Raw genomic sequence first — 56,674 nt, 5'->3', positions numbered from 1 at the left:
GCCTGACGGCCGACGACCTGACCATCATGGGCGTCAGCCCGCAAGTCGCCGTGCAGTCGCTGGTCGGCAAGCGCGTGGACGCCGCCTTCCTGTTCGAGCCCCAGGCCAGCATTGCCCAGCTCATCGCGCCGGTCAAGCAAATCTATGAAATCGGCGAAGTATGGCCCTTCCCCTGCATGGTGGTGATCACCTCGGGCAAGACCCTGCAAAACCGCAAGGACGATGTCTGGAAATCCCTGGACGCACAGCGCGAAGCCATCGATCTGCTGCAGAAAAAACCCGATGAAGCCGCCAAGCTGATCGCCCCGTACTTCATTGCCGAGCCCAAGCTCAAGACCCTCAAGCATGGCGAGATGCCCCGCGAGCAGGTCATCGCCGAAGCCATCAAGAGCCAGACATTCAATGCCGCCCTGACTTCCAAAGAAGTGGCCCGCATGCAGGAAATCGCCGACATCATGCAAGCCCAGGGTTCGCTCAAGACCCGCGACGGCAAGCCCTTCGATGTAAAGAAGATCATCGACCTCGATTGGCAAAAGGCGCGCAAGCTATAAAATCCAACCTTGGCTGGCCATGAGGGCCGGCGCGAGGGGCCGTGCAAAGCGCGGCGCCACAACGTCATCAACCCCCAGGATGGTCGGCCATGCCGGCCATCCTGCATTTTGAACGCTTACATGAGTACACAAACCCGACTTACCGGCTACCGAAAAAAACTCGCCATGATCGTGGCGGTTCTTTTCATCTTGCTGCTATGGCAGGCAGCGGCCTGGTCCCTGCCCGATTTTCTGATGCCGGACGTTCCCACGGTCATTGTGCGCCTGTGGGCCGACATACAGTCGGCGCCGTTTCGCGAAGCCCTGTCGGGCAGCTTGACGCGCCTGGGCACCGGCTATGTCGCCGCCCTGCTGTTCGGCGTGGGCTTTGGCCTGGCCGGCGGCATTCTGTTCTTCTTCCGCGAAGTGCTCAAGTCGGCCATCATCATCCTGCAGTCCATTCCGTCCATCGCGTGGGTGCCGCTGTTCCTGATCGTCATGGGCTTCGGCAACCTGCCCATCATCGTCGTCATCGCCCTGTCGGCGTTCTTTCCCGCGGCGCTGTCCGTCATGAACGCCACGGAAAGCGTGTTGAACGTGCACGTGGCCGCCGCCAAGGTCATGGGCGCCAGCCGCTGGGCCATGCTCAAGCGGGTGTACCTGCCGGCCGTCATGCCCGAGCTCATCACGGGCGCCCAGCTTGCCTTCGGCAATGCCTGGCGCGCCCTGATCTCCGCCGAAATGCTGATCGGCTTCGGCCAGGGCCTGGGCCGCACCCTGGCCTACGCGGGCGAGACCGCCGACATGGTGGGCGTCATGTCGAACATACTCACCATTGCAATCCTGGCCACCCTTATCGACCAGGCCATCCTGGAGAACCTGAAACGCCGTCTTCTGCGCTATCAGTACGTGTAATCATGAAAACGTCTTTTTCGCATGGGCGCCGGCTTCCGGCGCACTTGGCAGCGGCCCTGGCGACAGCGGCTTGCGGTCTGGCCATGGACGGCTCGGCCGCACATGCCGCACCAAAGGCCGGCGCCGGCCCGCAAACGCTGACAGTCGCCATGCACTACGTGGTGCCGCCGTTCGTGCCCGGCTCCAAGGTTCGCACGGCCGAGGCGCCGGACACCGACCTGGCCGAAGCGCTTGCAGGCAAGGTGCACACAAGCCTGCACTCGCTTCCCGACAATACGGAAATCAGCATCTTCGGGGCTGCCGCGGCCGGCCCGGCCAATGGCGCGAGCGGTCCATCAAGCGCATCCGCGCCGCAGGCCGACGCCATGCTGCGCAGCCTGGCCCCCGGCGCCGCCGTCCCGGCGTCGATGCAGGCCGTCCCCACCGGCTATGCCTCGCAGCCCATGGCCATCATGCGCAGCGACACCGACATCAAGTCATGGGATCAACTCAAGGGACGCACCGTGTGCCTCTCCGAGGGCGGTCTGTACACAGGCCTCATCGCCGCCCGCTACGGGGCCATAGAGAAAGTATTCAGGGCGCCGGCGGACTCCCTGCTGGCGCTGCGCACCGGCGGCTGCGACGCCGCAGTGCACGACAAGTTCATGCTCGACGAACTGCTCAAGCTGCCCGAGTGGAAGAAGTTCTCGGCCAAACTCCCGCCTCCGCCGCAATCCGGTGCGGCGCTGAACTTCCTCGTGCCCGAGGGCAATCCCGAATTATTGGCCGCCGTCCAAAAACTGGCCGGAGAATGGCGATCCAGCCATTACTTGGCCACCCTGAATAAAAAGCGGGTGCGCGACATAGCCTTCGAGGTCTACCTGGACCAGACGGTTCCCGACTGTCACTAAGCGATGCGGCCATAGCCGGGGATGGATTCCGTAAAGCCGTGCAACGTTTGTATCCACCTTTGGCCGGCGCCAGGGAGTACCATACGAAGACCCTCTCCCATCGGTTCACGCACAAGGAGCTTGACATGAGGAATCTCGTAACGCGCGGCGGCTTGGCGGCCATCGCTTCGGCGGCATGGCTGGGCCTGGCTTCGGCGGCCATGGCCGCCCCGGTATCATTCAGCGTCCCTCTCACCGGCGCTCAGCAGGTACCGCCGGTGCAAACGGCGGGCAGCGGCAAGGCCGACATTACCTACGATCCGGCCACCAAAGACGTAACCTGGTCGATTTCGTTCGACGGTCTTTCGAGCCCGGCCACCATGGCCCACTTTCACGGGCCGGCCGCGGCGGGGGCCAATGCAGGCGTCCAGGTCTGGCTGAGCAAGCGCGGCGATGCCGTATCCAGCCCCATTACCGGGCACGCCACCCTGACCGCAGAACAGGACAAGCAATTCGAAGCTGGCCAATGGTATGTGAACATCCATACCAAAAGCCATCCGAGCGGCGAAATCCGGGGCCAGGTCGTCCCGCCGAAACACTAATTCGGCTCAGGCAAGGCCGGCAATCAGCGCGGCAGCCCCGACACTCAGGCAAAACACCAGAAACGCAGCCGCAATCCCGGCAATACGGGGTTGCGGTTGACTCGCGGGCAATGATTTCACGCCTGTAACCATGGGCAGCACAAGGTTCTGCCCCTTCAAAGCCGCATACAGGCCAATGGCCAGCAAGTGCAGCACAATGGCGGCCAGCAGCGCATCCCATAAATACCCATGCATATCGGTAAGCAGATTGGCCACCCAGGCGGGCATCCATGCAGTGAGCGGACCGTCGTTGGCGACATCGTTATTGACGATGACCCCGCTAAGCGACTGCCCCAGCAAAAGCAGCAGCAACAGCAGCACCATCCAGCCCCCGGCGGGGTTGTGGCCGCACTGCGTATCGGGTTCGCGGCGAAACACGCGCGCCAAATGGCGAATCGCCGCGCTGGGCGCCGCCAGGAAGCGGCTGAACCGGGCGGTATCGCTGCCCACCACTCCCCACACCAGGCGAAACAGCACCAGCGCGAGCACCGCCTGGCCGCACCAGGCATGCCATGCCATCCAGTTGAACCGCCAGGTGAAATACGCGGCGGCGACCAGAACGGCCAGCAGCCAATGAAAGACCCGCAACGGCAGATCCCAGACCAGCACCGCGTGCCGGCCTTCGCCGGAGCCCACGCGGCCTGCCCGGGGATCCCGGCCGGCCGAATCGCTATGCGGAATGTTCGACGGCATACGAAGCGCTTCCGTTCGTGTCTGGCGTCTCCGACAGGAATCGAACCTGTAATCTTCCCTTAGGAGGGGAAAGTTATATCCATTTAACTACGGAGACGTAAGCCGGGTATTTTATCAGGACTTGCGGGCATACCCGATGCCGTCCCCAAACCCCACGCCCCGGCCGCCGCCAAACCGGCCGATACGCACCCGCCGCGCCCGCGCAGGCATTCGCCTGCGACCTCATATAATCTCGAACTGGCCCATCGAACCGGCCGCGGGCTCCCGCCATTGCGCCCTTGCCCGCCGCGGCGTTCGCCGTACCCGCCGCGCGGAACCCGCCAATACCCGTCTCTTCGAGGTTACAAAAATAGAGGTTACAAAAATACTGTTGTTATTTAGCGCCGTCCCCATCCCTCTTCTCAATCGCCTTTTCCACCTTGGCGGAAAAAAGCGAGCGGAGGATGGACAGGGCAACCGGCATGGCGCCGGCCGCGAAGGCCTGCCGCCTTTCGCCCAATTGGCCACACACCTCAGAAACCAGTCAAAATCATGCCCGATAAAAACATCTTAAAAGAAATTGACCTATATTTGGCCGATGAAGAACAAACCGCCGCGCTGGCCAGGCAGCTTGCCCCCATGCTTTGCGGCGTGCATCCCGCCTTCCAGGGACGATCGCCAGGAGGCCGTATCCACCTGAAAGGCGAGCTTGGCGCGGGCAAAACCAGCCTCGTTCGCGCGCTGCTGCGGGCCTGCGGAATCACCGGAAAAATCAAAAGTCCGAGCTACGCCCTACTTGAAACCTATAAACTTTCTAACTTATACTTCTATCATCTTGATTTTTATAGGCTTAGCGACCCCAAAGAATGGCTGGACGCCGGGTTTAGAGATATCTTGCAAAAAGAGGCCGTCATTCTCATCGAATGGCCTGAACAGGCGGGGAACACATTGCCCATTCCCGATCTGGAAATACGCCTTGACTACGCCGGCAACGGACGACAAGCGCACTTAACCGCCTATAGCGACAAAGGAACATCATGGCTGACATCACTCGAGCTTCCCCCACAGGAATCTCCCCGAAGGGGGTCTCCCGACGACGCCTGATCGCCAGCGCCACCACCCTGTTCATCCTGCCGGTCATTCCCAGCCTTGCCCACGCCGGCACGATACTGGCCGTGCGCACCTGGCCGGCCGACGAATACACGCGGGTCACCCTGGAGCTGGACAGCGAGCTGAAAACCGAACACTTCACGCTCGAAAACCCCAATCGCCTGGTTCTGGACATCAACGGCCTGACCATGAACCAGACCATCAACGACCTGATATCCAAGGTCAAGCCCAACGATCCGTACATCGCCTCGGTGCGCGTGGCGCAGAACCGCCCCGACGTCATCCGCCTGGTGTTCGACCTGAAACAGGCTGTGGCCCCCCAGGTCTTCACCCTGAAGCCCATTGGCAACTATAAATACCGCCTGGTCCTGGACCTGTACCCCAAGGTCGCCCAGGATCCCCTGCTTGCCATCATGAACGGCAACGCCGACAACGACCCGCTGGCCGACGTGCTTGAAAAACTGGCGCAGAACTCACCCGACCAGGCGCCGATTCCTTCCGTGCAGGGGCAGAAGCTTCCACCCATCGCCGCCAAGAAACCGGACGAGCCCGACGCGCTTCCGCCCATTGCCTCGACTCCCGGGGTCGACCGCCCCATCCTCATCGCCCTGGATCCCGGCCATGGCGGCGAGGATCCCGGCGCCACCGGCCGCGGCGGCACGCACGAGAAAGACATCGTGCTGAGCATCGGACGGCGGCTGAAGAAGCTGATCGACGCCCAGCCCAATATGCGCGCCTACCTGACCCGCGACAACGATTACTTCGTGCCGCTGCACGTTCGGGTGCAGAAGGCGCGCCGCGTCAAGGCCGACCTGTTCGTGTCGATACACGCCGACGCCTGGATCAAGCCCAGCGCGCGCGGATCGTCCGTATTCGCGCTGTCGCAGCATGGCGCCACCAGCGCCGCCGCGCGCTGGATGGCCAAGCGCGAGAACGACGCCGACCTGATCGGCGGCGTCAACCTGGGATCGCATAACAAGCAGGTGGCGCAGGTTCTGCTGGATCTTTCCACCGCCGCGCAAATCAACGACTCCATGCGGGTGGGGAATCGCGTTCTGACTGAAATCGGCAAGATCAACCGGCTGCACAAGAATAGCGTGGAGCGCGCCGGGTTCGCCGTTCTCAAGGCTCCGGACATCCCTTCCATACTGGTGGAAACGGCATTCATCAGCAATCCGGAAGAAGAACGCCTGCTACGCAGCCCCGCGCATCAGGATCGCATCGCCAAGGCCATGCTAAGCGGCATCAACGATTATTTTGCCGCCGGCCCGGCCCTGGCGCGCAAGGCCTGAGCCATCTCGCGGCGCCGGCGCAACGGCCTCAAGGCCCCAGAGCCGGCGAACGCCAAACCGGCGGCCGATCAGGCCTGCCGGGCTTTTCGGAACAGCTTCCACAAGCCGCCCAGCGCCACGGGCACGATGGCGGCGCTAACGCCCAATAAAGCAATGGTGCTCAGGTGTTCCTTGATGATGGGGACATTGCCGAAGAAATAGCCCAGCGTAACCAGGCCGCCCACCCACAGCACGGCCCCGGTGATATTGAACAACTGGAACCGCAGTATGTTCATGCTGCCCACGCCCGCCACGAAGGGCGCGAACGTGCGGAAGATCGGCACGAAGCGCGACAGGACGATGGTCTTGCCGCCATGTTTTTCATAGAACGCATGCGTTTTCATCAGGGCGGCCTGGTCCAGAAACCTGAAATGGCTGGTAAACACGCGTGGGCCCAGATAGCACCCGATTGAATAATTGACCGTGTTGCCCAGAGCCGCCGCCACGATAAGCAGAAAAGCCAGCAGCACAGGATCGAGCGCGCCATTGGCGCCCACCGCGCCCGCGATGAACAACAGCGAATCGCCAGGCAGAAACGGCAGCACCACCAGCCCGGTTTCCCCGAACACGATCAAAAACAGCACCAGATAGATCCATTCGCCGTACTGGGCGATCCAGGCGCCCATAAACTGGTCGATATGGAGAATCATGTTCATAAATTCGGGCATGGCCATCACTTGCAAAAAAAGATACCGCAATATAGCCCAGCCTGGCCCCGTAAAGGCGAACCGAACTTAATCCGCAGCTAAAATGATACGTTTATATTAACGCCGCGCACGCCCGCCCGGCCGAATGGATGCCTTTCATGCCAGAACGTCGAACCATCGCAACGCTGCCTGACCTGCTGATCAGCCAGATAGCGGCCGGCGAAGTCATCGAGCGGCCCGCTTCGGTATTGAAGGAAATACTGGAAAACGCCATCGATGCGGGAGCCCGCGCCATCGAAGTGCGCCTGGACGGCGGCGGCATCCGCCGCATTGCCGTCACCGACGACGGGTCGGGCATCCCCCGCGAAGAACTGCACCTGGCCATCACACGCCACGCCACCAGCAAAATCCATACGCTGGACGATCTGGAGTCCGTCGCGTCCATGGGGTTTCGCGGCGAAGCCCTGGCATCCATTGCATCGGTCGCGCAATTGAGCATCGTCTCGCGCACCGACGACGCGCCGCACGCCTGGCAACTGCGGGCGGAAAACGGCGCGCAGCCCGTGGCGGCCTCGGGCCCCATAGGCACGACCGTCGAGGTGCGGCAGTTGTTCGACGACGTGCCGGCACGCCGCAAGTTCCTGCGCACCGAAGCCACCGAGTACGGCCATTGCGCCGATGCGCTGGAACGCATCGCGCTTGCCCACCCAGGCGTCGGCTTCCGCCTGTTCCATAACGACAAGCCGCAGCGCCACTGGCGCGCCAGCGATGTTTTCCAGCGCATCCTCGACGTGCTGGGCGCCGAGTTCGTCGGCCAGGCCATCCGCGTGCAGAGGGAGCACGGCCTCATCGCCCTGCAGGGCATGATCACCCGCCCCACCTACGCGCGGGCGCGCGCCGACCAGCAATACCTTTACGTCAATGGCCGCTACGTCAAGGACAGAACCGTGGCCCATGCCATCCGCCAGGCCTATGCCGACGTGCTGCACGGCGACAGGCAGCCCGCCTACGTCCTGTTCCTGTCCATCGACCCGGCCATGGTCGACGTCAACGTGCACCCGGCCAAGCACGAAGTGCGCTTTCGCGATAGCGGGGCCATACACCGCTTCGTCGGCCAGACGCTTGGAGAGGCGCTGGCCCTGGCCGGAGGGCAGGCCATGGCAGGCGGCGCGGCACCTGAACAGCCCGGCGACACAAGTCCCGAAACGCCCGGCGCCGCGGCGCCGTCCACAGCTCCAGGCGCATTGCCCGCCGCCTACCCGACGCCTTCGCAACCCTATAGGCCAGCCACCGCATGGCAGCCGAACCAAAACCAGCAGGCGTTCAATCTGCGCGAAACCATGCCGGGCGAACCTCAAAACTGGCAGACCCTGTACAGACCGCTGGAAAACGCCGTTACAGGCGCGCCTCCCGCCCCTTCCGCAACAGCCGCGCAAGCTGGCGAGTTCCCGCTGGGCATGGCGCTGGGCCAGTTGCACGGCATCTACATCCTGGCCCAGAACCAGGCCGGCCTGGTTCTGGTCGACATGCATGCCGCCCACGAGCGGGTCGTCTACGAACAACTGAAGCTCGCCATGGACGCCCGCGAACTGCCACGCCAGGAACTGCTGGTGCCGGTCGTGTTCAGCACCAGCGAAAAAGAAATCGCGCTGGTCGAAGAATACGAGGACGTCCTGGCCGAACTAGGCCTGGCCCTGAAACCCGCCGGCCCCGCATCCCTGATGGTGCGGGCGGTGCCCGCGCTGCTGGCCGGCGGCGACATCGAGTCGCTGGCGCGCGGCGTGCTGCGCGACCTGGCCAGCGTGGGCACCTCGCCCCGGCTTACCGAGCAACGCAACGAACTTCTGTCCACCATGGCCTGCCATGGCTCGGTGCGGGCCAACCGCCGCCTGACCCTGGACGAAATGAACGCGCTGCTGCGCAAGATGGAGCGCACCGAACGCGCCGATCAATGCAATCACGGACGGCCGACCTGGGTTCAATGGAAGCTGGGCGATCTGGACAAGCTGTTCCTGCGCGGCCAATGAGCATTCCCGTCATCTGCCTGGCCGGCCCCACCGCCGCCGGCAAAAGCGCAGCCACGCTGGCGCTGGCCGCGCGCTGGCCAATAGAAGTCATCAACGTCGACTCGGCCACCATCTACCGCGGCATGGACATCGGCACGGCCAAACCCTCGGCGCAGGAACGGCGGCAAGTGCCGCAGCATCTGCTGGACATCCGCGATCCGGCCGAAAGCTATTCGGCCGCCGAGTTCCGCCAGGACGCCATGCAGCTTATAGGGCAAATCATCCAGCGCGGCCGCCTGCCCCTGCTATGCGGCGGCACCATGCTGTATTACAAGGCGCTTCGGGAAGGGCTGAACGACCTGCCCCAGGCCGACGCCGCCATCCGCGCCCAGATCGAACTTGAAGCGGCTCAATCAGGCTGGCCCGAAATGCACCGGCAACTGGCCGCATTCGACCCCGCCACCGCCGCCCGGCTCTCGCCCAATGACAGCCAGCGCATCCAGCGCGCCATCGAAATCCACCGCGCGACGGGGCAAACCATGTCACAGTTGCTGGCCGCCGAACGCCCCACCGACGACTCGCCTTACGAATACAAGACCATCAGCCTGGAACCGTCCGATCGCGCTGTCCTGCATGCGCGCATCGCGCAGCGCTACCGGCAGATGCTGGGCATGGGCCTGGTCGACGAGGTGCGTGCGCTGCATGCGCGGCCCGACCTGCACGCCGGCCTGCCTTCGGTGCGGTGCGTGGGCTACCGGCAGATATGGTCTTACCTGAGCGGGGAATGCAGCCTGGAACAAGCTGTGGAACAAGCCATCGCCGCGACCCGCCAACTGGCCAAACGCCAGTTGACCTGGCTGCGCGCGCAGCCCGACCGCACGATCGTCGACTGCCTTGCCCCCGACGCCGCCGGCCAGGTGGCCGAGCACGCCGCACGTATCTGGGCGCGCTGACGCACGCCGCCGGAAACCGCTTAAACCACCACGGTCTGGGCCATGCCGGCCTCTTGCGGGACAATGGCGCCCAGGTTGTAAACCTGCTCGCCGCAAGCGGCCAGTGTGGCGGAAACCGCCTGAGCCTTGCCGGCCGGAACCACGATGACCATGCCGATGCCGCAGTTGAACACACGATGCATTTCCGAATCAGCCACGCCGCCGTTTTCTTGCAGCCACTGGAACAGCTTGGGCATGGCCCAGGCATCGCGCTGCAGGCGGGCGGCAAGCCCGGGCTGCAAGATGCGCGGAACATTGTCGAGCAGGCCGCCGCCGGTTATGTGCGCCAGGCCTTTGAGGGCCGGGCCGTGCTCGGCCAGGGCGGCCAGCACGGATTTCACATAAATGCGGGTAGGCTCCATGACCACGTCGGCCAAGGGCCGGCCATCGAAGTCTTGGTCAGGCCTGGCGCCGGCCTGCTCCAGGATTTTGCGCAACAACGAAAAGCCGTTGGAATGCGCACCGCTGGAAGCCAGGCCCAGGACCACGTCGCCGGCCTCGATGGATTTGCCGTCGATGATCTGCGATTTTTCGACCGCACCCACGGCAAAGCCGGCCAGATCGTATTCACCATCGGGATACATGCCGGGCATTTCGGCGGTCTCGCCGCCGATGAGCGCGCAATTGGACAGCTCGCAGCCCTTGGCGATGCCGCCCACCACACTGGCCGCCGTATCGACGGACAGCTTGCCGCAGGCGAAATAATCGAGGAAGAACAAGGGCTCGGCGCCCTGCACCAGGATATCGTTGACGCTCATGGCCACCAGATCGATGCCGACGGTGTCGTGGCGCTGCCATTCGAACGCCAGGCGCAGCTTGGTGCCCACGCCGTCGGTGCCCGACACCAGAACCGGCTCGCTGAAGCGCTTGGGCACCTCGAACAGCGCGCCGAACCCGCCGATGCCGGCCATGACCCCCGCGCGCATGGTTTTTGCGGCCAAGGGCTTGATGCGGTCGACCAGCGCTTCGCCGGCATCGATATCGACTCCCGCATCGCGATAGGTCAGGGGGGCGGATTGTTTGATTGTCATGAGAAAAGCCGTGGGATATGTAAGAATTGCAGGTTGAATAGAATACGGGTGTGGCGTTTGGCCAGGCCGGGAGCGGCAACGGGCTCTTCGGCACGACACGGCGCCGCTTGGCAAGCAACGCACCCGGCGCATTTTACGCATTTTACCGCCTTCAATGACCCAGCAACTAATCCTCGACCTTCTTCCTGCGCCTGCGCCGACACTGGACAATTTCGTCGTGGGCGAAAACGGCGTGGCCATCGATGCGCTGCGCCAGTTGCGGCCGGGGCGGGCCATCTACCTCTGGGGCGCTTCCGGAGCCGGGCGCTCGCACCTGCTGCGGGCGCTGGCGTCGGCCCCCTTGGCCCGGTATTTCGATGCGCAAAGCAGCGCCGCCGACATCCGCGGCATGGCCAGCGCCGAAACCATGCCATGCCGGCTGATCGCGGTAGACGACATCCATCGGCTGGACGAGGAAGCGCAGGCCGCGCTGTTTGCCCTGTACAATCGTTGGCGGGAAACTTCCGCCGGCGAACAGGCGTTTGCCTTGCTTGGCTCCGGTGACCGCTCGCCGCGGGCCATGCCCCTGCGCGAGGACCTGCGCACCCGCCTGGGCTGGGATCTGGTTTTCGGGCTCGAGCAACTGTCCGACGACGACCGCGCCCAGGCCCTGCGCACCCAGGCCGCCGAGCGCGGGCTGCAATTCTCGCCCGAAGTCATCGGCTGGATTCTTACCCACTATGCGCGCGACATGGGCCGGCTTAGCGCCCTGGTCGACGCGCTGGACCGCTATTCGCTTGAAAAACACAGGGCCATCACCCTGCCCCTTTTAAAAGACCTGCTGGCCTCGAGCCGGCCTCCGAAAGAAAGCTAACACCCTATGACCGCCGCAACACGCCTGGCCTTGTTCGACCTGGATCACACCCTGCTGCCGATGGACAGCGATTACCAATGGGCCGACTGGCTGGCGCGCACCGGCCGCGCCGGCGACCCCCAGGAGGCCCAGCGCCGCAACAACGAGCTCATGGAGCGCTACAACGCCGGCAACCTTACCGCCGAACAGGCCGCCGAATTCATGCTCGGCCTGCTTGCCCGCGCCGACAGCGCCACCTTGGCCGAATGGCACGAACAGTTCATGCATGAAGTCGTCCGCCCCAATATTCTTCCCGTAGCGCAGGAACTGGTGCAACGGCATCTGGAACAAGGCGACCTGTGCGCCGTCGTCACGGCCACCAACGAATTCGTCACCGCGCCCATCGCCCGCGCCTTCGGCATACCGCACCTTATCGCCACCGTGCCCGAGTACCGCAACGGCCGCTATACTGGCGCCATCCAGGGCATTCCCAGCTTCAAGGAAGGCAAGGTCGTACGCGTGCAGAACTGGCTGTCCAGCCTGAACCTGGCCCTGGACGATTTCGAGCAGTCCCGCTTCTACAGCGATTCGCCCAACGACATCCCCCTCATGGAAGCCGTAACCCATCCGGTCGCCACCAACCCCAGCCCGTCCCTGCGCCGGTTCGCCCAGGAAAAGGGCTGGCCCATCCTTGAGATTTTCAAGGACATGCAAGATGCAAAGTCTTAAAATACCCTCATGCTAACGTCAACAATAAAAAAATTCGTCAATCGGCTTTTCACCCCGCCCGCGGGCGGGCCCGAACGTTTCTCGCGGGAACAGCACGGCATCGATCGCCGCAACGTTTCGCGGCACGCCATCAAGGTGTGCGAAGTCCTTCACCAGCACGGCTTCGACGCCTACATCGTCGGCGGGGCGGTGCGCGACCTCATCGTGGGCCTGGAGCCCAAGGATTTCGACGTCGCCACCAACGCCACGCCCAACCAGATCCGCCCGCTGTTCCGCCGCGCGCGCATCATCGGCCGGCGCTTCCAGCTGGTACACGTGGTGTTCGGCCAGGAAATCATCGAGACCTCCACCTTCCGCGCACCGGCCTCCGACGACCAGGAAACCGACGAGCACGGGCGCATATTGCGCGACAACCTCTTCGGCACCCACGAACAGGACGCGGCGCGGCGCGACTTCACGCTGAACGCACTGTACTACGACCCGATCAAGGAGGAAGTCCTCGACTTCCACAAAGGGGTGGCCGACCTCAAGAAGCGCGTGGTCCGCATGATCGGCGACCCCGCCACCCGATATCGCGAAGATCCCGTGCGCATGCTGCGCGCCGTGCGGTTCGCCGCCAAGCTCAACGCCACCATCGACCCGGCCACCCGCCAACCCATACAAAGCCTGGCCGAACTCATCAAGAACGTGCCCTCGTCGCGCCTGTTCGACGAAATGCTCAAGCTGCTTACCTGCGGCCACGCCATGGACTGCCTGCAGCGGCTGCGCTCGGTGGGCCTGCACAAGGGCCTGTTGCCCCTCATCGACATCATCTTCGAGGAAAACGGCGGCCGGCAATTCGTGGAACTGGCGCTGGAACGCACCGACGCCCGCGTGCGCTCGGGCAAGACCGTCAGCCCCAGCTTCCTGTTCGCGGCCCTGCTCTGGAAGCTGGTCGACAAACGCCAGCAGGCTCTCGCGGCAAAAGGCGAGCCGCCGATGCAGGCGCTCATGCAGGCCGCCGACGACATCATCGAGGGGCAGACCAAAACACTGGCCATACAGCGGCGCTACCAGGCCGACATGCGCGAAATCTGGTTCATGCAGCCGCGCTTCGAACGCGCCACGCCCAAGGGCATGTGGCGCATGCTCGACCACCCCCGTTTCCGCGCCGCGGTGGACTTCCTGCAGTTGCGCGCCGAAGCCCGCGAAGTCGACAGCGTGCAGGCGCAGTGGTGGATGGACCTGGCCAATGCCGACAATGCCGATCGCACCGAAATGATCGATGCCTGGCAGCGCGACAACAAAGGCGGGGCGGCATCGAACAAGCCGCGCAGGCGCCGCCGTCCGCGCCGCAATCCGGCCAGCCGGGCGCCCGCGCCCCCCGCCGAATAAACCTTCCATGGCGCTTGCCTACATCGGCCTGGGCGCGAACCTGGGCGAAGCGCAAGCCACGTTGCGGCAGGCCGCGCGCGAGCTGGCCGGCACGCCCGGCATCGACGGCTTGCGGCTTTCGCCGTTCTACCGGACGGCGCCCATCGACTCCAGCGGCCCCGACTACGTCAATGCCGTAGCCAGCGTGCAAACCGGGCTGGCGCCCCTGGCGCTGCTCGACGTGCTGCAGCAAATCGAGCAGGCGCACGGCCGCATGCGCCCCTACCGCAACGCGCCACGCACCCTGGATCTGGATTTGCTGCTGTACGGCGACCTGGCCATCGACACGCCAAGACTGGTCGTGCCGCATCCTCGCATGCACGAGCGTGCATTTGTTCTGCAACCACTTGGAGATCTTGCGCCCGGCCTGCGGCTGGCGCAGGGCTCCGTGGACGACTTGCTGGCGCAATGCGCCGGCCAGGGCCTGCAGCGCCTGCCCTGACCTTGCTTTACATGGAAACGGCTAAACCGGCATGATCGCGATCTCGGCGATACGGGCCTTCCACTCGCGCGGACCGGTGTCGTGCACCGAGGTTCCGGTGGAATCCACCGCCACGGTAACCGGCATGTCCTTGACGTCGAACTCGTAGATGGCTTCCATGCCCAGGTCCTCGAAGCCCACGACCTTGGCGCCGCGTATGGCCTTGGAAACCAGGTAGGCCGAACCGCCCACGGCCATGAGATAGGCCGAACCGTGCTTGCGGATGGACTCGATGGCGACGGGGCCGCGCTCGGCCTTGCCGATCATGGAGATCAGGCCGGTCTTTTCCAGCATCATGTCGGTGAACTTGTCCATGCGCGTCGCCGTGGTGGGGCCTGCCGGGCCCACCACTTCGTCGCGGACGGGATCCACCGGGCCGACGTAATAAATGACACGGTTGCGGAAGTCGACCGGCAGCGGCTCGCCGCGCTCGAGCATTTCCTGGATGCGCTTGTGCGCCGCGTCGCGGCCGGTAAGCATCTTGCCCGACAGCAGCAAGGTCTGGCCCGGCTTCCAGCTGGCCACCTGCTCTTTGGTCAGCGTGTTCAGGTCGACCTGCAGCGACTTGTTGTAATCGGGCGCCCAATTTACATCGGGCCAGTCCGACAAGGAAGGCGGCGTCAGCACCGCCGGGCCCGAGCCGTCGAGCACGAAATGCACATGGCGCGTCGCGGCACAATTGGGGATCATGGCCACCGGCTTGGAGGCCGCGTGCGTCGGGAAGGTCTTGATCTTGACATCCAGCACGGTGGTAAGGCCGCCCAGACCCTGCGCGCCGATGCCCAGCGCGTTGACCTTTTCGTAGAGCTCGATGCGCAGCTCTTCCAACTTGTTCTGCGGACCTCGCTGCAGCAGCTCGTACATGTCGATGTCGTCCATCAGCGACTGCTTGGCCATCAGCATGGCTTTTTCAGCCGTGCCGCCCACGCCGATGCCCAACATGCCCGGCGGACACCAGCCGGCGCCCATGACGGGCACCGTCTTGAGCACCCAGTCGACCAGCGAATCGCTGGGATTGAGCATGGCGAACTTGGACTTGTTTTCGGAGCCGCCGCCCTTGGCCGCAACCTGCACGTCGACCGAGCTGCCTTCCACCAGTTCGACGTTCACGATACAGGGGGTGTTGTCGCGCGTGTTCTTGCGCGTGAACAGCGGGTCGTTCAGCACCGAGGCGCGCAGCGGATTGTCGGGGTTGGTATAGCCCTGGCGCACGCCTTCGTCACAGAGCTCCTGCAGGCTGCGCTGGGTGTCCAGGCGCACGTTCATGCCGATCTTCAGGAAGACGTTGACGATGCCGGTGTCCTGGCAAATGGGCCGATGGCCTTCGGCGCACATGCGCGAATTGGTGAGGATCTGGGCAATGGCGTCCTTGGCCGCCGGACTTTGCTCGCGCTGGTAGGCGCGGGCCAGATGCTGGATGTAGTCGGCGGGATGATAGAAGCTGATGAATTGCACCGCGTCCGCAATGGACTGGATCAAATCGTTTTCTTTGATGATCGTTGTCATGACACTTTGATTGAAAAATAAAAAAATTTGTCCGGCGGCAGCGCTTGCCTTGCCGGACCATGACTTGCTGCGCCCGGTTTCGCTCCGGGGGAAATCTACTTGCCCTGCCAGACCGGCTTGCGTTTTTCGGCGAACGCCGTGGCGCCCTCTTTGGCGTCGGCCGAAGCGAAGATGTGCGCCACGCGCGGACGCTGCAGGTCGAACATGTCGGCCTGGCGCCAGTCTTTGGCTTCGTTGACGATTTTCTTGGCGGTCTGCACCGCCAGCGGGCCGTTGGCCGCAATGATGCGACCCAGGGCCAAAGCACCTTCCAGGGCCTGCCCCGGCTCGGTCAGGCGATTGACCAGGCCATGGTCGTAGGCTCGCTGGGCGGGCAGCATTTCGCCGGTCAGTATGGCCTCCATGGCAATATGGTAGGGAATGCGCTGGGGCAGGCGCAGCATGCCGCCCGAGCTGGCGACCAGGCCGCGCTTGGTTTCGGGCAGGCCGAAATTGGCGTTGTTGGCCGCGACGATCAGGTCGCAGGCCAGGGCCAGTTCACAGCCCCCCGCCAGGGCGTAACCTTCGACGGCGGCGATGAGCGGCTTTTTGGGCGCCTGTTCGCACAGGCCGCCAAAACCGCGCCCCGCCACCAGCGGCCGCTGGCCGGTCGCCGCGAACGCTTTCAGGTCCATGCCCGACGAAAACGTGCCGCCCGCCCCCATCAGGATGCCCAGCGCCACATCGTCGCGGGCGTCCAGATCCTCGAACGCCCGCGCCATTTCGTGCGCCGTTTCGTAATTGATGGCATTGCGTGCCTCAGGACGATTGATCGTGATGACCATCACACGATCGACGACATCCACCTTTACCAGATCTGACATGAATCCATCCCCTCGAATCGAAGCGCCACGCGCTGTACCATGAAAAAAATTGAACCTTAAACCTATTATGATACGACCAATCCGCCCCCTCCTGAAAATCGCGCGAACTGCCCGCGGCCATCGCTTGCGCCGAAGCACGGTAAAATCCTAGTCTTTGCGGTCACTCGCTTCACTGGCTTTCGCTCATGCTTACTTTTCAGCAAATTATTCTGACGCTCCAGCAATACTGGGACAAACAGGGTTGCGCCCTTCTTCAGCCCTACGACATGGAAGTGGGCGCCGGAACCTCGCACACCGCCACGTTCCTGCGTGCCATCGGCCCCGAGCCCTGGCGCGCCGCCTACGTCCAGCCCTCGCGCCGCCCCAAGGACGGCCGCTACGGCGAAAACCCCAACCGGCTGCAGCACTACTACCAATTCCAGGTCGTGCTCAAGCCCGCCCCCCCCGAAATCCTCGATCTCTACATCGATTCATTGAAAGCGCTGGGCATCGACCCGCAACAGCACGATATCCGCTTCGTCGAAGACGACTGGGAAAACCCCACCCTGGGCGCCTGGGGCCTGGGCTGGGAGGTCTGGCTCAACGGCATGGAGGTCACGCAGTTCACCTACTTCCAGCAGGTTGGCGGCCTGGACTGCACCCCCGCCACCGGCGAAATCACCTATGGCCTGGAACGCCTGGCCATGTACCTGCAGGGCGTGGAAAGCGTCTACGACCTGGTCTGGACCGAAGGCGCCAACGGGCAGCGCGTGCTGTACCGCGACGTCTTCCACCAGAACGAAGTGGAGCAATCCACCTACAACTTCGAATACGCATCCACGGCGATGCTGGTGTCCCATTTCAACGACTACGAGGCTGAAGCGTCGCGCCTCATCGAGGTTCCTTTGGCGCTGCCCGCCTACGAGGCAACGCTCAAGGCGGCCCACACCTTCAACCTGCTGGATGCACGCGGCGCCATCAGCGTCACCGAACGCGCCGCCTACATCGGCCGCATACGCAACCTGTCGCGCTCCGTCGCCCAGGCCTACTTTGACTCACGAGAAAAACTGGGCTTTCCCATGCTTGGCAATCGCCTCACCACGGAGGCCGCATAATGACCGCGGCGTCTTCCTCCCTTGAAACCCGCTCGCTGCTGGTCGAGCTGCTTACCGAAGAGCTCCCCCCCAAAGCGCTGAACAAGCTGGGCCAGGCTTTCGCCGAAGGCATACGCTTGGTGCTGGCCAAAAAGAATCTTCTGGGCGAAGGCAGCGTCGCTGCCGATTACGCCACGCCGCGACGCCTGGCCGTACATATCAGCCAGGTTCTGGGCCGGGCGCCCGAACAAAGCTACACCGAAAAACTCATGCCGGCATCGGTCGGCCTGACCGCCGACGGCCAGGCCACGCCCGCCCTGGCCAAGAAGCTCGCCGGCAAAGGCCTGGGACACCTGGGCGTGGACCAGCTCGTCCACGAATCCGACGGCAAGCAGGACTACCTGTACGCCAAAGGCACGGCCGCCGGCAGCACCCTGGCCGACGGGCTGCAAGAGGCGCTGGATCATGCCATTGCCTCCCTTCCCATTCCCAAGGTCATGCGCTACCAGCTGGCCGACGGCGTCACCAGCGTCAAGTTCGTGCGTCCCGCGCACCGGCTGGTTGCACTGTGGGGGAACGACGTCGTCGCCGTGCATACACTGGGCCTGGATGCGGACCGGCTCACGCAGGGCCACCGCTTCATGGCGCCCGCGCCCTTTGCCATCGAGCAAGCCGACGCCTACGCGCAGCAACTGCTGTCCACCGGCAAGGTCGTGGCCTCGTTCAACCAGCGCCGCCAGGCCATCGACGAGCAATTGCAGGCTCGCGCCCGGGAACTCGGCGCCACGCTGGGCAACGACCCGGCCGTCGAAGCCCTGCTCGATGAAGTCACCGCCCTGGTCGAGCACCCCACGGTATACGTCGGCCAATTCGACGAGCAGTTCCTGAGCGTGCCGCCGGAATGCCTGATCCTGACCATGCGGCTGAATCAAAAGTACTTCCCGCTGTTCGAGCCCGGCACCGACCGGCTCACGCACCGCTTCCTCATCGTCAGCAATATGCAGGTCGGCGATCCGTCCAACATCATCCACGGCAACGAGCGCGTGGTCCGGCCGCGCCTGGCCGATGCCCAGTTCTTTTTCGAGCAGGACCGCAAAACGCCCCTGGCCGCGCGCGTCGAGACCCTGGCCAACAGTGTCTACCACAACAAGCTGGGCTCGCAACTTGAGCGTGTGGCCCGCGTGCGGGAAATCGCCGGCTACCTGGCCGGCAAGCTCGACGCCGACGGTTCGCCGGCGGATCGCGCCGCCCTGCTGGCCAAGGCCGACCTGAACTCCAATATGGTCGCCGAGTTTCCCGAGCTGCAGGGCATCATGGGCGCCTACTATGCCCAGGCCGACGGCGAGGCCGACGAAGTCGTGCGCGCCCTGCGCGACCAATACCGCATCCGCATCGACGAGCCGGCCACGCAGGAAACCATCACGTCCATCATTCTGTTCATCGCGGAGCGCGTCGAAACCCTGGTCGGCATCTGGGGCATAGGCCTGGTTCCCACCGGCGAACGCGACCCCTTCGGCCTGCGCCGCGCCGCACTGGGCATCATCAGCGCCTTCGAGCAGCTTGGCGCAGGCGGCTACCTGGCCATACCGGACGCCGCGGGGCTGCACATACGCCCGCTCCTGGAGCAGGCGGCAGGCACGTTCGGCGCCCATCGCCTGGACTCCGAGACCGCGCCCGAAGTCCTGCACTTCATCTACGAACGCTACCGCAACCTGCTGGGCAACGACTACGACCGCAACGTCATCGACGCCGTGCTCGCCCTGCAGCCCCCGCTGCACGAAGTCCTGCCGCGCATACAGGCTTGCGCAAGCTTCGCCGTACGCCCCGAAGCGGCCAGCCTGGCCGCCGCCAACAAGCGCATCGCCAACCTGCTTAAAAAGGCCGACAGCGCCGTGGGCAAGGTCGACGCCGCCCGGCTCAGCGAGCCGGCCGAACAGGCGCTGGCGCAAACCATCGACAAGCTCAAGCCCCAGGCCGAGGTTCAATTCGCGCAAGGCAACTTCACCGACAGCCTGGCCACCTTGGCGCAAGCCCGTAGCGCCGTCGACGCATTCTTCGCCGACATCATGGTCATGGCCGAAGATCCGGCGGTGCGCGCCAACCGTCTGGCCCTGCTCAACGACCTGCACGGCGTCATGAACCGGATCGCGGACATTTCGAGGCTGGCCCAGTGAAACTCGTCATATTGGATCGCGACGGCGTCATCAATCACGACAGCAGCGCCTTCGTCAAAAGCCCCGACGAATGGGTCGCCCTGCCGGGCAGCCTGGAGGCCATCGCCCGCCTGTCCCAGGCGGGCTGGCGGGTCGTCGTCGCCAGCAACCAGTCGGGGTTGGCGCGAGGCCTGTTCAGCACCGAAACGCTCAACGCCATCCATGCCAAGATGCGCAGCGAACTGGCGCAGCTGGGCGGGCACATCGACTCCATCTTCCTGTGCCCGCACGGGCCGGACGACGGCTGCGCATGCCGCAAGCCCAAGCCCGGCATGTTCCTCGACATCGCGCACCGCTACGACATCGACCTGCAGAACGTGCCGGCCGTGGGAGACTCCCTGCGCGACCTGCAGGCGTCCGCCGAGGCGGGCTGCACCCCCTGGCTGGTCCTGACCGGCAATGGGCAGAAAACCTGGGATACCGGCGACCTTCCGGCCGGCACACAGGTCGGCGACAACCTGGCGGCCATCGTCGACCTATGGCTGGAAGCCTGAACCGTGGCCGCCATTCGATCTTTTTTCCTCACCCTGTTCCTGACCGTCACGGTCATTCCCTACGCCCTGGCCTGCGTGCTTTGGGCTCCCCTGCCGCTGCGCATCCGCTATCCCCTGACCACGGGCTGGGCCGCGCTGGCCATCTGGGCGGCCCGGGTCATCACCGGCATACGCTGGCAGGTCAAGGGCGCAGAGAACCTGCCCGACGGCCCCGCCATCGTGCTTGCCAAGCATCAATCGGCCTGGGAAACGCTGTTCCTTCCCATCTTCCTGCCCCGCGAAGCCTGTTTCATCTACAAACGCGAGCTGCATCGCATCCCTTTCTTCGGCTGGGGCCTGGCGCTGCTGCGCATGATTCCCATCGACCGCGCCAAAGGGCGCGATGCCTTCGAACAGGTCGTGCGCGTCGGCCAGCAGCGGCTGGACGAAGGCCGCTGGCCCGTGATTTTCCCCGAAGGCACCCGCATGCCCCCCGGCAAGACCGGGCGCTATAAAATGGGGGGCGCCCTGCTTGCCACCCGCACCGGCGCGGTGGTCATTCCCATCGCCCACAACGCGGGCGAATGCTGGCCACGCAACGCCTTCATCAAAAAGCCCGGCCTCGTCACCGTGTCCATCGGCCCGCCCATCGACAGCGCGGGTCTCAGCGCCGAAGCGCTGAACCGCAAAGTCCAGCAATGGATCGAAGACGAAATGCGCCGGCTGAACCCCGAACGCTATGAGTCCGGTTCAACAACTTGACCTTTTCGGCCCCGACGACGCCAGCCCGGGCCCGGCTGTTCCGCCGGCGCCGCCTGAGCGGCGCCCCGAAGCCATGGCGCCCATCGTCACAACCTGCCCGCCCGACCTGCCCGCCGGCGCCCGCTGGCGCGAGGTGCGCACCCCGGACCAGGTAATCGGCTTCGTGCTGCGGCGTTCGCGACGCAAAAGCATAGGACTGGTCGTCAATGACGACGGCCTGCAAATCACGGCGCCCGGCTGGGTAACCCTGTCGCAAATCGATGCCACCGTCGTGGAAAAATCGCGCTGGATACTCAAGAAGCTGCAGGTCCGGCAAGCGCGCCAGGAGCAGCTGGCCATGGCCGACACCCATTGGCAGGACGGAGGCACCATCCCCTACCTGGGCAAGAACATTGTCCTGCGCCTGGGCGAGGCTCCGCATGGACATCGCTTCGAAGGCCGGGCCTTCGCGCCCGAACAGGGCGACGCCCTGCTCCTGCCCCTGCCGCGCCAGGCCGACCACCACCGGGTGCGCGACAGCGCTCATGCCTGGCTGCAACTGCAGGCCAAGGACTGGTTTGGCCAGCGCCTGGAGCATTTCCAGCAAACCAGCCAGTTGCGGGCCAGGCGCTGGCGCCTGTCGTCGGCGGCCACGCGCTGGGGCTCGTGCAGCAGCGACGGCAACATCATGCTGAACTGGCGCCTGATTCATTTCGACCACGCCATCATCGACTACGTCATTGTGCACGAGATCGCCCACCTGAAAGAGCTGAACCACAGCAAGGACTTCTGGCGCGAAGTCGAGCGGATCCTGCCAGGCTTCGAGCAGGCCCGCAATGCCCTGCGCCAGCACGACCCGGCCACCCTGCCCCTCATCTAGCAGCACAAGCAACACAATCCCGCCCGCCGGCACATGGCGTATCATGGGGCCGTCCACGCCATGCGGCCAATCTTGCCGTAGGCATTACCAAGGAGGATTCAATGCGGCTTTTACACACCATGCTGCGCGTCGGCGACCTGGACCGCTCGCTCGCTTTCTACACCGATGTCCTGGGCATGCGGCAATTGCGCCGCAAGGATTTTCCCGAAGGCAGGTTTACGCTGGCCTTCGTCGGCTACCAGGAAGAAAGCGAAGGCGCCGTGCTCGAGCTGACCCACAATTGGGACACCTCGGAATACACGCTGGGCAATGCCTACGGCCATATCGCCCTGGAGGTCGATGACGCCTACGCCGCCTGTGAAAAGATCAAGCAAAAAGGCGGCAAGGTAACCCGCGAGGCGGGCCCCATGAAGCACGGCACCACCGTCATCGCCTTTGTGGCCGATCCCGACGGCTACCAGATCGAGCTGATACAGCGCGGCTCGCGCGCCGACTAGTACAAGCACAGCGCCGGCCGCCGCGGTTCAGGCCGCGATGGCTGCACTCAGTGCTATTGCAGCGGCGCCTCGGGTTTTTGCCTGGGCTGCCGCGCAAAGGCATCCGGCGCGAAGTCGTCGACATTGATGACGGCGCGCACGGCGGTTTCGGCCTGCTCCAGCAATTGCGCCTGGTCGTCGGTAAGAACGCCCTTGGCGTGCGCCACCCGCCAATCCTTGACACCTCCGTGCCTGAGCCTGTCCTGCAATGGCTGCGCCTGCACGACCAGGTCGAAAGCCTGCTCAAGCTGGGCCACCGCCGCATGATTGCAACTGCTCCAGACCGAACCCACCAGACGGTCACGCGAATCGGAGGGCTCCAGCAGGATGTCGGCGCATAGCGCGGTGAGCTTGTCGGACGGCGGCTTGGCCTTCATGCCGGGGGGCTTCAGCAAGAACCGCAGCGCCACGGCCAGCCCGCGCGCGGGAAAATTGAACAGCACGTCGTCGATGCGCTTTTCGATGGTGAAGAACGACTGTTCGGCGCACCACCTCAGCAAAGGCAGGTCGGATTCGTGCCGCCCCTCGTCGTGCCAGCGCTTGAGCACCGCCGAAAGCAGGAAGAGCTCGGCGAGAATGTCGCCCAGCCTGGCCGACAGCATTTCCTTGCGCTTTAGCGAACCACCCAAGGTAAGCAGGGTAAGTTCCGAGATCAGCGAAAACGCCGCGGCATACCGGCCCAGCCGCCGGTAGTAAGGCGCCGCGAGCCCCGCCTCGGCGGGCGCGGCCGCGAACCTGGCGCCCGTCCAGGCCTGGCCCACGGCGCGCAAGGCGTTTTTTGCGCTATGCCCCAGATGCTTCCAGATGACGGCGTCGAAGGCGTCCTCGCCCGCCTGCTGGTCGCTGTCGCCCAGCGCCGTGACCTCTTGCATGAGGTAGGGGTGGGCGCGTATGGCGCCCTGTCCGAACACGATGAGATTGCGGGTGAGGATATTGGCGCCTTCCACGGTAATACCCACCGGCAGCGCGCGATACAAGCCGCCCAGGTAATTGCTGGGGCCGTCGATGACGGCCTTGCCCGCATGCACGTCCATGGCGTCGTTGATGGACTGGCGCATGCGCTCGGTGGCATGCAGCTTCATGATGGCCGATACCACCGAGGGCTTGTGGCCTTGATCCAGGCCGGCGCAGGTAAAGCGCCGGGCGGCTTCTACCAGGTAGGCGTTGGCGGCCATGCGTCCCAATTTTTCCTGGATGCCTTCGAACTTGCCGATGGGAATGCCGAACTGGGTGCGGACGCGCGCATAGGCGCCTGCCGTATGCGCGGCGAAAATGCAGGCCGCGGCGGAAAGGGATGGCAGGGAAATGCCCCGTCCCGCAGCCAGCGCGCTCATGAGCATGGGCCAGCCCTGGCCGGCTTTTTCCATGCCCCCGATCAGGGCGTCGAGCGGCACGAAGACATTCTCGCCCTGATTGGGCCCGTTCTGGAATGCCTGCATCGACGGCAGATGCCGACGCCCGATGGTAATGCCCGGCAGATTGGTGGGCACCAGCGCCACCGAAATGCCCAGCTCGTCGGTATCGCCGATGAGATGGTCGGGGTCGGACAACTTGAAAGCCAGACCCAGCACCGTGGCCACAGGACTCAGGGTGATGTAGCGCTTGTGCCAGTTGAGCCGGATGCCCAACTGTTCGACGCCGTCGACCATTTGCCTGCACACGACGCCGGTATCGGTCATGGAGGCGGCGTCGGAGCCCGCCTCGGGGCTGGTCAGGCCGAAGCTAGGAATCTCCTGGCCGCGGGCCAGGCGCGGCAGCCAATAGTCGCGCTGCGCCTGGGTGCCGAACTGCAGCAGCAACTCGCCGGGCCCCAGCGAATTGGGCACCATGACGGTTACCGCCGCGGTAACCGAGCGCACCGAAATACGGCTTACCACCTCGGAATGCGCATAGGCGGAAAAGCCCAGCCCGCCGTATTCGGGCGGGATGATCATGCCGAAAAAACCGTTGTCTTTCAGGAAGGCCCAGACTTCGGGAGGAAGATCGAAGCGGTTCCAGGAAATATCCCAGTCGTCGAGCATGGCGCACAATCGCGCAACCGGACCTTCGATAAAAGCCTGTTCCGTCTCCGACAGCCGCGCCGGCCGTATCTGCGCAAAAGCCTGCCAATCGGGCTGCCCCGAGAACAGCTGGGCATCCCACCAGACGTCGCCCGCATCGATGGCTTCTTTTTCCGTGGAGGACAAACGAGGCATGGCGACACGAGCCTTGCGGTACAAGGGTTCGGTCAGCCAGCTACGGCGCCAGGATCTCCAGTTCATGACTTTCCTTTCTGATACACGCGGCGATGCACGCTGCGTTTTCCCACAATGCCTTCCTGCAAAGCTTACCTCATTATCCGCCAGTTGACGGGCGCTTGAACAGCCTGGATGACGGCCCCGCCCGCGGCGACGCCACATTTAATGCGTGCCAGCGGCGGCAGACTCTGCGACAATTCCACAGCGTTCTCAATCACGGCATCCCAAGCCCAACCTTTCTTCATGCTCAATACGCTCTGGCTGGCTTTCTTTATTATCGCGGCGCTGTGCGGCCTGCACCAATGGCTGTTCCTGCACGATGCCGAGGTCTTCGCCCGCATCGTGCACAGCCTGTTCGACATGGCCGAGCTCTCGGTCAAGCTCATGGTGCTGCTCTTCGGCCTGCTGACGCTGTGGCTGGGTTTCCTGCGCATCGCCGAAGCGGCTGGCCTGATCAACGTTCTTGCCAGGCTGCTGAGTCCCGTGTTCCGCCGCCTCATGCCCGAAGTCCCAGCAGGCCATCCGGCGCTCGGGCTCATCACCCTGAACTTCGCCGCCAATGCGCTGGGCCTGGACAATGCGGCGACCCCCATCGGCCTGCGCGCCATGCATGCGCTGCAAAGCCTGAATCCCGACCCCAAGACAGCCACCAACGCGCAAATCCTTTTCCTGGTGCTGAACTCGTCGTCGCTGACTCTGCTGCCCGTCACCATCTTCATGTATCGGGCCCAGCAAGGCGCGGCGGATCCGGCCATGGTCTTCCTGCCAATTCTGCTGGCCACCACGGCGTCCTCGCTGGTCGGCCTGCTGGCCGTGGCTTTCGCCCAGCGCCTGAAGCTGCACGACCCGGTCGTGCTCGCGTGGGTGGGCGGCCTCATCCTCGCCATGGGCGCATTCATGGCGTTTCTCGCCACACTGACATCCAGCGCGATCAGCTCGCTGTCCTCGCTGTTGGGCAACCTTACCTTGTTCGGCATCATCATCGCCTTTCTCGCCGTCGGCGCCTGGAAGAAAATCCCGGTCTACGACTCCTTCATCGAAGGCGCCAAGGAAGGCTTCGACATCGCCAAGAACCTGTTGCCATACCTCGTGGCCATGCTGTGCGCCATCGGCGCCCTGCGCGCCTCGGGCGCCCTGGACCTTCTGCTGGACGCCATCCGCTGGGTCGTGCAGCTGGCGCATCTGGACACCCGCTTCATCGACGCCCTGCCCACTGCCCTGGTCAAGCCGTTCTCGGGCAGCGCCGCGCGCGCCCTCATGATAGAAACCATGCAGCATTATGGTGTGGACAGCTTTCCCGCCCTGCTCGCGGCTACCGTGCAAGGCAGCACGGAAACCACATTCTATGTCCTGGCGGTGTATTTCGGCGCGGTGGGGATACAGCGCACCCGCCACGCGGTAAGCTGCGCCCTGACCGCCGACATTGCCGGCGTGCTGGCCTCGATTGCCGTGTGCTACTGGTTCTTCGGCTAGGACCCGTTCAGCCTTTGACGACGCCTGCGGCGTACAGGCTGTCGGCCAGGTTCATGAATTGCGCCACCGACAGCTCTTCCGCGCGCGCTGTTTCCGGAATGCCCAGGCCCGCCCAATCGATGGCGCCGGCCCAGTCGGCCAACCCGCGGCGCAGCATCTTGCGACGCTGGGCGAACGATTTCGCCACCACCTGCTCGAATGCCGGGAAGCTGGCGGGCTTTTGCCGGTCTTCGGGCAAGGGCGTCATGCGCACCACTGCCGACACAACGCGCGGCGGCGGATCGAAGGCCTCGGGCGGCACATCGAACAGCTTGACCATGCGATAGCGGGATTGAAGCATGACGGACAGGCGGCTGTAGTCGGAGGACGAGGGCTTGGCCACCATGCGGTCGATCACTTCACGCTGCAGCATGAAGTGCTGGTCGATCACCCGGTCGGCGAACTGCACCAGATGGAACAGCAAGGGGCTGGAGATGTTGTAGGGCAGATTGCCGACCACGCGCAGCCCTTCGCCCAGTTTGGAAAAATCCACTTTCAGGACGTCGCCCTCCACGACGGCCAGGCGCTCGGGCGGATACTGGCGCCGCAGCCGTTCGGCCAGGTCCCGGTCGATTTCAATGACGGTAAGACGGTCCAGCGCCTGCAGCAGGGGCTGCGTAAGCGCCGACAGCCCCGGGCCGATCTCGACCATGTTCTGCGAAGCCGCCGGATTGATGGCCCGCACGATCGATTCCACCACACCTTCATCGACCAGGAAGTTCTGGCCGAAGCGCTTGCGGGCCTGATGCTGCGCCATGATGGCTTAACGCGGCTTGCGGTTGGCTTGCGGGTCGAGCCTGTTGTCGATGTAGGCCTGGCCGCGCAACTGGCTGATCCAATCCTCGAACGCCGGCTCCGCGCGGCGCTGGAACAGTATCTGGCGCGCCTGCATGCGCTTGTACTCGTCGGCCATGTCCTTGGTGCGGCGGTCTTCGACCTGTATCAAATGCCAGCCGTACTGGGTCTTTACCGGCTCGCTGATCTGGCCAGGCTGCAGCGCGTTCATGGCCTGCTCGAACGGCGGGACGGTCTGGCCCGGGTTCACCCAGCCCAGGTCGCCGCCCTGGGGCGCCGAGGCGTCCTCGGAATAGCGCTTGGCCAGGTCCTCGAATTTTTCGCCCATTTCCAGGCGCTGGCGCAGCCTTTCGAGTATGGCTTTCGCCTTGTCGTCGGACATGGCCTTGTTGACCTTGATCAGGATGTGGCGCACGTGCGTCTGCGTGACCATCATGGGGCCCTGGGTTTGCTGAGCGCCCTGCGGCTGCTGGGCGACCGGAGCGGCCTCGCCCTGTTCGGGGCCGCGCGCCAGCACCTTGAGGATGTGGAAACCGTTGCCGCTTTGAATGATGCCGCTGAGCTCCCCAACCTGAAGATTTTGCGTGGCCTGGATGAACAGATCGGGCCAGCCCTGCAACGGCCGCACGCCCAGGTCGCCGCCCTTCAGGGCCTGCGGGCCATCGGAGGACGCGGCCGCCGTGCTGGCGAAATCAGCGCCATGGCGCAGCTTGGCGAGAATCGCCTCGGCCTTTTGCCGTAGCTCTTGCACCTTGGCCGCGGATGCGCCCTCGGGCACGGCCACCAGAATCTGCCCCAGGCCCAGCGTCTGGCTTGCCACCTGCTGCGCCTGAAGGCCCGGCTGAGGCTGGCCACCTTGATGCTCCTCGTTCTTCAGGAACGCATCGACGTCGCTGTCCGAAATCGTGATGGTGTTGTCGACGGCTTTCTGTCGCAATTGATCGACCATCACTTCGTGGTGCAGGTTCTTGAGGTAGTCGTTCCAGGTGGCGCCCGATTTTTCGATTTCCTGGCGCAGGCGTTCGACCGAAATCTTGTTGCGCTGGGCGATGCTTTCGGCCGCGCGCTGAACCTGGGCCGCATCGACCTTGATGCCGCGCCGCTCCGCCTCCTGGCGCAGGAGCTCGTCGGTGATCATGCGCTGCAAGACCTGCTTGCGCAGCGTCTCGGGGTCGGGAGGCTCGATTTTCTGCAGCCGCAGCTGCGACTGCACGATGCCCACCTCGGCCTGCAACTGCCCCAATGTAATCACGTGCTTGTTGACGATTGCCGCAATCCCGTCGACGAACTGCTCCTTGGCCGGGGCCGTTTGCTGCTGCGCCGGCTGCGGCGCCTTCTTGGCCGCCCAGGCCGGCATCACCGCGCCCAAAGCCGGAACCATGGCCAATGCAAGCCATCGTTTCATATGCAGACTGCGCATTATTCATACCTCTCGAAGGTGGTTTTATTGGGTATTGGCGACGTAACGTTTTGATAGCCGGTAATCGACCGGCTCAGCAGGCCAAGCGGATCCGTGCCCAGCGACCCCAGACCGCCCAGTTGAAGCTGAAAGAATACCGCGGTATTGGTGTCCTGGAGCGAAACGGCATAGCGCTGGTACACGACCCGCGCCGTCCAGCAGCAATCGCCCCTGTACTCGAAGCCCAGGATCGATTGCGTCGAGCGCCTTTCCTGCAAAGAGTAATCGTAGCGTCCCAGGGCGAAAAGCTTGCGGGTCAGCGGCCATTGCGCGGTCAAGGAAACCTGTTCCGTGCTGTTGTCCACGTAATTCGCGTTGTTGACGATGGACGGATCGGTGATTTGGGCCGGGTCACGCTCGTAGCGGTACGTGGCCGCCAGGGTTGCCAGGCGCTTGGGCTGCCAGCGCAGCCCCGCCGTCATGCGGTTGCGGTTGTTGTTGTCGGGGTTGAACTGCGCATCGAACCGGGTGGTCAGCGTATCGGTCAGGGCGGCATTGACCCCTACGAGGTAATCCGATTTTTTATCCAGCCGCGGCGTCCCGTAGGGCAAGGTGACGTATTGATTCGCGAAATAGATGCGTTGGGCGGCCGAAAGCGAAAGCCGCTCGAAGCCGGTCGCCTCGTCCAGCCAGCGCGTGGTCAGGCCCAGCGTAACCTGATTGGCGTCGGCAATGCGGTCCCAGCCTCCGCTGAACAGGTTTTCGTCGAAAGCCTGCGAAAAATTGAAGGTGGAGACGGCCGTATCGTAGACGGGGATCTGCGACTGATCGCGATAGGGCACCCTCAGGTAATACACCCTGGGCTCCAGTGTCTGGATGGCGTCTTTGCCGAAGAACGACGTCTTGCGCTCGAACGTCATGCCCGAATCGACCGACATGATGGGTACGACGCGCGACTCCGACGTGCCGGGCTGGACGCCGGAGGGAAGCCCCAGCACGCTCTGGCCCCGGCCGAACCAGTCGGTGTTGTATTGGCTAAGATGAAGGCCCACCTTGGGGGTGAGATACCAGCCGGCCCGCACGATGGGATAGGAAATGGTGTTGTAGGAACTGAACCGCTCGCCGTTGGGCAGAATATGCACGCCGTTGTAGGCCTGGAACTGGCTTAAATTGCCGGTATACACGGGCGAAACGAAATGGGTGGCGTAATTGGTGGACGCCACGTCGAATCCGCCCCAGTCGTAGCGCGCGCCGCGCACGTACAGCTCGGGCAGCTTGTCGTAGGGAGGCGCCAGGTAGGCCGCGCCGCTGCTGGTGTCCTGCAAGGTCTGGTAGGTATAGGCCTGCACCGAAGCGTTCCAGTACTGTGAGCCGTTCCAGCCCAGGGTGGCCACGCGCGGCAGGTAATTGGTGGTGGCCTGGTTAAGCCCTATGACCGAGAAATCCCGGAAGTAGTCATCGTCCGAAACGGCGCTGACATCCACGTTGGCGTAAAAGCCGTTGCCGAAGGTTTGCTGGTGCTGCCACCAGTACATCCAGCGCTTTTCGTTGCTGAGCTTGTCGTTGTCGAGATAGGTGCCCGAAACCTGCCCGTTGTAGGTGCGGCCCAGATAACGGAATTCGGCGCCCAGTTGCGTGCCGCGCTTGGACATGTAGCGGGGCGTCAGCGTCAGGTCGTAGTTGGGCGCCAGGTTGAAGTAATACGGCAGGCTGACTTCGTAGCCGGCGTTGCTCGACCCGCCGTAGGTCGGCAGCAGAAAGCCCGACTTGCGTTCCTGGCGCAGCGGAAACGACAAATAAGGAGACGCCAGCAGCGGCACATGCTTGAAGTACAGCACCCCGTTGTGCGCCACGCCTTCGTTTTCGTCGATATGGAAGTCTACCCGTGGCGCCTTGATATACCAGGCTGGTTCCGGGCATGGGCAGCCCGAATACGTGACGTCGTTCAGCCGCATCTCGCTGCGGCTGAATATTTCGCCCTCGGAGGCCTTGCCCGTGCCGCCGCTGCCGCCCAGCCAGAAATCGGGGAACTTGACCGTGCCGGTTTCATGATCGATGTTGTAATCCATGGACGGCCCGCGCACGATGCTGCCCTCGCGCATGATCAGGCCGTTGCCGCGCACGCGCACCTGGCCGGTATCGCGCTGGTAGTCGATGTAGTCGCCCTTGACCACCGAATCGATGCGCCGGACCTGGGCCGAGCCCTTCAGCACGACCAGGCCGTCTTTTTCGGTTTCTATTTTCTCGGCCGACAGAAACGACGCGATATCGTTGTCGTCGATTCTGGAATGCAGGGTAAGGCTGGGCGAGGATTGCAATTGCGCAACCAAGGGGCTGGCGTCGGACGAGCCGGCGGCGGGCTCCTGGGCCCAGGCCGTCGCCATACCGCTTACCGCTAATAAAGTTGCCAGCCAGACCAGACGCACGAGTATTTTGTCCCCCAAAAACAGCCTATATTTTGGCACAGTTGCCGCAACAGACTTCATGGCAACCCGGTATTATAGAGAAGCTGGGCATTCTGCGGTTAACATTGCAATCTTTGCCACGACCTTCCTTCAACCCGCACGCATTTTCCAGCCACCATGGAATCCACCTCAAACCCTGGCGCCGATCCTCGGCTGACAACGCTGACACACTGGCTGACCGGCCTGGCCTCAAGGCACGGCCTGGATCTCGGCACGCTGCAGCCCGCTTCCAGCGACGCGAGCTTTCGCCGCTACTTCCGCCTGCAAGGCGCCCGCGGCACGGTCATCGTCATGGATGCCCCCCCCGAGCACGAAGATTGCCGGCCCTTTCTGCACGTTACCGGCCTGTTGAAGGACGTCGGCCTCAACGTGCCCGGCATACTGGAACAAGACGTCGAGCAAGGGCTGCTGCTGCTTACCGACCTGGGGCCGTCCACCTATTACCAAGCCATTCAAAAGGGGTTGGACGACACGGCGCTGCAAACGCTTTATCGCGACGCCATCCGCGCCCTGGTCGCCATGCAGCAGGCTCCGGCCGCGACACTGCCCGCCTACGATGCGAAGCGGCTCAAGCAGGAGCTGTCCTTGTTCCCCGAGTGGTACGCGCTGCGCCACTGCCAGGCGCAGCTCGACGGCCGCGAAACCGCCATGCTGGAAAAAACGTTCGAGACCCTGGTGCAGGACAACGCCAGGCAGCCCGTCGTGCTGGTGCACCGGGACTTCCACTCGCCCAACCTCATGGTGTGCGATCGCCCCGAATACGGCCCCAACCCCGGCGTCATCGACTACCAGGACGCCCTGGCCGGGCCGCTGACCTACGACATCGCCTCGCTGGTCATGGACGCCCGCACAACCTGGGAAGAGCCCCAGCAGCTGGATTGGGCCATTCGCTACTGGGAGGCGGCGCGCAGCGCCGGCCTGCCCATCGCGCCCGACTTTGCCGACTTCCATCGGGCTTACGAATGGATGAGCCTGCAGCGCAATCTGCGCATACTGGGCGTATTCGCCCGCCTGTCGCACCGCGATCACAAGCACCATTACCTGGATCACATGCCGCGCGTCAACGCCTACGTGCGCCAGGTCGCCTCCCGCTACGGCGTATTCACGCCCCTGCTGCGCCTGCTGGACAAGCTCGACAACCGCCAGGTGTCGGTGGGGTACACGTTCTGATGAAGGCCATGATACTGGCGGCGGGACGCGGCGAACGCATGCGCCCGCTTACCGACACAACGCCCAAACCCCTGTTGCAGGTTGGCGGCAAGCCCCTGATCGTCTGGCACATCGAACGCCTGGTCGCGGCGGGCATTACCGACATCGTCATCAACCATGCGTGGCTGGGGCAGCAAATCGAGCAGCGCCTGCAGGACGGCGCCCGCTTCGGAGCCCGCCTGGCCTATTCCCCCGAGACCCAGGCCCTGGAAACAGCCGGCGGCATCGCCCATGCCCTGCCGCTGCTCGGAGGCTCCCCCTTCCTGGTCATCAACGGCGACACCTGGTGCGACTGGAATCCCGCCAACGCCCGAGCCGCCGCCCGGCAATTGGCCGAACAAGGCAGGTCCGCCTGGCTGCTGCTGGCCGATAATCCGCCGCATAACCCAGCTGGCGACTTCCTTCTGCGCGATGCCACCGTCGCCGACGGCGCGGGCGCGCCGCCGCAGGAAACCCTTACCTTCACCGGCACGGCAGTTTATTCACCGCGGCTATTCCAGGGCGTGGATCCCGGCCGTCCCGCCCCGCTCGCGCCGCTGCTGCGCCAGGCCATGGCCGAACGCCAGGTCGTCGGCCAGCATTACAATGGCTGCTGGATCGACGTCGGCACGCCTCAGCGGCTGGCCGAACTGGACAAGCGCCTGCTAGAAAGCTGAACACCGGCAGGCGCCGCCGGCTCGGGAGCGCCAACCCTTTTCCGCGCCGCGCCGCTGCCGGCCCTCGGCGGGAAATGTATCAAAACCCGCCAGTCCGCAACGAAAGCCGTCCCCGGACGCCACGAACGCCGATTCCACGTTATGCTTTATAGTTTTTCGGATGCCGGCGGGTGTCAGAGGGCAGCGCAGCGTGGGGGCTTTTTCCCGGCCGGCACAGTGTCCGCACTACAGGATTTGCACAATGGCTTTATTCGGATCGTCCAAACACAATGTCTTCCAACCCACGCCGTATGGGTCGTCGCGCCGTCGCGGGCGCGTCCCGCGCTGGCTGGTTCTGATACTCACCGGCATCGTGCTGGGGGCCGGCGGCCTGCTGTTTCTGCAAAAAAGCTATGGGCCCGTGCGGCTGACGGCGGAACAATCCCTGCAACTGCAAAACGACCTGAACAGCGCAAACCTGGACAAGCAGCGGTTGCAGGCGCAGGTCGATTCGCAATCCGGCGCGATTACCGAAGGCAAGAGCACGCGCGACAGCCTGGCCGAACAGCTGAAACAGGCTCAGGAACAGATCGCCAAGCTCAAGAACAACATCGAGCCGCTGGTACAGGCCATCCCGCCGGATCCGCGCGGCACCAACCCCGGCATTCGCGCCGCGGACTTCATCAATAGCGACGGCCAGTTGAACTACAAGATCCTGGTCATGCAGGACAAGGAAGGCAATCCGCCCTTCCAGGGCAGCATGGAACTACGCATCGCCGGGTACTACCCCAACGGCAATGGCGCCACCATCAACACCGATCCCGTCAATGTTTCGGTGGACTATTACAGCCAGCTCACTGGCAGCGCCCCGCTGCCCAAGGCGTTTACGCCTCGGCAAGCCACCATCATCATCACTCAAGGCGACTCCAAGAAACCGGTGGCCACGCGCACCATACGGGTTCCGCGCTAGGCAAGCGCGCCGGGCGGGACACGCAGCGCGGCTCGTCTCCGGAACACGCCGCAAAACGCAATGTGAATCAGGTGCTGCGCGCGGGCGGGGCCATCAACCCCGCCGTGACGAAAGCGGTGATTTGTTCGAAGACTTCTTCCGCATTGTTGGGGTCGCACACATCGGGCGCCAGTTGCTCGAGGCGATGCGTATCCGAGAACGCATACATATAGGCGCCCACCATCAAGGCCACGCGCCAGTTCACGTCCTTGGCGGGCAATTGCGGACAGATCTCCTTCAGATATTCCACGTACTCCCGCGTGGAGGCGTCGTAGGCTTCGTTTCGCAGCTTATACGAAATCTCTGCGGGCTCGGTATGCAACCGGGCCTGCAATCTCAGGAACACCCTGCCCCCCGGGGTTTCTCGCAAGGCAATGGTGGGCGCCAGGAAGGCCCGCACGACCTCGTCCACGGTCGCCGTCGATCCGCGCTGCCTGAGCTCGTCGAGACGCTTCATGCGGTCGTCGGAAATAGACCGGCCGCGCCGGATGAACACCGCTTCGTACAGGCCGTACTTGGAACCGAAGTAATAATTGATCAAGGCCTGGGTGACCGCCGCCTTGTGGGCGACTACCCGCAATGACGCGCCCGCGTAGCCCGTCTCGGAAAACACGGACTCCGCCGCATCGAGTATGCGCTCGGAGGTGTTGTCGCCCACGCCTTCCGGCCGCCCCGGACGATCGCGCTTGACCCATGCCTTGCGGGCGGGAGAGGTTTGCGTGCTGCCCATAAAAATCTCGATCCAATATTAAGAGCCGCAAGGAAGCGACTTCCTTGCGATCCAACTGCCGACCGCCCAAATAGTAACAAATCCTTCGGACCAGCTATTGATCGAGATGAAGGCTTAAACCGCCGCGCTGAAGTCAGTGGCGTTGTACGCATAGACCCAGTTAGCCTTGATGCCGCCGGCATGAGGATCTTTTTTTTGCTGCTCTCGGTATTCGGCGTCGCGCCTGGCCTGTTCCTCCTTCGAGGACAAATGGTAGGTCTTGCCCCGCTCACGCGCTTCAAGCTGGACGCGGCTGGTGCGCGGCAGCCGTTCCGCTTCATACCTGGCCAACGCCTCGTCCAGACGCCCCGGCAATGCCTCCAGGGCCTGGGCCAGCACATAGCCGTCCTCAATGGCCATGGCCGCGCCTTGCGACAAGAAAGGCAGCATGGGATGGGCCGCGTCGCCCAGCAGCGTCACGCGTCCCTTGGACCACTTGGTCATGGGATCGCGGTCGAACAGGCCCCAGCGGTATACCTCGGTCACGCGCTCGAACAGCTTCGCGATGTTCGGGTGCCAGCCCTCGAAGTCCGCCAGAAGCTCTTCGCGTGTGCTGCGCGCATTCCACGACTCCTCCACCCAATTGGCCGTTTCGCTCACGGCGACGATATTCACGCCCTTGCCGCCGTTGACGTAGTACGTCACCACATGACTCTTGGGGCCCAGCCAGAAAGAGGCTTCCGGCGCCACGAAATCCGGCATTTCATCGAACGGAACCACGGCGCGGTAACACATGTTCCCGGTGAAATGCGGCTCTTCCTCCCCGAACAAGGCACGGCGAACTTCGGAGCGCACACCATCCGCGCCCACGATCAGGTCCGCCTCGAACGTCGAACCGTCGGCAAAATGCGCCACCGCCTTTCCCTCGTCCTGCGCCACGCCCGTGCACTGGGCCGAGAAAGTCACATTCGCGTCGGTGATCAGCTCCGTCAGCAAATGATGCAAATCCGCGCGATGCACATGATAGAATTCGGCCCCGTACAAGCGGGGGCAATCCTGCTTCAGAGGAATGCGGAACGTCTCTTCGCCGCTATCCCAGTTCCTCCCCACCAGTGCTTCGGGCAAGAAACCCACCTTGGCCAGGGCGTCGCCCGCCCCCAGGGCCTTGATGACCTTGACGGCATTGGGCGTCATCTGGATGCCCGCGCCCACCTCGCCGAACTGCGCGGCCCGCTCGAACAAATGCGTCTGGATGCCCCGCTGCGACAATGCCGCCGCCAACGTGACGCCGCCGATTCCACCGCCGATAATGCCTACCTTCATCTTCGTGCTCATGCTCGTTCCCTTTCTTTTCCAACTTGAACACTCCGGCCGCTACTTTCACGTCCAGAGAATAAATATTAATTAAATAAACAAATAATAAATTTCAAAAATCAAATGCCTGACTGTGCCAGAAGCTGGGCGCGCAAGCCGGGATAAGGAACGACCTCGCCGTATTTTTGCTGGATGTCGAACAAGTTCGCCCTATGCGGCTCCAGCGCCCTGTCCCCCACGCAATCCTCCAGGACAAAGGGGCGAAACCCATGCGACATGGCATCGACCACGCTGGCCCGCACGCACCCGCTGGTGGTCGCGCCGGCGATCAAGAGCGTCCGCACGGCGCGCTGCGTCAGCCATGCCGCAAGATTGGTGCCGAAGAACGCGGAAGGCTCCGTCTTGCAGACCACCAGTTCCCCTTTTGCCGGCGCCAGTTCATCGACAATGGCGCTGGCCGGGTCGTCCCGCCGAAGATTCGCCAGGGGAGGAACCTTGAGGCCGAATATGTTCAGATCCGCCTTGTCGTCGGCAAACACGATCCGGCTGTGGGCGACAGGCCATCCCCGTTGCCGAGCATCCTCCAGCACCGGCCTTGTATTGGCGATCGCGTCGGCGACATTCCCGCCGCCGAACGCCTGCGGGTCGGCAAAGCCGTTGACGAAATCGACGATCAGCAGGCCAATATTGCCGGCCACATCAAGGCGGTTCCCGAAGCCCTGGCGCGCATAGACATCCTGGCCGGCCATCATGCTTCGTCCTGGCAAACCACGCCCTTGCGAACAACCACTTTGTCGTCCACCGATACCGTGCACTGCCTCAATGGAATGTCGATATGGCATGGCGTGGCGCGGCTGCCGCCCACCTCATTGTTGGGCCCCATGGAAAACAGGAAGTTGCCCTCGTAGGCGCGGGCATCCATGCCCAGAGTCTGCTCTTTGTCGTACAGCCCCAGGGTCGACCAATAGGCGCGGGGCTGCAAGCCCCAGCCCACGTGCGACATGGCATAGGCGTCGGGATCGTCGAACGACTCCATGTATTCGTTCAGCAAGTCGGCATCCAGTCCGCCTTCGATCTTGGTGACGAAACCGTTCTGCACCGTCATTTCGACCGGCTGCGCCACATACGACTTCATGGGCAAAAGGATGTCGCCCCGATCGAGCACGATCTTTCCATGCGCTCCGCCTTCGTTGGGCCAGGTAAGGATGAAGCCGCTGGGCCAGTGGTCCCATCGGCCCGGCTCGTCGACAAAGCCGTATTCCTTGACGACGGGGTATTGCCCCAACGGCAACACCAGATCGGTGCCCGCGTCCGATACCGCCCGCATGGACCCGGCGCCTTCGAGTATTCCCGCGGCCCTCACCACCCGCGCTCGGTCTTCCTCGGTGGGAACCAGGCGAGCCAGTATTTCGGGAGGTTCGACCGCCAAAAGTATCTTGGTGCCGGACTTGAGGATATCGTGCTGCTCCGGTGAAAACAGCAGTGTCATCAAATCCAGCACCAGGTCGCTGGCTTTCAACGCCGCAATGGCGGCCGGGTTGTCCGTCAAAGGAGTCGTGCCCAGATAGGCCAGCGCATCGCGGCTCAGGGACAACTCGGCATTGACCGGAGGAAGGTCGATTTGCGCCATATGCGCCCCCAGTCCGGCCAGCGCGATTTTCGCGGCGGCCAGAGTCCGGGGGTGGGTATTCGTGCTGGTCAGGATGCTGACCATCTGGCCCTTTTCCACCTTCGACAGCTTGAGCACCTGATTCCAGGCCTGGATCAATTGATAATCGGAAACCGCCATGATTGCCTCTTCGGATTTAGATGGTTACGCCCAGGAACTGCGAGCAGGCCCGATAAAAGCCTTCTTCGTTGTCCCAGGGGATCATGTGGCCGGCCTCTTCGACGCGCGTCATGGCCAGCCCTGGATTCAACGTGCGCATTTGGTCGAGATCCTCATCGAGAATGACCTCGCCCCGCGCCGCCGCCATTACCAGCGTCGGCACGGATTGAACCTGCGACAGATCGGGGAACATGTCGTCGGTGTGGAACCACTCGTAGCTTTCCAGCACAGCCCTGAGATCGCAGGTATGGAGCCATTCCGCCCGCAGTTGCAGTTGCTCCTGCGTCCAGCTTGGGCAGAACGGGCGCATCCGCTCCGCATCGCCGCCCTTTTGCATCAGCGCTATCGAATCGCGGTACCAGGCGATGTTGGACGGATAGGCGCGGCGCCCCGGGCCCGATACCGGCGGATCGACCAGCAGCAGCCTGGCCAGCGGCATGCCCCCGCCGGCGGCGGCCCGCAAGGCGATGCGCGCGCCCATCGAATGGCCCAGCAGCACGACGTCGCGCAAGCCCAGAGCCTCGATGAAAGCCCGCACATCCTGCGCGCACGCGTCCACGCCGTAGTCCAGCGCATCCGAAGCCTCGGACAGGCCGCGCCCGCGGACATCCAGGACATAGGTGTCGAAATGCCCGCCCAGCCTTTCCCCCACGAAACCCCAGGTCGGCGCGGGGCTGGTAATGCCGGGCACCAGCACCAGGGCGGGTCCGGAGCCGCCGTACCGCAGATAGTGCTGGCGGATATTATTGGCGTGGACATTCGCCCCGTAGCAAAACGTCGAGGGCGCGGCAAGCGTATTCATGCAAACTCCTTTCATCGGTCAACCTCCCAGATAAGCGCTCAGCAGATCCGGGTCATTCAACAAGCTATGACTGCTTTTCTCGGCAATGATCTTTCCTGTTTCGAGCACATAGGCACGTGACGCGACGCTCAGCGCGTTGTGCACGTTCTGCTCGACCAGCAGGATGGACACTCCGTGCGCGTTGATTTCCCGCACGACGTCGAACACCTCCAGCGCCATCTTCGGGCTCAGGCCAAGGCTGGGTTCGTCCAGGATGAGCAACTCAGGCTCGGACATCAGCGCCCTGGCGATCGCCAGCATTTGCTGCTCGCCGCCGCTCAGGGTGCCTGCAAGCTGCCCCGCGCGCTCCCGCAGCCGGGGAAACCGATGAAACGCAATATCCTTGCGCCGCTGCAGTTCCGCCTTGGACTTCAGCAAATAGCCGCCCAGCTCGACGTTTTCGGCCACGGTCATTTCGGGCCAGATGTGCCGCTCTTCCGGGCAATGAGAAATGCCCAGGCGCAGGACGCTTTCCGGCTCTCGCCCGGCAATGGCATCGCCTTTCCAGCTCACGGATCCGGCAGAGGGCCTGATCAGCCCGGAAATCGTGCGCAATGTCGTCGACTTGCCCGCGCCGTTGGCCCCCAGTAAAGCCACCACCTCGCCCTGCCTCACCCGCAGGCTGATTCCGTGCAGGGCAGTCAAATTGCCGTATCCCGCCACCACGTCGTCCAGCGCCAGCAGCGAGTGCGGATCTGTTCCAATGCTCATGCCGCCTTCCCCATGTATGCCTCAAGCACTTCTTCGTTGCGCTGGATTTCGCCGGGCGTGCCCTGCGCCAGCTTCTTGCCGAAGTTCATCACCACGATGCTGTCGGATACCTTCATGATCAAGTTCATATTGTGTTCGACCAGCAAAATGGATTCGACCCATTTCCCGGGCAGTCCCGCCAACAGTTCCGCCAAGCCGTCCGCCTCGCGCGTGTTCAGGCCAGCAGCCGGCTCGTCCAGCATCAGCAGGCGGGGCCTGGCTGCCAGCGCCACACCCACTTCCAGCAGGCGCAGCTCGCCGCAGGACAAGGAACCGGCCTGGACATCCGCCCTTTTTCCCAGCCCCATGAGGCCGAGAATGGCCTGGGACGACTCGCGGATCTCCGCCCGGGCCGCCGCCACGCGCGCATCCGGCCAGAACACGCGCCAGAACGACGTGCGATCGCGCAGATAATGCGCATGCATCAGGTTTTCGTAGGCAGTCAGGTTGCGCAGCACATTGGTTTTCTGGAAGGTGCGTATCACCCCCAACTGCGCCATGCGGCAAGGGCTCGTCGCCGTCACGTCCGCGCCATCCCACAATACCCGGCCTTGCGTGGGCCGGTAAAAGCCGGTGATCAAGTTGAAGCAGGTCGTCTTGCCCGCGCCATTCGGGCCGATCAAGCTGACGATATCCCCCTTGGGCACATCGAACCCGATATTCTGGACGGCATGGATGCCACCGAACGATTTGCTAAGGCCTTTGATTTCAAGCATGGCCGGCCTCCTTGAAGAACGACTGGAAACGTTGCCGCGCATAGCCCATCACACCGTCGGGCGCGAACAGCACCACGGCCATGACGATCAGCCCGAACAGGGACAAACGCAGCTCGTTGAATTCGCGCAGGTAGGCTTCGAGCAGGGTCACGATGACGGCGCCCAGCACGGGCCCTATCAAAGAACCCTTGCCGCCCAGCAGGACGATGATGATCATGGTTGCCGTGAACGGGAAACTGAATACCTCGGGACCCACGAAGGAAATGTAGGTGGCGTAATACGCTCCCGACAGACCCGCCAGGAAGGCGGCCACCACGAATACGAACAATGAATAGCGAAAGGGGTCTATGCCCACGGACTGAGCGACATAGCGGTTTTCGCGCAGGGTCACGGCCGCCCTGCCCGCACTGGAATACACCAGGCGGTAACCGACGAAGAAGGTGATGGCAAGCAGCGCCGCTCCCAGCATGACGAAGCCCCGCTTGCCAGCCAGCCAGGGCAACAGGTCGAAAACGGCGGGATGCGGAATGCCGGCGATCCCCATGGGACCGTTCGTCAAGGCAACCCAGTTGCCGGCAAGCAAGCGCAGCACCTCGGCGAACGCCAGGGTAATGATGACGAAGAAGGGACCGTTCAGGCGCAAGGTGATCCGCCCGATGAGCCAGCCGAATACCGCGGCAACCAAGGCAGCCAGCGGAATGGCAGCCGCCAGGGGCAGGCCCACGGCCGGCGTGCTAAGCAACGCGACCGTATAGGCGCCCAGCCCGAAGAACGCCACGTGTCCCAAGGGGAATTCACCCACGTAGCCCACGATGAGGTTGAGGCTGCTGGCCAATATGGCGTACATCAGCACCATGACGAGGATGTGCAGCAGGTAGTCGTTCCGCAGAAAGATCCCCAGCAGTACCGATACAACCAGAAATCCGGCCAGGACATTACGTTCGAATTTCATTTAGGCACGCTCCGCACGAACCGAGAACAAACCGTAGGGACGGAAAAAAAGTATCAAGATCACCAGCGCGAATCCCACCATGTCGACGGTGCCGGTCTGGACATACCCGCCCCACAGTGCCTCGGCCACCCCCAGGATCAGGCCGCCGAGGATGGCGCCGGCAAAATTGCCCATGCCGCCCAGGATCACGACGACGAAGGCCTTGAGACTGATCAGCCCGCCGATGGATGCCTGCGCCACATAGATGGATCCAAGCAGCATTCCCGACGTAGCGGCCAATGCCGAGCCCAGCGCAAACGTCGATGCGTAGATGGAAGCTGTGTTGATGCCCACCAGGCTGGCTGCCGTGGCGTCCTGGAAGGTTGCCCGCATGGCCTTGCCCAGCTTGGTCTTCTGGATCAGCAAGCGGGCGCCGACGATGGCGGCGATGGAAACCGCGATGGCAAACAAGCGCACTTCGGTGATGATGATGGGACCAAGAAGCAGCGGCGTGCTGGGAACCGGCGCCAGCACTTTCTGCGGCGCCGTCCCAACCAGCATCAAGGCCGTGTTCGTCAGGAAGATCGCCAGCCCTATGGTCAGCAGAATGCCAGGCTCCGGCCCTTTATCGCGGATCCTCACGATTACGTAGCGATCCAGCAGCCAGCCAAACGCAGCCATGACCGCCACCACTACGACCAGACCGGAAAAGAAGTCCATGGACAGCTTCTGGGTGACGACCCAGCCCAGCAACCCTCCAATCATGTAGAACTCGCCATGCGCGAAATTCACCAGCCTCATCAGGCCGAATATCAATGTCAGGCCAAGCGCCGACAAAGCGTAGAACGTCCCGTTGACCAGTCCATTCACGACAAACTGCAAAAACAAATCAAACACAATGCCTCCTTCCATGAATGGACCGGGCACGCATGGCGACCCAGTTCCTTGGCAGCTTGCTATTTGTCGTCAGTGACCGTGGCTTGCGCGACGATTTCCGGCTTCCCGTCGTTCAGGCGCACCAGGACGGCGTCGAAACCATAAGCCTGATGCTTGGCGTCGAACTTGAAGGAGCCGTTGGGGCCGTGATAGTCGGTCTTGGCCATTGCCTGGCGGATCTTGTCCGGATCGGCCGAGCCGGCGCGCTCAATGGCATCCATGATGATGTTCAGCGCGTTGTAGCCGGCGGCCGAATACTTGCCGGGCAGTTCCCCGTATTCGGTCTTGTATGCCGCGACGAATTTTTTATTCTCGGGGCGATCGATGGTGTAGGCATAAGGCACGGCGGCATGTATGCCCTGGGCGGCGTCGCCCGCCAGCTTCACGAAATCGGCCGTGGCCCAGCTGCCCACGCCGAAGACCTTGCTTTGAAGGTTGACCTCCTTCATCTGCTTGACGAGGATGGAGCCGTCCTGGGTTTCCGCCGCGACGAACACACCGTCGGGCTTGGCCGCGCGCACTCGCGTCAACATGGTGTAGAAATCCGTCGTGCCATGGTCGAAGTAAAGCTTCATGGCCGTCTCGCCGCCCATGGCTTCGATCTGCTTCGAAAACTCGTTCATGCCGCCGCGGCCCCAGTCATCGTTGACCCCGATGTATGCAATCTTCTTCAGATGCAACTGGTCGACCAGAATCTTGGCGAACGCGCGGGCCAGCAAGCCGTCCGTTTCCGCGCTGCGGAAGAACCACTCGTTGCCGCGCTCGGTCAGGTCGCTTTTGGACGACACACCCGACAGCAGCGGCACCTTGTACTTCGCCGCAACACTCATCGCCGCAATCGTCGCCGAGCTGCAGAACGCCCCCGAGATCACCGGTACTTTGTCCTGCTGGATCAGTTTTTCGGCCGCGTTGACCGTCTTCGAGGGCTGGCATTCCCCGTCTTCGACGACTAGCTCCACCTGCTTGCCCAGCACGCCGCCCTTGGCATTGCGCTCTTTCACGGCAATTTTGGAACCGTTCACGTCAGCCGCGCCGTTATATGCCACCGAGCCCGTCAAAGGCTGAATCACGCCTATCCTGATCGTGTCGGCGGCGTGGGCCGTCATCGCCGCGGCGCTCGCGACAACCGACAATGCCAATACTGTCATCCTCATAAGCCATCTCCTTGTGTTCGTGGTTTTGCTGCGCCGTCGCCATGCGGCAAAGCATTCCCATAATATTAACTAAACGATCAATAAATAAAATCTAGGGAATTCCTTAATTGACTGATCGATTAATAAATATAGAAACGGAAGAGCATGGAAAACTCTAGATACCCAGCCCATTAACAACATAATGGGCTCTGAAGCGGAGAAGATTTTTGATACAAGCTGCGTAGTGTGCCAATTTGACAACACCCCAAAAAAGCCCCATAATCGCGATCTTTGGTTCAAGATGGGTTGGTAGCTCAGTTGGTAGAGCACCGGACTTTTAATCCGTTGGTCCCGGGTTCGAGCCCCGGCCAGCCCACCAACAAACCCAAAAGAAATCAATACGTTAAAGCCGCCCTGGGGCGGCTTTTTCTATTTATGCTTTTTGTCGTGCCGGAAAGCCTGCGAGTTGGCAGGGTGTATTGGATGCGTGGCCTGTGCAAGCACCGCCAAGCCGATTGGCCGTCCTCCCTCCGTCGGGAACGACTCCACCTTCCCGGCTCCTAAGGCTTTTTCGCGCAATCGGGACCTTCGTTTGCCTGCTTCAAATACGCGATCAGGTCAGCCCTCTCCTGAGGATCGGGAATGCCGGCATAACCCATGGCCGTCCCGGGAATCGCGGTCATGGGGTTGGCCAGAAACCAGTTCAGCGTCTTTTCATCCCACACGATGTGCGAATCGCGCATCGCCTGGGAATACGGAAACCCCTTGACCGACCCGGCCTTGCGCCCGAACAGGCCGCAATGCCGGGGGCCGGTTCTATCGTACGCCAGGGCATGGCAGGCCAGGCACCGGGAATAGATTTCCTTCCCCCGCGCCGCATCGCCCGTCATGGGGGCCTGGGCATAAGCGACGCTGGCACCCAGGCCCCCAATACAGAGACAAAGCAGCCAGGCAAGCCTCCCGTTCATGACATGAAGGCCGAGGGGACCGGGGCCTCTCCCAATGCCTGCCGCAGAACAGCCCAATGCATGGCCTCGTCGCCCAGTATGCTGGCGGCCGCCTTGGCCAGGTCGCGATTGTCGAACACGGGCACCGCGCCAAGATAGGCGCTGACGGCGCCCTTCTCGAGCATGGCCGCAAAACGCAGAACGTCGGCCTGCGTTTTGAGCGTATCCGTCGGGAAGTGGTATTTTTCTTTCGCGACAACTGCTTTGCCGCCCAGCTTGCCCACGGTTTTTGCCAGCAACTCCGCATGCTCGCGGTGCTGTCCCTGGAAGGTCAGGGCCAGATCCAGCGCCGGCTTTTTCAGCAGGCCGCTGTCGGCCCCCAATTGATAGGCGGCGACCGCCTCGAGTTCGGCGCCCAGCGCGCTGTTCAGAACCCGCACATCCGATTCGGCCGACTTCGAGCCCTGGCCCTTGGCCAACACCTCGTTGCCCGCCATCAACGCCACGGCGGCCCCCGAAAGCATCAAACCAGAACGGCCCAGGAAAAAACGCCGCGAGCCGCTCAAGCCCTGGTCAGGCTGTGAAAGATAGTTGAGAAACGACATAACATCACTCCTATTCAAGAACTTCATCCGACAAAAGACAACAGCAGTCCCGTCCTCAGCGGCCAATAGCCGGAGGATAGGTACAACGACAAGAAAAGGGATAGGGAACGGGCGTCAGGAAGGCGGCGCCGGAGCCTGCTCCAGGCGGCTGAGCACCGCCGCGACGATGCGGTCGCAGCGCGCGCCGGCAAATGAAAAAGCGTCTTCCAGGCCCAGCCCCACGTCGCGCGCCATCATTTTGCGCAACAGGGCTCTGGCCCTGAAGTAGCGGGTGCGCACGGTCGAGGCGGGAATGCCCAGGCATGCCGACACCTCGTCGACCGGCAAGCCCTCGACCGCGCGCATGACGAATACCGTCCGAAACTCATCGGGCAGTTCATCGATTTTCGCTTCGATCAATCGGCGCATTTCTTGACGTGCCATGGCCTGCTCCGGCTGCTCGGGCCTCGCCCCGTTGATGCCGCCCCGCACTCCGTCGTCGAACGACTCGAGCGCGTCGCTGAATTCCAGCAAGGCGGAAAGGCGCTTGCCTTTGCGCAAGCGCCGGGTCGATTCGTTGACGACGATCCGCGTCAGCCACGTGGAAAGGCTGGCCTCCCCCCGGAATGTGCCCATGGCCCGATAGGCAAGGTAAAAAGCTTCCTGAACCGCCTCTTCCGCGTCGGCCTCGTTGTGCAGAATGCTGCGCGCCACGCGGTAAAGCCTTTGGTTGTAGCGGCGCATCAGCACCGTCAGCGCGCGCGGACTGCCTTGCGCGACGCATTGCGCCAGGCCGGCATCCGTGTCGGGCAAATCGGGGGGATGAATCAGCGCGAGCGGCATGCGGCGTCCTTTTACGAGTAGCTTTACCCATTGGAGGCCGAAAGCCGGGCCGGCGTTCCCGGCCCGCTGCATCAGCGTATGCGGGAGATGCGCACCTCGGCGCCGCGCCGCTTCACTTCCAGGCCCTCGGAGGGGAGAATACGCAGGCCTTCCAGCCCTTTGATGTAGCTGGATCCCTGCATCTGCATGACGCGTATCTTGTTGCGCATGACGACCGGGCTATGCTCGGGCATGCCGAACATCCAGACCTCGTCGAGCAGCCGCGCCGAATTGAACTCGCTGGTATTTTGAACCACGGGCCCCAGGCACAGCATATGCCCTTCCCGGCCGAAGATGGGCAGGGTATCGAGCCCCGCCCGCACCGTCCAGGTGGTGCCGCCCTCGTAGCGCCAGCCGGTGTTCAGGTCCCACCACGCATCTCCTTCGGGCAAATACACTTTTGTTTCCTCGCCCGGCGTCAAGACGGGGGCGACCAGCAGGGCGGGCCCCAGCAGATACTGGGTGTCCCAGGCATGCGCCACGGGATCGCCCGGAAAGGCCAGCGCCATCGACCGCTGCACAGGCAGGCCGGTGCGCACGGCATCCTCGATGATGCCCAGCACGTACGGCACCAGGCGATAACGCCATTGCAGCCAATGCTGCACGAGAGCCCGGGTTTTATCGTCGAAAGCGCCCGGCAGCAAAGCGGGCAGGCCCTGGAAACTGAAATTGGCCGAAAACACGCTGGCGGCAAGCCAGCGTATGTAAAGCTCGGCGTTCATGCCGTTGGCCGGCGCCTCGGCGTTGCCCAAGGTGTGCATCTGCACCGGCACGCCGCTGGCGCCCAAGGCCAGCGCCGTGCGCAGCGAATGCTCGAGTCCCGCCCAGCTGTTTTCGACCTTGGGCCCGCGCTGCCAGGCATAGCGCTGCACGGCGGGGAAGAGATCGGAGCTGAGCACAACGCCTTCCTGAGGCGTCTTGTGGCCGGCGACGGCATCGAACAAGGCCCTGCGCGCCAGCAACGGGTAGATGGTGCGCAGCACCGCGCCGGTTTCGCCGCCCCGGGCGGTCACGTCGTCGGGAATGTCGAACTGCGCTTCGCACGCGGGGGCGCCCACGCCCTCGTCGAACATCTGGCGCTGGCGTTCGGACCAAAGCTTGTAGACGTCTTTATAGGTAAGATCGAGCAGGCCGAACGGCTTGCCCCCGGAAGCCGCGCAACCCGCGAAAACATGGGCGCTGCCGTTGTCGCCAAGAAGCAGCCAGCCGCGGTCTTCCCATTCGTCGAACAGGCTGGAGCCGGCCAAGACACCCGGAAACGTCGGCGCCACAATCTGGACGGCAAGCTCCTGGAAATCCGCCAGCACTGCCCTGGCGTCTTCGACACGCGAAGCATCCCACTCGAACGCCGGCTTGTCGGCTTGAAAGCCATAAACGACAGGCGCCGCCAGTTGAACCGCGTCCAGGCCCAGCCCGGATTCGCGCAATTGCCGCACTTGCGCCAACGTCGCCTGGACAGACTGGCCTTCGGCCTGATCCAGCCAGACTCCCATGGGCCACAAGCCGGGCTGGCCGGCCCGGCCCGTCAGCGCCGTATACTGGTTGAGGATTTCCGCCGGTTCGCCGGCAAACAAAAAGACATCCAGCACCGGATCGTGCAGGGCTATGGAATAAACCTCGGGGTTCTCGGCGCCAAGATCGTGCTCGACCCGTCCCAGGCTGTTGACATAGACGCCCCAGCCCTTGGTGCTCCATGCCAGAGGCAGCGCCCGGCCGCGCGGATGGTCGGCGACGATTTTTTGCCCGCGCCGCTCCAGGTCGCCCGCGGTCTCGCCCAGGCCATACAGGCTGTCGTCGCCGTCAAGGTCGAACCCCAGGCGCCAGCCCCGCCCCCCATCCTGGGTGCGGGCCAGGCCCAGCGCCGCCAGAGGCTCCGTGGCAACCAGGCATTGGCCGGACCGGCTCAATGTGAACTGCAAGGGCGAATGCGTGAGTTCCAGGACGACGTCGCCCTGCTCAAGGCGCCAGCCCTGCTGCTCGCGCTCGGGAATGGAGCTGACCGCCAGCTCGCCTACCGCCTCCTGGCGGGCCAGCAGCATCTCGGCTTGCTGGCGCGAGCGCATGGTGGGTTTTTCTTCGAGCAGCACGGCGGCCGGCGCCACGCGCAGACGATACACGCCGGGCGCATGCGCCTCGACATGGAGCTGCAGGTCGGTGTCGTCGACGGCGAAATCGACGCGTGTCGATTTCGCGGTTAAAAACTGTAAGGCGTTCAGTTGCGTCACGTGAGCAAAGTCAGACTTGGGCGGCACAGCGCAATCCTTGGTAATTAGCTAAAACTCATTAAAAGATACTATTTTGACGGATTTGCGCTATAAAATAAAATCGGCTCAATTCCATGCTTTCAAAAAAACCTTAAAAATTGCTCAGCGCGGCGCCACGGCGCGCAATAAATCGCGCTCCAGCATCAAAGGCTCATGGTGCAACGCCGCGGCAATAATGTCTCCCGCCAGGGCCGACCATGTCAAGCCTCTCGACCCATAGGCGCAAGCCAGCCATACGCCGGGGGCTCCCTCCAGCTCTCCGATGACAGGCAGGCGGCCGGCGACCACGGCCCGCCAACCCGCCCAGCCCTCGCCGCCCGCTACCCAGCCGGCCAGTTCATCCTTCGGAACGTCCAGCATGCCGGACAGCTTGCCGGCGATATCCATCCTGCCCTGGGCCGTGACCAGGCTTTCTGCGGCGTTGGGCACATAGGTGCTGCCGCCCACGCATACCCCGGCGGTACGGGGCAGCCAGTACCCTGCCCCGCCCAGGATCAACGAAGGCTCATGGCCGGGATCTGGATCGAAATAACTGACCTGCCCGGCCAGTTCATGCATGGCTCGCAACTTGGACAGACCCTCGCCCATCGGCAATAGTCCGCGAGCCCGGGCCGCGTTGGCCAGCACCACCGTACTCCCCTCGGCAAGCGGCGAACCTCCGGCATCCAGAACCCGCCAGCCGCCGCGGGCCGGCTCCAGCCCGCCCGCGCTCGCGGCCAAGCAGCGCACGCCCGGGCTGCCCAGCAAGGCCTCGATAAGAAGCTCGGGCCGGACCAGTTGCCCGTCGGAGAAATACACCCCGCCCTGCTCCACCCGAAAACCCGCAAGCCGCGAAACATCGCCGCCATCCAGCCACGACACCCAGTCGCGGGGAAACGACAAGGCATCCAGGACCCGGCGGCGCTCGCTTTCCTCGGTTTCATCCTGCGCCAGCTCGATGGTTCCGCAACGGCTCGGCCGCGCGCGGGCGGGCAGCGGCTGCCAGCGCTGCAAGGCCCGTTGCGATCCGGCGCGCGTCAGCCTGGCCCGCAAATCGTCGTCGCGCGAGATCAGCGGCGTGATCGCCGCGGCCACATGGCCCTTATGGCTGGCGCCCAGGCCCCGCTCGAATACCGGGTCGATGACCAGGCACGGCCGGCCGCGCAGGGCGAGGCTGTGCGCCACGCCGGCGCCGGCCAGTCCCCCGCCCACCACCAGCACTGCGTCCTGCGGAGCCGAACGAGGCTCGTCGCGCCCGAGATTGGGACGCAGCACCGCCACTGTCATGTCGCGGGTGCCGCCCAGGCCCGGCGCCCTGGAAACCAGGAAGCCGGCATTGGACAAGGCATCGCGCACCTCCCTGGCCGTGCACCACGTGGCCGCCGTCGCCCCCTTGGCAGCGAGGCGCACCAACTGCCCGAACAATGAAGGCGTCCACATCTCGGGATTCTTGCTGGGCGAAAAACCGTCCAGGAAAAACGCGTCGGCGCGGGCCTGTACCAAGTGGGCCATGCGGCCCACCGCGCCGAACGCCAGGGTCAACGTCACCGCGCCCTCCTGGAACTCCAGCCTGTGCATGCCGGGCAGCAGCGCCGGCCATTGGTCGACGAGCTGGCGCGCAAGGCCGGCCATCGAATCCGGCACACGGGGCAACAGGACACGGGCCAGATCGGCGCGGCTGAACGGATGCGCCTCGAACGACACCATATGCAGACGCGTCGAGCGCTGCGGATCGGATAGCCAGGCATGCCAGAGCGCCAGGAAATTCTGTCCCAGCCCGAACCCCGTTTCACACACCGTGAAGCCAGCCCTGCCCCTCCAGCGCTCGGGCAGGGCGTTGCCGCGCAGGAACACGTGGTCGGCCTGCGCCATGGCGCCCTGCCGGGCATGGTAGATATCGCCGTAGAGTTTGCTCACGGGCGTGCCGCCCTGGTCGAACGCCACGTCGGCTGGAACCAGGGACTCAAACTGAAAAGTCATGATGATGAAATAAGCGGCGGTTTCCCGGAATGCACGCCTGCGCACCCAAAGACACCGGATCAAATGTTGCGTAAACTAAGAAGCCACGTTACCAGAGCACGATCGAATTGTATGAAATCTTCCTCGTTGCACCTTAGCGAATGCCTCAAGACTGCCGTTACCGCGGCTCACGCCGCAGCCGCCATCCTGCAGGCGCATGCTCGCCATCGCAATGATTTGATCGTCGACCAGAAAGCGCAAAACGATCTCGTCTCGCAGGCGGATCGCGAGGCGGAAGACGCCATCATCGCCATCCTGCGCGAGCAAACCCCCGAGTTCGGCATCATCGCCGAAGAATCGGGCAGCAGCGGCGGCTCGACCGCCACCTGGTATATCGACCCGCTGGACGGCACCACCAACTTCCTGCACGGCATTCCGCACTATGCCGTCTCCATCGCGCTTGTCGCCCATGCCGGCTGCATGAACGCCGACGAGCAGCCGCTGCGGCAAGACACGCCCGTCATCGCCGTCATCTACGACCCCAATCGCGAAGAGCTCTTCACCGCCATGCACGGCATAGGCGCCTGGCTCAACGAATACCGGATTTCATGCTCACAAACCCAGGTCCTGCAAGACTCGCTGCTGGCAACCGGCCTGCCGTTCCGCGATTTTTCGTTCTACGGCCAGTACATGCCAACCCTGGACGCCGCCATGCGCAATACGCGCGGTGTGCGCCGCATGGGCTCGGCCGCGCTGGATCTGGCCTGGGTGGCTTGCGGGCGCTACGACGGCTATTGGGAAATGGGCCTGGCCCCATGGGACGTTGCCGCCGGCACCCTTATCGTGCGCGAGGCGGGCGGCGCGGCCGAAGACATGCGCCACAAAGACCCCTGGCCCGTCGCAGGCTATGTATATGCAGCCAATCCGCACATCGCCGACGCCCTGGACACCATGATCCAACCCCATTTGAAGCGCGCAGAGCTCTAGTTTTTTTGCAGCACCTCGTCGCGCAGCACTCTGCGCAACAGCTTGCCGGCATTGCTTTTGGGCAGCTCGGCGCGGAACTCGACGACATGCGGACGCTTGTAGCCGGTAAGCTGGCGGGCGCACCAGTCGCGCAGGTCCTGTTCGGTCAGGGCAGGGTCTTTCTTGACGACGTACAAGGCGACCATCTCTCCGGTTTGCGCGCTGGGCAGCCCCAGCACCATGCACTCGAGAACCCCCGGATGCTGGGCAACCACCTGCTCGATCTCGTTGGGGTACACGTTGAATCCCGACACCAGGATCATGTCTTTCTTGCGGTCGATGATGCGCACCCGCCCCTCGGCGCTCATGATGCCGATGTCGCCGGTCTTGAAAAAGCCGCTGGCGGTGAATGACGCGGCAGTTTCCTCGGGCCGCTGCCAATAGCCCTTCATGACCTGCGGGCCCTTTATTGCCAGCTCTCCAGCCTCGCCGGGCGGCAGCTCGCGGTCGTTCTCGCCCAGCACGACGATGTCGGTGGACGGCAGGGGAAAGCCGATATCCCCCGAATACTCGCTGGCATTGGTAGGATTGACCAGCGCCACCGGCGAGGTCTCGGACAAACCGTAGCCCTCGATAATGGGCAGGCCGGTAACGGTCTGCCATTTCTGGGCAACGGCCTTCTGCACCGCCGACCCTCCCCCGAAACACAGCCGCAAAGCCGAAAAATCGAGCTTCGTGAACTCGGCCTTGTTGAGCAACCCGTTGAACAGGGTATTGACGGAAGGAAAGATATTGACCGGATCCTTGCGCCAGGCGGCGAGTATCGTGCCCAGCTTGCGCGGATCGGCAATGAGCACGCTGGTCATCCCCGCATGGGCGGCGAAAAGGCCGCATACGGTCAGGGCGAAGATATGGTACAGGGGCAGCGCAGTAAGAATGACCATGCCTTCGCCCTGCCTGTCGCCCAGCACGGGCAGCGCCACGGCCTGCACCTGCAGGACGTTCGCCACGAGATTGCGATGCGTCAGCATGGCGCCTTTGGGCGTTCCCGTCGTCCCGCCCGTGTATTGCAAGATGGCGACGTCGTCCCGCGCAATGCCCGGCTGGATGAAGCCCGCCGCCGCGCCTCGGCGCAACACCTGGTCCAGCGCCAGGGCGCCATCCAGGCTGTATGGCGGCACCATGCGCTTTATGTACCGCACGGCGAAGTCCAGCGCCCACCCCTTGAACCCCAGCAGGCCGCCCACCGGCACCAGCACGACATGGCGCGGGCGCGCGGGAACGGGCACCTGCTGCAAGGTGGCGGCGAAGTTCTCGAAAATGAAAATGACGTCGGCATCGCTGTCGCGCAATTGATGCTCGAGCTCGGGCGCCGTGTACATGGGATTGACATTGACGGCCACCATGCCGCAGCGCAGCGTGCCAAGCAGCACTGCCATGTACGGCATGATGTTGGGCATCATCAGGGCGACACGGCTGCCGGCGGGAAGGCCCAGGCTTTGCAGCCAGCCCGCCACGGCTTTCGCGTGCCGATCCAGCTCGGCATACGAAAGCCGGCTGCCCATGAACACCAGCGCGCACCGGTCGGCATGCCGGGCGCACGCCTGATCCAGCAGATCCACCAGCGACTCGTAGCTGTCGGGATCGATTTCCGGCGGGACGCCTTCGGGATAATGTGACAACCAGGGTTTTTGCACGAACATGCCTCTAAAAAAATGTTTGCCGACCCCGGGGGGCAGCAGGCCGCGCAGCGGCGTGGGCGCTTTTTTGCGATGCAGTTTGATGATACGCCGCGATCAGGGTACAGTTTATCGACCAGCATCACAACCAAGACGTGGACCCATGAAACTAGCCGACCCCATCGTCCAGTGGCAAGACGATCTTACCGCCATCCGGCGCGACATTCATGCCCACCCGGAACTTGCCTACGAAGAACTCAGAACCTCCGATCTGGTGGCTCGCCAGCTCGAGTCATGGGGAATAGAAATCCATCGCGGCCTGGGCGGCACCGGCGTGGTGGGCATCATACGGGGCAAGACCGATAACGGCCGCGCTGTGGGGCTGCGCGCCGACATGGACGCCCTGCCCATGCAAGAGGCCAACACCTTCGAGCATGCCAGCCGCCACCCCGGCAAAATGCACGCCTGCGGCCACGACGGCCACACGGCCATGCTGCTGTCCGCGGCGCGCTACCTGGCCGGGCACCGGGACTTCGACGGCACCGTCTATGTCATTTTCCAGCCCGCCGAGGAAGGCTTCAGCGGCGCCAGAAAAATGATCGAAGACGGCCTGTTCCAGCTGTTTCCCATGGAGGCCGTATTCGGCATGCACAATTGGCCGGGCATGCCGGCGGGCTCCTTCGGCATGGTGGCCGGCCCCATCATGGCCTCCAGCAATGTGTTCGAAATCCTCATCGAAGGCAAAGGCGCCCATGCCGCCATGCCCCACATGGGCAACGATCCCGTCATGGCGGCGGTACACCTGGCCCAGATCTTCCAGACCGTCATTTCGCGCGAGCTCGACCCGCAAGACCCGGCCGTGCTCAGCATCACCCAGATCCACGCCGGTTCGGCCGACAACGTCATCCCCAACGATGCGGCCTTGCGCGGCACCGTGCGCACCTTTTCCACCGCCGCCCTCGACCTCATCGAAAAGCGCATGGCCGAAATCACCGAACTCAGCTGCCTGGCCATGAACTGCAAGGCCAGCTTCAATTTTTCGCGCAACTATCCGCCCACGGTCAACCACCCCGACGAAGCTGCCTTCTGCGCCGAAGTGGCGGCCGACATCGTCGGAGCCGAGCACGTCGATCCCGCCGTGCGCCCCTCCATGTGCTCCGAGGATTTCGCCTTCATGCTGCAGGAAAAGCCGGGCTGCTATGTCTGGATAGGCAACGGCCAGGGCGACCACCGCAGCGCCGGCCATGGCCTGGGGCCCTGCACACTGCACAACGGCAGCTACGATTTCAACGACGCCCTTTTGCCGGTCGGGGCCACCTACTGGGTCGAACTGGCGGTGCGCCGTCTGGCCCGCGACGCGGCCGCCTCCTGACGGCCCGCAGCCATCCCGGCCTTGGCGCAAACGCGGCAGCGGGGCCGACCCGCACTCATTCGCCACGGCTTGCCACAGACTCGTTAAAATAGCGTGCTATTGTCTAAGGGATCAGGCCAGCCCGCCGCCGATGGCGCCCGCCTACCTTCAACGGGCCCGCTCCTGCGGGCCAAGACCCCGGAGCCGCACTTGGACGCCACAAACCCAACGGCCTTGCCGCCGCCCAACCGCCACGCGATCCTGCGCGTCATGCCCCAGCCCTCCGATGCCAACATCCATGGCGACGTCTTTGGCGGCTGGATCATGGCGCAAGCCGACATCGCCGCCTCGGTGCCCGCCGCACGGCGCGCCCAGGGCCGGGTCGTAACCGTGGCCGTCAACTCGTTCACGTTCAAGCAGCCGGTCTTCGTCGGCGACCTGCTCAGCTACTACGCCGAAATCGTCGCTACAGGCAGGACCTCGGTCACCGTTTTCGTCGAAGTCTACGCCGAGCGCCAGCATATGCAGTCCGAAGTCGTCAAAGTCACCGAAGCCACCTTCACCTACGTCGCCACCGACGATTCGCGCAAACCCCGCCCCCTACCCTCCGTCTAAGGTTTGCCCATGCAGGAAACCCACGCCACGCCCGAAAGCGAGCCTATTGTCATCCCCCGGCGGCTGGACCCCGAAGATGCGCAGCAGGCTCTGCAAAAGCTCCAAGGCATCCTGAAGCGGCAGGAGGTCGTCGAGGCGCTGGCCCATCGCCAATTCGAGGACGACGAGCGCTCCAACCTGCTCGAAGGCATGGTGCACCGCCAGCACGAAAACGAAATCCGGGCGATCATCAACAATCTGCATCCGTCCGACATCGCCTTCATCCTGGAGTCGCTGCCGGTCAATGAGCGCCAGGCGGTATGGCAACTGGTCGATGCCGAGCACGATGCCGACGTGCTGCTCGAGGTCGACGATTGGGCGCGGGAATCGCTCATCGAGTCCATGGACCACCAGGATCTGGTGGCGGCCACCGGCACCATGGATGCCGACGAGATCGCCGACCTGGTGGCCGACCTGCCCGCGGACGTCGTGGCCGAGGTGCAAAAGGGACTGACCGACGAAGAGCGCGCCCAGCTCATCGAAGCCATGGGCTACCCCGAGGACACGGTGGGCGCCATCATGGACTTCGAAATGGTTCGTGTGCGCGACGACGTCACCCTGGAGGTCGTGCTGCGCTACCTGCGCCGCCTGCACGAGCTGCCCGACCATACCGACCAGATCTTCGTGGTCGACCGCCAGGACAAGCTGCTGGGCACGCTGGCGCTGTCCAAGCTTTTGGTCAGCGAGCCCGACATCCACGTCGCGCAGGTCATGACCACCGACTACCTCACGCTGAATCCCCTCGACTCCGACGCCGACGCGGCGGGCGCGTTCGAGCGCTACGACCTGGTCTCCGCGCCGGTCATCGACGACCAGGGCCGCCTCATCGGCCGGGTCACCATCGCCGAGGTCGTGGACGTCATCCAGGAAGACTCGCAGGAACAGGCGCTTTCCCGCGCCGGTCTGCAAGAAGAGGACATCTTCGCGCCCGTGCTGGACGCCATGAAGAACCGCGCTCCGTGGCTGCTGGTCAATCTGTGCACAGCGTCGTTCGCCTCGTTCGTCGCCTCGCGCTTCGAGGATACCGTCAGCCACATCGTCATCCTGGCCTTCCTCATGTCCATCGTCGCCGGCATCGGCGGCAACTCAGGCAACCAGACCATGACCATGATCATCCGCGCCCTGGCCGTGGGCCGCGTCAGCGGCTCGAACGCCTGGCAGCTGGTGCGGCGCGAATCCACCGTCACACTGCTGGTAGGGCTGTGCGGCAGCCTCATCACGGCCGGCTTCGCCTGGTTCATTTCCAGTTCCTGGGCCATTGCGCTGGTCATGATAGCGGCCATGATAGGCAATATGCTTATCGGCGCCACCCTGGGCGTGCTCATCCCCATTTTGCGCGACCGCTTCGGCAAGGATCCCGCCATGGGGTCGTCCGTTCTGCTCACCTTCGCCACCGACACCCTGGGCTTCTTCCTGTTCCTGGGACTGGCGTCGGTCTTCTTAATGTAAATAAAGGGCCCCCACGCCGCGCCGCTGACGCGGCTTGCTGCCCCCCAAGGGGGCTCTTTCGCCTTGGGGCGGCCCGGCGGCGAAAGGCCCTCCGATGCCACGCAAAAAAAAGCCAGGTGAGGGCACCCGGCTTTTCACTCTTACGCCAGCCTGCCGTGGCAGTGCTTGTATTTTTTGCCGCTGCCGCAGGGGCAGGGGTCGTTGCGGCCTACCTTGGGCATGGCCGCGGCGCTGGCGGCTTCGGCGATTCCGGGGTCGGCGCCGCTCAGGGCGGCGTCGTAGTCCGAATGATGGTAGCGCACGTTGTCCAGATTGGCGGGCTCGGGCTCGGCCACTTCCACCTGCTCGGCGGACTGGATCTGTACCGTGAGCAGTACCTTCACGACGTCGTTGCGAATGCGGTCGAGCATGTCGGAGAACAGCTCGAACGCTTCGCGCTTGTATTCCTGCTTGGGGTCTTTTTGCGCATAGCCGCGCAAGTGAATGCCCTGGCGCAGGTGATCGAGCGCCAGCAAATGGCTGCGCCAATGCGTGTCGATGGCCTGCAGCAGCACCGAGCGCTCGAACGGCGCCCAGTTTTCGCGGCCGACCAGGTCCACCTTGGCCTGATACAGGCGGTTGGCCTCGGCCACCACGCGCTCATGCAGGTCGTCGTCGGTAAGATTGGGTTCTTTGTCGAGCATCTCGGCCAGCGGCATGGCGATTTGCCAGTCGGACTCCAGCAGCGTCTGCAAGGCGGGCACGTCCCACTGCTCTTCCATGCTTTGCTCGGGGATGTACGCGCGGAAAACGTCCGAGATCGCGGCCACACGCAGACTGTCGATGGTTTCGGAGACGTCGGACGACTCCAGCACCTCGTTGCGCTGCGCGTACAGAACCTTGCGCTGGTCGTTGGCCACGTCGTCGTACTCGAGCAGTTGCTTGCGCATGTCGAAGTTGCGCGCCTCGACCTTGCGCTGCGCCGATTCGATGGAACGCGACACCATGCGCGCCTCGATGGGCTCGCCCTCGGGCAGGCGCAGGCGCTCCATGATGGCGCGCACGCGGTCGCCCGCGA

At 63.6% G+C, this 56,674-nt stretch carries 52 protein-coding genes and 2 tRNA genes (1 of these 54 cut by a window edge); 27 read left to right on the top strand and 27 right to left on the bottom strand.

Annotated features, from left to right (window positions below; translation table 11 throughout):
- From VNT00_RS04740 to VNT00_RS04725, 4 genes are all read left to right on the top strand, one after another.
- On the top strand, positions 1 to 551 hold the 3' portion of the coding sequence (locus VNT00_RS04740) for an ABC transporter substrate-binding protein (protein WP_325585030.1). Its footprint begins 448 nt before the window's first position; 551 of the gene's 999 nt are visible here — the last part of the coding sequence; the start codon falls outside the window, past its left edge; it ends in the stop codon at positions 549 to 551.
- Between the two features lie 120 nt (positions 552 to 671).
- Positions 672 to 1,445 carry an ABC transporter permease gene (locus tag VNT00_RS04735; RefSeq protein WP_325585028.1) on the top strand — a complete coding sequence of 258 codons (774 nt, stop codon included), beginning with the start codon at positions 672 to 674 and terminating at the stop codon, positions 1,443 to 1,445.
- Positions 1,446 to 1,447: 2 nt separating this feature from the next.
- Positions 1,448 to 2,335: a type 2 periplasmic-binding domain-containing protein gene (locus VNT00_RS04730; RefSeq protein WP_325585027.1), complete on the top strand. Its 888-nt coding sequence runs from the start codon at positions 1,448 to 1,450 to the stop codon at positions 2,333 to 2,335.
- Between the two features lie 125 nt (positions 2,336 to 2,460).
- Positions 2,461 to 2,916, top strand: coding sequence for a CHRD domain-containing protein (locus VNT00_RS04725; protein ID WP_414650887.1), 456 nt, complete (start codon positions 2,461 to 2,463; stop codon positions 2,914 to 2,916).
- A 6-nt stretch (positions 2,917 to 2,922) separates the two neighbouring features.
- Here the strand turns inward: VNT00_RS04725 and VNT00_RS04720 are convergent, their stop codons facing one another.
- Both VNT00_RS04720 and VNT00_RS04715 read right to left on the bottom strand, forming a co-directional pair.
- The gene (locus tag VNT00_RS04720) at positions 2,923 to 3,648 is read right to left on the bottom strand and encodes a cytochrome b/b6 domain-containing protein (protein WP_325585026.1); all 726 of its coding nucleotides are present in this window, start codon (positions 3,646 to 3,648) and stop codon (positions 2,923 to 2,925) included.
- Positions 3,649 to 3,670: 22 nt separating this feature from the next.
- Positions 3,671 to 3,745 (bottom strand) — tRNA-Arg (locus VNT00_RS04715).
- Between the two features lie 434 nt (positions 3,746 to 4,179).
- On the opposite strand from VNT00_RS04715, the gene tsaE reads away from it, so the two are divergent.
- Positions 4,180 to 4,731, top strand: a complete 552-nt coding sequence (gene tsaE / locus VNT00_RS04710; RefSeq protein WP_325585024.1) for a tRNA (adenosine(37)-N6)-threonylcarbamoyltransferase complex ATPase subunit type 1 TsaE — start codon at positions 4,180 to 4,182, stop codon at positions 4,729 to 4,731.
- The gene (locus VNT00_RS04705) at positions 4,665 to 6,029 is read left to right on the top strand and encodes an N-acetylmuramoyl-L-alanine amidase (RefSeq protein WP_325585022.1); all 1,365 of its coding nucleotides are present in this window, start codon (positions 4,665 to 4,667) and stop codon (positions 6,027 to 6,029) included. The genes tsaE and VNT00_RS04705 overlap by 67 nt, the downstream gene beginning before the upstream one ends.
- A 68-nt stretch (positions 6,030 to 6,097) precedes the next feature.
- On the opposite strand, the gene VNT00_RS04700 is transcribed toward VNT00_RS04705, so the two are convergent.
- Positions 6,098 to 6,736, bottom strand: coding sequence for a VTT domain-containing protein (locus VNT00_RS04700; protein WP_325585020.1), 639 nt, complete (start codon positions 6,734 to 6,736; stop codon positions 6,098 to 6,100).
- A 137-nt stretch (positions 6,737 to 6,873) separates the two neighbouring features.
- Here VNT00_RS04700 and mutL point away from each other — a divergent pair, with 137 nt between their 5' ends.
- On the top strand, positions 6,874 to 8,742 hold the full coding sequence (gene mutL / locus VNT00_RS04695; protein ID WP_325585019.1) for a DNA mismatch repair endonuclease MutL: 1,869 nt from the start codon (positions 6,874 to 6,876) through the stop codon (positions 8,740 to 8,742).
- Positions 8,739 to 9,674 carry a tRNA (adenosine(37)-N6)-dimethylallyltransferase MiaA gene (gene miaA / locus VNT00_RS04690; RefSeq protein WP_325585017.1) on the top strand — a complete coding sequence of 312 codons (936 nt, stop codon included), beginning with the start codon at positions 8,739 to 8,741 and terminating at the stop codon, positions 9,672 to 9,674. Before mutL ends, miaA begins: the two co-directional genes overlap by 4 nt.
- Before the next feature lie 20 nt (positions 9,675 to 9,694).
- On the opposite strand, the gene purM is transcribed toward miaA, so the two are convergent.
- Positions 9,695 to 10,744 (bottom strand): phosphoribosylformylglycinamidine cyclo-ligase, encoded by a 1,050-nt coding sequence (gene purM, locus VNT00_RS04685; protein WP_325585015.1) that lies wholly within the window; start codon positions 10,742 to 10,744, stop codon positions 9,695 to 9,697.
- Positions 10,745 to 10,898: 154 nt separating this feature from the next.
- Here purM and hda point away from each other — a divergent pair, with 154 nt between their 5' ends.
- Genes hda through VNT00_RS04665 form a run of 4 tightly spaced genes read left to right on the top strand, consistent with a single transcriptional unit; the run spans position 10,899 to position 14,160 of the window.
- The gene (gene hda / locus VNT00_RS04680; RefSeq protein ID WP_325585013.1) at positions 10,899 to 11,597 is read left to right on the top strand and encodes a DnaA regulatory inactivator Hda; all 699 of its coding nucleotides are present in this window, start codon (positions 10,899 to 10,901) and stop codon (positions 11,595 to 11,597) included.
- A 6-nt stretch (positions 11,598 to 11,603) separates the two neighbouring features.
- Positions 11,604 to 12,305, top strand: coding sequence for an HAD family hydrolase (locus VNT00_RS04675; protein ID WP_325585011.1), 702 nt, complete (start codon positions 11,604 to 11,606; stop codon positions 12,303 to 12,305).
- 9 nt (positions 12,306 to 12,314) lie between these two features.
- On the top strand, positions 12,315 to 13,679 hold the full coding sequence (gene pcnB, locus VNT00_RS04670; RefSeq protein ID WP_325585009.1) for a polynucleotide adenylyltransferase PcnB: 1,365 nt from the start codon (positions 12,315 to 12,317) through the stop codon (positions 13,677 to 13,679).
- 7 nt (positions 13,680 to 13,686) lie between these two features.
- Complete coding sequence (locus VNT00_RS04665) at positions 13,687 to 14,160, top strand: 2-amino-4-hydroxy-6-hydroxymethyldihydropteridine diphosphokinase (protein ID WP_325585007.1); 474 nt, start codon at positions 13,687 to 13,689, stop codon at positions 14,158 to 14,160.
- Positions 14,161 to 14,181: 21 nt separating this feature from the next.
- Here the strand turns inward: VNT00_RS04665 and VNT00_RS04660 are convergent, their stop codons facing one another.
- Both VNT00_RS04660 and VNT00_RS04655 read right to left on the bottom strand, forming a co-directional pair.
- The gene (locus VNT00_RS04660; protein ID WP_325585005.1) at positions 14,182 to 15,705 is read right to left on the bottom strand and encodes a fumarate hydratase; all 1,524 of its coding nucleotides are present in this window, start codon (positions 15,703 to 15,705) and stop codon (positions 14,182 to 14,184) included.
- A 95-nt stretch (positions 15,706 to 15,800) separates the two neighbouring features.
- Complete coding sequence (locus tag VNT00_RS04655; RefSeq protein ID WP_325585003.1) at positions 15,801 to 16,568, bottom strand: crotonase/enoyl-CoA hydratase family protein; 768 nt, start codon at positions 16,566 to 16,568, stop codon at positions 15,801 to 15,803.
- A 185-nt stretch (positions 16,569 to 16,753) separates the two neighbouring features.
- On the opposite strand from VNT00_RS04655, the gene glyQ reads away from it, so the two are divergent.
- The 6 genes from glyQ (at position 16,754) to gloA (ending at position 22,445) form a co-directional block, all read left to right on the top strand.
- Positions 16,754 to 17,662 (top strand): glycine--tRNA ligase subunit alpha, encoded by a 909-nt coding sequence (gene glyQ, locus VNT00_RS04650; RefSeq protein ID WP_325585001.1) that lies wholly within the window; start codon positions 16,754 to 16,756, stop codon positions 17,660 to 17,662.
- The gene (glyS, locus tag VNT00_RS04645) at positions 17,662 to 19,815 is read left to right on the top strand and encodes a glycine--tRNA ligase subunit beta (protein WP_325584999.1); all 2,154 of its coding nucleotides are present in this window, start codon (positions 17,662 to 17,664) and stop codon (positions 19,813 to 19,815) included. Before glyQ ends, glyS begins: the two co-directional genes overlap by 1 nt.
- Positions 19,812 to 20,348: a D-glycero-beta-D-manno-heptose 1,7-bisphosphate 7-phosphatase gene (gmhB, locus tag VNT00_RS04640; RefSeq protein WP_325584997.1), complete on the top strand. Its 537-nt coding sequence runs from the start codon at positions 19,812 to 19,814 to the stop codon at positions 20,346 to 20,348. The genes glyS and gmhB overlap by 4 nt, the downstream gene beginning before the upstream one ends.
- A gap of 3 nt (positions 20,349 to 20,351) precedes the next feature.
- Positions 20,352 to 21,089 carry a lysophospholipid acyltransferase family protein gene (locus tag VNT00_RS04635; RefSeq protein ID WP_325584995.1) on the top strand — a complete coding sequence of 246 codons (738 nt, stop codon included), beginning with the start codon at positions 20,352 to 20,354 and terminating at the stop codon, positions 21,087 to 21,089.
- Positions 21,067 to 21,948 carry a M48 family metallopeptidase gene (locus tag VNT00_RS04630; RefSeq protein ID WP_414650886.1) on the top strand — a complete coding sequence of 294 codons (882 nt, stop codon included), beginning with the start codon at positions 21,067 to 21,069 and terminating at the stop codon, positions 21,946 to 21,948. The genes VNT00_RS04635 and VNT00_RS04630 overlap by 23 nt, the downstream gene beginning before the upstream one ends.
- A 101-nt stretch (positions 21,949 to 22,049) precedes the next feature.
- Complete coding sequence (gene gloA / locus VNT00_RS04625) at positions 22,050 to 22,445, top strand: lactoylglutathione lyase (protein ID WP_325584993.1); 396 nt, start codon at positions 22,050 to 22,052, stop codon at positions 22,443 to 22,445.
- Between the two features lie 53 nt (positions 22,446 to 22,498).
- Here the strand turns inward: gloA and VNT00_RS04620 are convergent, their stop codons facing one another.
- Positions 22,499 to 24,745, bottom strand: a complete 2,247-nt coding sequence (locus VNT00_RS04620) for an acyl-CoA dehydrogenase (protein ID WP_325584991.1) — start codon at positions 24,743 to 24,745, stop codon at positions 22,499 to 22,501.
- Positions 24,746 to 24,964: 219 nt separating this feature from the next.
- Between VNT00_RS04620 and VNT00_RS04615 the strand changes: the two genes are divergently transcribed.
- The gene (locus tag VNT00_RS04615) at positions 24,965 to 26,194 is read left to right on the top strand and encodes a nucleoside recognition domain-containing protein (protein ID WP_325584989.1); all 1,230 of its coding nucleotides are present in this window, start codon (positions 24,965 to 24,967) and stop codon (positions 26,192 to 26,194) included.
- A 7-nt stretch (positions 26,195 to 26,201) separates the two neighbouring features.
- Here VNT00_RS04615 and rsmA read toward each other — a convergent pair whose 3' ends face one another.
- Genes rsmA through VNT00_RS04600 form a run of 3 tightly spaced genes read right to left on the bottom strand, consistent with a single transcriptional unit; the run spans position 26,202 to position 30,811 of the window.
- Complete coding sequence (gene rsmA / locus VNT00_RS04610) at positions 26,202 to 26,990, bottom strand: 16S rRNA (adenine(1518)-N(6)/adenine(1519)-N(6))-dimethyltransferase RsmA (RefSeq protein ID WP_325584987.1); 789 nt, start codon at positions 26,988 to 26,990, stop codon at positions 26,202 to 26,204.
- A gap of 6 nt (positions 26,991 to 26,996) precedes the next feature.
- On the bottom strand, positions 26,997 to 28,451 hold the full coding sequence (locus VNT00_RS04605) for a peptidylprolyl isomerase (RefSeq protein WP_325585355.1): 1,455 nt from the start codon (positions 28,449 to 28,451) through the stop codon (positions 26,997 to 26,999).
- Positions 28,448 to 30,811: an LPS-assembly protein LptD gene (locus tag VNT00_RS04600; protein WP_325584985.1), complete on the bottom strand. Its 2,364-nt coding sequence runs from the start codon at positions 30,809 to 30,811 to the stop codon at positions 28,448 to 28,450. Before VNT00_RS04600 ends, VNT00_RS04605 begins: the two co-directional genes overlap by 4 nt.
- A 198-nt stretch (positions 30,812 to 31,009) precedes the next feature.
- Between VNT00_RS04600 and VNT00_RS04595 the strand changes: the two genes are divergently transcribed.
- The 3 genes from VNT00_RS04595 (at position 31,010) to VNT00_RS04585 (ending at position 33,706) form a co-directional block, all read left to right on the top strand.
- On the top strand, positions 31,010 to 32,062 hold the full coding sequence (locus VNT00_RS04595) for an aminoglycoside phosphotransferase family protein (RefSeq protein ID WP_325584983.1): 1,053 nt from the start codon (positions 31,010 to 31,012) through the stop codon (positions 32,060 to 32,062).
- On the top strand, positions 32,062 to 32,757 hold the full coding sequence (gene murU, locus VNT00_RS04590; RefSeq protein ID WP_325584981.1) for an N-acetylmuramate alpha-1-phosphate uridylyltransferase MurU: 696 nt from the start codon (positions 32,062 to 32,064) through the stop codon (positions 32,755 to 32,757). The genes VNT00_RS04595 and murU overlap by 1 nt, the downstream gene beginning before the upstream one ends.
- Positions 32,758 to 32,998: 241 nt before the next feature.
- On the top strand, positions 32,999 to 33,706 hold the full coding sequence (locus VNT00_RS04585) for a DUF6776 family protein (protein WP_325584979.1): 708 nt from the start codon (positions 32,999 to 33,001) through the stop codon (positions 33,704 to 33,706).
- A gap of 67 nt (positions 33,707 to 33,773) precedes the next feature.
- Here the strand turns inward: VNT00_RS04585 and VNT00_RS04580 are convergent, their stop codons facing one another.
- The 10 genes from VNT00_RS04580 to VNT00_RS04535 all read right to left on the bottom strand — a co-directional run bounded on the left by VNT00_RS04580 (position 33,774) and on the right by VNT00_RS04535 (position 42,924).
- The gene (locus VNT00_RS04580) at positions 33,774 to 34,475 is read right to left on the bottom strand and encodes a TetR/AcrR family transcriptional regulator (protein WP_325584977.1); all 702 of its coding nucleotides are present in this window, start codon (positions 34,473 to 34,475) and stop codon (positions 33,774 to 33,776) included.
- Between the two features lie 114 nt (positions 34,476 to 34,589).
- On the bottom strand, positions 34,590 to 35,789 hold the full coding sequence (locus VNT00_RS04575; RefSeq protein WP_325584975.1) for an FAD-dependent monooxygenase: 1,200 nt from the start codon (positions 35,787 to 35,789) through the stop codon (positions 34,590 to 34,592).
- 98 nt (positions 35,790 to 35,887) lie between these two features.
- Positions 35,888 to 36,517, bottom strand: coding sequence for an isochorismatase family protein (locus VNT00_RS04570; protein ID WP_414650891.1), 630 nt, complete (start codon positions 36,515 to 36,517; stop codon positions 35,888 to 35,890).
- Positions 36,517 to 37,557 carry a 2,5-dihydroxypyridine 5,6-dioxygenase NicX family protein gene (locus tag VNT00_RS04565; protein ID WP_325584971.1) on the bottom strand — a complete coding sequence of 347 codons (1,041 nt, stop codon included), beginning with the start codon at positions 37,555 to 37,557 and terminating at the stop codon, positions 36,517 to 36,519. Before VNT00_RS04565 ends, VNT00_RS04570 begins: the two co-directional genes overlap by 1 nt.
- Before the next feature lie 16 nt (positions 37,558 to 37,573).
- Positions 37,574 to 38,398 (bottom strand): alpha/beta fold hydrolase, encoded by an 825-nt coding sequence (locus VNT00_RS04560; RefSeq protein ID WP_325584969.1) that lies wholly within the window; start codon positions 38,396 to 38,398, stop codon positions 37,574 to 37,576.
- Positions 38,399 to 38,416: 18 nt separating this feature from the next.
- A complete protein-coding gene (locus tag VNT00_RS04555; protein ID WP_325584967.1) occupies positions 38,417 to 39,148 on the bottom strand; it encodes an ABC transporter ATP-binding protein in 732 nt (243 codons plus the stop codon).
- On the bottom strand, positions 39,145 to 39,903 hold the full coding sequence (locus VNT00_RS04550) for an ABC transporter ATP-binding protein (RefSeq protein ID WP_325584965.1): 759 nt from the start codon (positions 39,901 to 39,903) through the stop codon (positions 39,145 to 39,147). The genes VNT00_RS04555 and VNT00_RS04550 overlap by 4 nt, the downstream gene beginning before the upstream one ends.
- Entirely contained in the window at positions 39,896 to 40,855 is a 960-nt protein-coding gene (locus VNT00_RS04545) for a branched-chain amino acid ABC transporter permease (RefSeq protein ID WP_325584963.1), read from the bottom strand. Before VNT00_RS04545 ends, VNT00_RS04550 begins: the two co-directional genes overlap by 8 nt.
- Positions 40,856 to 41,731: a branched-chain amino acid ABC transporter permease gene (locus VNT00_RS04540; protein WP_325584961.1), complete on the bottom strand. Its 876-nt coding sequence runs from the start codon at positions 41,729 to 41,731 to the stop codon at positions 40,856 to 40,858.
- A 59-nt stretch (positions 41,732 to 41,790) separates the two neighbouring features.
- Positions 41,791 to 42,924, bottom strand: a complete 1,134-nt coding sequence (locus VNT00_RS04535) for an ABC transporter substrate-binding protein (protein ID WP_325584959.1) — start codon at positions 42,922 to 42,924, stop codon at positions 41,791 to 41,793.
- Between the two features lie 282 nt (positions 42,925 to 43,206).
- Between VNT00_RS04535 and VNT00_RS04530 the strand changes: the two genes are divergently transcribed.
- Positions 43,207 to 43,282: transfer RNA gene (locus tag VNT00_RS04530), tRNA-Lys, on the top strand.
- A 181-nt stretch (positions 43,283 to 43,463) separates the two neighbouring features.
- Here the strand turns inward: VNT00_RS04530 and VNT00_RS04525 are convergent.
- The 5 genes from VNT00_RS04525 to mnmC all read right to left on the bottom strand — a co-directional run bounded on the left by VNT00_RS04525 (position 43,464) and on the right by mnmC (position 49,539).
- Positions 43,464 to 43,871 (bottom strand): c-type cytochrome, encoded by a 408-nt coding sequence (locus VNT00_RS04525; RefSeq protein WP_414650885.1) that lies wholly within the window; start codon positions 43,869 to 43,871, stop codon positions 43,464 to 43,466.
- Complete coding sequence (locus VNT00_RS04520; protein WP_325584957.1) at positions 43,868 to 44,455, bottom strand: ferritin-like domain-containing protein; 588 nt, start codon at positions 44,453 to 44,455, stop codon at positions 43,868 to 43,870. Before VNT00_RS04520 ends, VNT00_RS04525 begins: the two co-directional genes overlap by 4 nt.
- 114 nt (positions 44,456 to 44,569) lie before the next feature.
- A complete protein-coding gene (locus tag VNT00_RS04515) occupies positions 44,570 to 45,277 on the bottom strand; it encodes an RNA polymerase sigma factor (RefSeq protein WP_325584955.1) in 708 nt (235 codons plus the stop codon).
- A gap of 71 nt (positions 45,278 to 45,348) precedes the next feature.
- Positions 45,349 to 47,568, bottom strand: a complete 2,220-nt coding sequence (locus tag VNT00_RS04510) for a glycoside hydrolase family 31 protein (protein WP_325584953.1) — start codon at positions 47,566 to 47,568, stop codon at positions 45,349 to 45,351.
- Between the two features lie 114 nt (positions 47,569 to 47,682).
- Positions 47,683 to 49,539, bottom strand: a complete 1,857-nt coding sequence (mnmC, locus tag VNT00_RS04505; protein WP_325584951.1) for a bifunctional tRNA (5-methylaminomethyl-2-thiouridine)(34)-methyltransferase MnmC2/FAD-dependent 5-carboxymethylaminomethyl-2-thiouridine(34) oxidoreductase MnmC1 — start codon at positions 49,537 to 49,539, stop codon at positions 47,683 to 47,685.
- Positions 49,540 to 49,650: 111 nt separating this feature from the next.
- Between mnmC and VNT00_RS04500 the strand changes: the two genes are divergently transcribed.
- Positions 49,651 to 50,505, top strand: a complete 855-nt coding sequence (locus VNT00_RS04500; protein WP_325584949.1) for an inositol monophosphatase family protein — start codon at positions 49,651 to 49,653, stop codon at positions 50,503 to 50,505.
- On the opposite strand, the gene VNT00_RS04495 is transcribed toward VNT00_RS04500, so the two are convergent.
- Complete coding sequence (locus VNT00_RS04495) at positions 50,502 to 52,181, bottom strand: AMP-binding protein (RefSeq protein ID WP_325584947.1); 1,680 nt, start codon at positions 52,179 to 52,181, stop codon at positions 50,502 to 50,504. The two genes, VNT00_RS04500 and VNT00_RS04495, sit on opposite strands and share 4 nt — an antisense overlap.
- Before the next feature lie 145 nt (positions 52,182 to 52,326).
- Between VNT00_RS04495 and VNT00_RS04490 the strand changes: the two genes are divergently transcribed.
- From VNT00_RS04490 to mgtE, 3 genes are all read left to right on the top strand, one after another.
- A complete protein-coding gene (locus tag VNT00_RS04490; protein WP_325584945.1) occupies positions 52,327 to 53,535 on the top strand; it encodes a M20 aminoacylase family protein in 1,209 nt (402 codons plus the stop codon).
- Between the two features lie 249 nt (positions 53,536 to 53,784).
- A complete protein-coding gene (locus tag VNT00_RS04485; RefSeq protein ID WP_325585351.1) occupies positions 53,785 to 54,129 on the top strand; it encodes an acyl-CoA thioesterase in 345 nt (114 codons plus the stop codon).
- 9 nt (positions 54,130 to 54,138) lie between these two features.
- A complete protein-coding gene (mgtE, locus tag VNT00_RS04480) occupies positions 54,139 to 55,617 on the top strand; it encodes a magnesium transporter (RefSeq protein ID WP_325584943.1) in 1,479 nt (492 codons plus the stop codon).
- 140 nt (positions 55,618 to 55,757) lie between these two features.
- On the opposite strand, the gene VNT00_RS04475 is transcribed toward mgtE, so the two are convergent.
- The coding region (locus VNT00_RS04475) for an SEC-C metal-binding domain-containing protein (protein WP_325584941.1) at positions 55,758 to 56,674 on the bottom strand (917 nt) is incomplete at its 5' end.

It is taken from the genome of Eoetvoesiella sp., from assembly GCF_035555955.1.
Lineage (GTDB): Bacteria > Pseudomonadota > Gammaproteobacteria > Burkholderiales > Burkholderiaceae_B > Eoetvoesia.
The sequence above is the reverse complement of the archived record's forward strand: the minus strand, read 5'-3'. Positions and strand labels throughout refer to the sequence as shown.

Coding starts and splice junctions, on each gene's coding strand:
- VNT00_RS04735 (WP_325585028.1), top strand. CDS start 672: ATGAGTACACAAACCCGACTTACCGGCTACCGAAAAAAACTCGCCATG.
- VNT00_RS04730 (WP_325585027.1), top strand. CDS start 1,448: ATGAAAACGTCTTTTTCGCATGGGCGCCGGCTTCCGGCGCACTTGGCA.
- VNT00_RS04725 (WP_414650887.1), top strand. CDS start 2,461: ATGAGGAATCTCGTAACGCGCGGCGGCTTGGCGGCCATCGCTTCGGCG.
- VNT00_RS04720 (WP_325585026.1), bottom strand. CDS start 3,648: ATGCCGTCGAACATTCCGCATAGCGATTCGGCCGGCCGGGATCCCCGG.
- tsaE (WP_325585024.1), top strand. CDS start 4,180: ATGCCCGATAAAAACATCTTAAAAGAAATTGACCTATATTTGGCCGAT.
- VNT00_RS04705 (WP_325585022.1), top strand. CDS start 4,665: ATGGCTGACATCACTCGAGCTTCCCCCACAGGAATCTCCCCGAAGGGG.
- VNT00_RS04700 (WP_325585020.1), bottom strand. CDS start 6,736: ATGCCCGAATTTATGAACATGATTCTCCATATCGACCAGTTTATGGGC.
- mutL (WP_325585019.1), top strand. CDS start 6,874: ATGCCAGAACGTCGAACCATCGCAACGCTGCCTGACCTGCTGATCAGC.
- miaA (WP_325585017.1), top strand. CDS start 8,739: ATGAGCATTCCCGTCATCTGCCTGGCCGGCCCCACCGCCGCCGGCAAA.
- purM (WP_325585015.1), bottom strand. CDS start 10,744: ATGACAATCAAACAATCCGCCCCCCTGACCTATCGCGATGCGGGAGTC.
- hda (WP_325585013.1), top strand. CDS start 10,899: ATGACCCAGCAACTAATCCTCGACCTTCTTCCTGCGCCTGCGCCGACA.
- VNT00_RS04675 (WP_325585011.1), top strand. CDS start 11,604: ATGACCGCCGCAACACGCCTGGCCTTGTTCGACCTGGATCACACCCTG.
- pcnB (WP_325585009.1), top strand. CDS start 12,315: ATGCTAACGTCAACAATAAAAAAATTCGTCAATCGGCTTTTCACCCCG.
- VNT00_RS04665 (WP_325585007.1), top strand. CDS start 13,687: ATGGCGCTTGCCTACATCGGCCTGGGCGCGAACCTGGGCGAAGCGCAA.
- VNT00_RS04660 (WP_325585005.1), bottom strand. CDS start 15,705: ATGACAACGATCATCAAAGAAAACGATTTGATCCAGTCCATTGCGGAC.
- VNT00_RS04655 (WP_325585003.1), bottom strand. CDS start 16,568: ATGTCAGATCTGGTAAAGGTGGATGTCGTCGATCGTGTGATGGTCATC.
- glyQ (WP_325585001.1), top strand. CDS start 16,754: ATGCTTACTTTTCAGCAAATTATTCTGACGCTCCAGCAATACTGGGAC.
- glyS (WP_325584999.1), top strand. CDS start 17,662: ATGACCGCGGCGTCTTCCTCCCTTGAAACCCGCTCGCTGCTGGTCGAG.
- VNT00_RS04630 (WP_414650886.1), top strand. CDS start 21,067: ATGAGTCCGGTTCAACAACTTGACCTTTTCGGCCCCGACGACGCCAGC.
- gloA (WP_325584993.1), top strand. CDS start 22,050: ATGCGGCTTTTACACACCATGCTGCGCGTCGGCGACCTGGACCGCTCG.
- VNT00_RS04620 (WP_325584991.1), bottom strand. CDS start 24,745: ATGAACTGGAGATCCTGGCGCCGTAGCTGGCTGACCGAACCCTTGTAC.
- VNT00_RS04615 (WP_325584989.1), top strand. CDS start 24,965: ATGCTCAATACGCTCTGGCTGGCTTTCTTTATTATCGCGGCGCTGTGC.
- rsmA (WP_325584987.1), bottom strand. CDS start 26,990: ATGGCGCAGCATCAGGCCCGCAAGCGCTTCGGCCAGAACTTCCTGGTC.
- VNT00_RS04600 (WP_325584985.1), bottom strand. CDS start 30,811: ATGGCGACGGCCTGGGCCCAGGAGCCCGCCGCCGGCTCGTCCGACGCC.
- VNT00_RS04595 (WP_325584983.1), top strand. CDS start 31,010: ATGGAATCCACCTCAAACCCTGGCGCCGATCCTCGGCTGACAACGCTG.
- murU (WP_325584981.1), top strand. CDS start 32,062: ATGAAGGCCATGATACTGGCGGCGGGACGCGGCGAACGCATGCGCCCG.
- VNT00_RS04585 (WP_325584979.1), top strand. CDS start 32,999: ATGGCTTTATTCGGATCGTCCAAACACAATGTCTTCCAACCCACGCCG.
- VNT00_RS04580 (WP_325584977.1), bottom strand. CDS start 34,475: ATGGGCAGCACGCAAACCTCTCCCGCCCGCAAGGCATGGGTCAAGCGC.
- VNT00_RS04575 (WP_325584975.1), bottom strand. CDS start 35,789: ATGAGCACGAAGATGAAGGTAGGCATTATCGGCGGTGGAATCGGCGGC.
- VNT00_RS04570 (WP_414650891.1), bottom strand. CDS start 36,517: ATGGCCGGCCAGGATGTCTATGCGCGCCAGGGCTTCGGGAACCGCCTT.
- VNT00_RS04565 (WP_325584971.1), bottom strand. CDS start 37,557: ATGGCGGTTTCCGATTATCAATTGATCCAGGCCTGGAATCAGGTGCTC.
- VNT00_RS04560 (WP_325584969.1), bottom strand. CDS start 38,398: ATGAATACGCTTGCCGCGCCCTCGACGTTTTGCTACGGGGCGAATGTC.
- VNT00_RS04555 (WP_325584967.1), bottom strand. CDS start 39,148: ATGAGCATTGGAACAGATCCGCACTCGCTGCTGGCGCTGGACGACGTG.
- VNT00_RS04550 (WP_325584965.1), bottom strand. CDS start 39,903: ATGCTTGAAATCAAAGGCCTTAGCAAATCGTTCGGTGGCATCCATGCC.
- VNT00_RS04545 (WP_325584963.1), bottom strand. CDS start 40,855: ATGAAATTCGAACGTAATGTCCTGGCCGGATTTCTGGTTGTATCGGTA.
- VNT00_RS04535 (WP_325584959.1), bottom strand. CDS start 42,924: ATGAGGATGACAGTATTGGCATTGTCGGTTGTCGCGAGCGCCGCGGCG.
- VNT00_RS04525 (WP_414650885.1), bottom strand. CDS start 43,871: ATGAACGGGAGGCTTGCCTGGCTGCTTTGTCTCTGTATTGGGGGCCTG.
- VNT00_RS04520 (WP_325584957.1), bottom strand. CDS start 44,455: ATGTCGTTTCTCAACTATCTTTCACAGCCTGACCAGGGCTTGAGCGGC.
- VNT00_RS04515 (WP_325584955.1), bottom strand. CDS start 45,277: ATGCCGCTCGCGCTGATTCATCCCCCCGATTTGCCCGACACGGATGCC.
- mnmC (WP_325584951.1), bottom strand. CDS start 49,539: ATGACTTTTCAGTTTGAGTCCCTGGTTCCAGCCGACGTGGCGTTCGAC.
- VNT00_RS04500 (WP_325584949.1), top strand. CDS start 49,651: ATGAAATCTTCCTCGTTGCACCTTAGCGAATGCCTCAAGACTGCCGTT.
- VNT00_RS04490 (WP_325584945.1), top strand. CDS start 52,327: ATGAAACTAGCCGACCCCATCGTCCAGTGGCAAGACGATCTTACCGCC.
- VNT00_RS04485 (WP_325585351.1), top strand. CDS start 53,785: ATGCCCCAGCCCTCCGATGCCAACATCCATGGCGACGTCTTTGGCGGC.
- mgtE (WP_325584943.1), top strand. CDS start 54,139: ATGCAGGAAACCCACGCCACGCCCGAAAGCGAGCCTATTGTCATCCCC.